Consider the following 56,773-nt stretch of genomic DNA (forward strand, 5'->3'; position numbering starts at 1 on the left):
GTTGTAAAACCCTCCATGAGTGAGTCCGACCCCCGCCATCAATTCCTTAACCCCGATACCGTCATAGCCGCGCTCGCGGAACAGCACTGAAGCTGACTCAACAACGCGTACCCGATTTTTCCGCGCCTGTGCTTTGCTGGTTCTCATTTTCAGACCTCATTTGACTATCTTATTAATTAGTGAGTTGGGACAAGGATGACTAGAATCAAAACACTTGCCGTGTGGTGTTATTGCTATAATTTTTTGCTCTGGTCGAGTTTATGGGGCGCCTAGCCATTATCGACGGATTGAAAAATACTATTGAAAAAATGGTTTGCCGAGACAGTGTTATGACATGAGTGTCGAATCAGGAATTTTCCTTGTTTCGTCGGCTGGGGGTGACTTTGGTGTCTCGGCTATTGAGATGATCGCTTTTAGTACTGACTCTGATGTGCCTATTAGTAGATTTATGCCCTCATGGCGGTATGGGTTCCTTCTGTTTCTGAAGATTGTGGGGTTCAAGCCGAAAAATTTGGCATTGCATCATCAGGATTTTCCAGTCGAAGATATCTGAGTAGCTTAAGTGCTGGGGCGACCCATGTTCTTTTATAAGAAACGCGCAACGCCCTATTAGTCAGCAAGAATGACGATGGCATCATTCAAGAAACCACGCCAAAGGTACGTCAAAACCGATGTGTTAGCTGTGCTGCTATAATGTGTGCGCTATTGTTGTATTTAGCGCTAAACCCTGGTTGTAAACCATTTGTATCGGATTGATTAACAGATGTAGTTGACTCCCATAGATAGGTATAGGCTACATCTATAGTCAGATCAGAGTTAGGTGAGTAAGCGGCACCAAAAGCCAAGGCTTTTCGGTTTCCTACTGGAAGTCGCACGCTTCGGTCGGAGTTGCGGGCTGGCGAAGGATCAGAAGCCAAGCCACTGCGAAGTAGCCACTGCGAAGAGAGTTGGTACGAGACGCCAATAGCTGTCGACACAGTATTATGAAGTTTAAAGTCGTCTCCAACGGAACCGAATCCTAACTGTTGGCCTAGGGAGGGTAATCCACTATTAATCGCTTCAATCCTCTGGATTCGACTCCACCGAGTCCAAATAGCACCTGCGTAACCAGTCCAGCGCTCATCAAAGCGATGGGTGAACGATGTATCCACTGACTCTGGTAGGGTCACATCCATCTTGTTGTTGTATTTTCCATCGAGGCCAAGTGCGCCGGGACTGTCGCTTATTTTAGTGTGGCCATCAGCATGGAAGTCAAGTTTTGAGTGGTAAGTTAATCCCCATGTGGTTGATTCGTTCATGTCAACCATCAGGCCAAAGTTATAGCCAACGGCAGTACCATTGCTTTTTACAGTAAGCTGCGTGTCCTTTCCATCATTCAAAGCTCCTGTGGCTAAATAGGACTGGATGTTGTTCTCAATACGATTGAATGTGGTGCCAATGCCAATGGCTACTTGATCGCTTAAGCGGTACGAGACAGCAGGGTGCAATGTTTTAACCTGAACCTTGCTGTAGGAGCCATGGTAGCGACCTTGGAAGGAACTCTCATAATCATTAACGAGGCCGTATGACGCATACAGACCAATGCCAGCGGTAAAGCGATCGTCGATTGGCGAGGAGAAGTACCCAAAAGGAATAGCTGTAAGAGGTACGGAGTTGCCGTCAGTGGTACCTGGGGCAGAACTTCTTGCATCGCTTATGTTAACTTTTGCGTCAATTAATGCCAGTCCACCGCTTACCTCTATTTTTTTGATTTTACTTAAACCCGCTGGGTTACCATACACGGTGCTTGCGTCTATTGCTGACGAGGAGCGGCCAGCATAAGCAGTCCCCGCAGCACTAGCGCTTTGTTCGTTGAGCGCAAGTCCATTTGCCCATGAAACAGATGGGGTCCCTAGTGTTAGTGTTAGAATCGCCCCGAATAACATTGAACTACGCGGGGTAAAGTGTGAGTTTATTTTAAGTTTGGATTGGGCGTTAGGGCAGGGATGAGGTGTCACGCCAGCTGATGGTTCAACAGTTTTTTTTGTATTCATTGGATGACCCATTTTTGTTTTTAAGCTTAGGCAATGGTGCCGTTTCCCGTTAAGGATGGCAGTTCTTTAATATGAACAATCTGGTTCTGTATTGATGTGGTTTTTTATCGATTTAAAGTTCTCTTACGGCTTCTTTAAATGGTTCTGTAGAAGGCATAATTCGCGTCGTCCTGTATGACTTTTGGATATGGATAGTTGTACCCCTAGCACAACCAGCGCAAACGCAGTCGCTAATCGGCCTCTGCAATTCGAGACGTTTACCGAGTCTTGGTCGCCGTATCCACGTGGCGCAACGGTTATATTCTTGTTACCGAGGCGCGTTCGCCCGTAAAGCAACCCGTTATTCCAACTGGGTCATCGCAATCCGAGTTTCGACTTGAGATTTCCCTTTCACTGGTATGTGCGACATCGCGTGTTCCGCTAGTGCAGTGATCGTCAGACTTGGGTTCACGCCAAGGTTGGCACTGAGCATTGATCCGTCGCAGATCAGCAGGTTGCGATATCCAAACACTCTATTTTGCGCGTCCATGACACCATGGCCGTCGGATTCCGCCATGGCGCAACCGCCCATGCAATGCGCGGTTGTTGGAATGTTGAACAGGATTTCGCTGAGGAAGGTGGTCGCTATACCACCTAGTGCCTTGGCACCCTTCTCGACGAAGGCATTCGCTTGCGGGATGAACGTAGGAATTGGGCCACCTTCTGTCACTAGACGGCTTCCTAACGGCCAGTACCAGCGACGTTTAAGACGCATATTGATATGAGCATCGACCGTTTGCATCACAAGCAACAACATGTTTTCCCGTGCAAAGCCTCTGGGGTTGTGTACCCGTAGGGCCTGCATCGGGTGCCTGAGTAATGTCAGTATCCAAGTACCAATTCGCCTCCAGCCAGGGCGCCCACCGCTCATCAGCGTCATCAGCAGCCCTATGGCATCTGACCCTTCCGGATAGCGTACGACACCTATATGAGTGTGCTCGTCCAAGTAGATACTGGCCCCGCCCGCCAAGCCTGGCGACATACTTTTATCTGTGGAAGGGAAGCGGACGCCGATAAGTGACTCGGCATTGGTGCGTATCCGTTTACCCAGATCCTGACTGATACGAGGCAGAGAGCCTTTCTCCCTGAGCTGGAACAGCAACTCCATCGTCCCTAACGAGGATGCCGCGAACACCACGCCTCGGGCGCGGAAGACCCGCTTATTCTTGCTGAACCAGGAAGTCGAACATTGCGTGTGGATCTCGTAGCCATCGCTGCCGTCCACCTTGCCATTCAACGGTCGGACGTCTACGACTTGAGTTTCCGCAAAGACTTGAGCTCCGTTCTTCTCAGCCAAAAACAGGTAGTTCTTGTCGAGTGTGTTCTTGGCATTGTGCCGGCAGCCCATCATGCAGCCGCCGCAGCCCACGCAACTTCCTCGCTCAGGGCCTTCACCGCCGAAGTACGGATCGGGATAGGTTTTGCCCGCGACCTCGCCCTCTGGAGCGAAGAAGGTACCAACATTGGGTGTGTGAAAGGTGTGGGCGACGCCATTTAGCTCCGCCATCCTTTTAAGACGCAAATCCGCTTCTCCCAGGATTTTGCTCTCAGTCACTCCCAGCATTCTCTCGGCCTCAGCATAGTGCCTTGGCATGATGCTCTTCCAATCTGCCAGACCTGCCCATGAGCCCTCGTCCCAAACCTTATCCGAAGGCCTGAGCAGTGCGTTGGCGTAAGTGATGGAGCCTCCGCCGACCGCATTGCCGCTTGCGACGACCACGTGTCGAAACATCCGCATGCTGTAGAAGCCGAACATTTTCAGCGCAGGCATCCACATCCATCTACGCAGATCCCAGTTGCTTTTCGGAAAGTCCTCGGCACGCCAACGGCGCCCCATTTCCATCACGCCAACACGGTAGCCCTTCTCCGTCAGCCGGTGCGCCGAAACGCTGCCGCCGAAGCCCGAGCCTATGACGACGAAGTCAAAGTCGAAAGCCAGTTCCACGTTACGCTCCCATTTTTATTTTTTTTGGAGAGGCCATGGCCTGCAAAAGCAGAGCAAGGCCCAGTCACGAATTAACTATACGATTCGTATTTCATTAATGCTATATTTTTTGTATAGTAAATGCCGGCGGTCACAGGCTAGAATTGCTCCAGCCTCAGAATCCGAAACCGCTCTTGAGGAAAGACATGACCGATACGCATCAGACTGCCAAAACCCGCTTCATCGAGATCGATGGCGACCGCTTTGCCTATCGCAGGTGGGGAAACACGGCCACCGAACAGCCGCCGCTGCTGATGCTTCAGCACTTTCGCGGTGGCATGGATCATTGGGATCCGCTGATGACCGACGGCTTGGCCCAGGGCCGGGAAGTGATCCTCTTTAATGGTCGTGGCGTGGCCTCGTCCTCCGGCCAGCCACGTCGTCGCATTGAAGACATGGCTGATGATGCCGCCGCCTTCGTAGGTGTCTTGGGCCTGGAGAAAATCGATGTATTGGGCTTCTCACTTGGCGGCTTCCAGGCGTTGGATCTGACATGGCGACATCCCGCTCTTATTCGTAAGCTGATGCTATTGGGTACAGGCCCGCGTGGAGGCAACCCGGACATGGAACCTAAGGTACTGACGGCCGCGCCGCGTCCAGTTCCGACCTACGAAGACTTTGAGTACCTGTTTTTTGGCCGTTCCGAGGTGGCAAAGCGAGCTGCAAGCGAATTCTGGCAGCGCCGGCATCAGCGCGAGGATCAGGATCCGCCTACTTCGCAGGAAGTTGCATCAGCGCAGATCGAGGCAAACATGCTGTATCTGCCGAGGGTTTCCGAAAGCGATCCGTTTGCCTACTTACGTCAAATCAAGCAACCGACGTTTATCCTTAATGGCGTGAACGACGTAATGATTCCGACCATCAACTCGTTCTACATGGCGCGCAATCTGCCGAACGCGCAGTTATTTATTTATCCGGATGCCGGGCACGGCGCGCAGTTCCAGTACCCGGAGCGCTTTCTCTATCACGCCGCTAGGTTTCTCAGCGAGTAACGTCAAACCCGATCCACCGACTCAAGGTTGTCACCATGATCAAGTTCAAATTTCTATTGTGGATGTTCACCCAACTGCTGAAACGGCAGGTCAGAATAAACCCCAATTGCGCCCGCTACATCGAAGGCGAGGATCTTGTGTTCCAGATCCGTACCGATGCTGGTATCGGCCGCTATTTCGTCATCCGAAACGGCGCCATCCGCTCCGTTGCCGGCCTGGCAGACAATCCGCGCTTCACTTTGAAATTTAAAGACGCCAATAAGGGTTTTGCAATTCTCTCGGCCAAGGACAGCCAGGCAGCGTTCCTTAGGGGGCTGGGTAACGAGGAGTTGGTTATCAGCGGTGATTTCCTCAAGGTAATGTTTTTCCAGGGGCTGACTGCTTACCTGCAGCCACCCACAGTGGTCGCTCCCTATGACCGCACTGCGTTTTAACGACGATGGCGCCTGACAAAATGCTAAACAAGACCTATGGACAGCTTTGTCCGATTGCCAGAAGCCTCGATGTGCTAGGCGAGCGCTGGACGCTATTGGTGCTCCGCGAACTGCTATTGGGCCCAAAGCGGTTCAAAGAGCTGTTGGCGGTATTGCCGGCAATGGGGACTAACCGGTTGTCCGCACGCCTGAAGGTGCTGGTAGACAACGGAATCGCCAAGCCTGCTACAGCGCCAATGGCCGCCTACGAACTAACGGAGTTGGGGGAGCAGTTGCGTAAACCACTGCTCGCGCTAGGACTCTGGGGGCTGAGCTTGCCAGTGGACGAACGCATCGATCCCGCGACTGCACGCGCTGAACTCATAGCCCTCAGCCTCACGGGCATTGGCCGCTCCGGTGCAAGCACTGGATTACGCGCCACATACGAGTTTCACGTGGGCGAGGAAGTCTTCCATATACGCGTGGATGACAGCGAGATACTCGCGCGCTCAGGTTCTGCCCCAGCGGCCGATGTGGTCATCCACTGCGATCTGAATACCTTCATGGCGCTGGCCCTACGACAAATTTCGCCGGCAGACGCGTTGCGCGAAGGTCGGGCTCATCTACCGCACACACAGCTCGAAACCTTCGAGCAACTGTTTCAAGTGCTCGAATTCAATCCGGAAAACTTACCGGACACATTGCTTGCTGCTCTTCCTCATTCCAGCCTTGTAGGAACACCAGATGAAAGCTGAAACAAACCTGCTGAACCGATCCCTGCAACTGCCCAACGGAAGCGTGCTGCGCAATCGACTGGCCAAGGCATCGATGAGCGAGACGCTGGGCAGTTACGATAACCGTCCCACCCTAGGGCTGGTCGAGCTGTACCGTCGCTGGGCAGCTTCCGGTCTGGGACTTATCATTACGGGGAATGTGATGATTGACCGTCGCGCCCTTGGCGAACCGGGCAATGTCGTAATTGAGGACGAGAAAGATCTGCCGGTACTGCGACAGTGGGCGAAGGTTGCTACCGACCAGGGGGCGGCGATCTGGGCGCAACTCAACCACCCTGGCAAACAATCGACAAAGGGGCTGAACGCCAGCAACCTTGCTCCATCGGCTGTTCCGTTCCGAGAGGATATGGCTGCCTTTTTCGAAACCCCACGTGAAGCCACTGCTGCCGAGATCCAAGACATCATCGAGCGCTTCGGGCGCAGTGCCGCCATCTGCAAAAAAGCTGGTTTCAGTGGCGTGGAAATCCACGGAGCACACGGCTACCTAATCAATCAGTTCCTCTCACCCCATCACAATCGGCGCGAAGACGAATGGGGTGGCACACCGGAGAAGCGTCGCCGTTTTGTGCTGGCCGTCTACACCGAAATTCGACGTCAAGTCGGAGCGGACTTCCCGGTGGGGATTAAACTCAACTCCGCTGACTTCCAGCGCGGAGGCTTCACTGAAGAGGAGTCGATGGAAACTATCCGCGCACTGATCGACGCTGGCATCGATCTAATCGAGATATCCGGCGGCACCTACGAGGCTCCAGCCATGAGTGGTGCGATGCATGAGCCGAAAAAAGGCTCTACCGTAGCACGCGAAGCCTACTTCTTAGAGTTCGCCGCGAAGGTTCGAGCTAACGTGCAAGTGCCCTTGATGGTCACAGGCGGTTTTCGCACTGCGGCAGGTATGAACGAGGCACTGCGATCTGGATCGCTAGATGTGGTCGGTCTGGCACGATTGTTGGCCATTGATCCGGATGCCCCAGCGGCATTGCTGAAGGGGAGCGACAGCAATCAACAGGTGCGACCAATCAATACCGGCATCAAGGCCGTGGATCGCATGGGGATTATGGAAATCCTCTGGTACACCGGACAACTCAAACGCATTGCCAAAGGTGGCGAACCTCGCCCCAACGAAAGTGGATTCTGGGCGTTCCTTAAAGCTGCGTTCGGCAGCGGGTGGGGGGCATTCCGCACTCGCCGCTTGCGGGCCCGCTCCTGATACCGGCATCCGAAGGTGTAGCGTGGAGCTCTATCATGCAAAGCTGATGCACGGGTTACAGCCTTACTCCGGATGGTGGCCAAATCATCGACTGCGCACGCTGACAGTTACGTCCAATTTCCGAGCGTATTCTCCACCGAAACCGCAAGACATGCCTTGGCGTGTCTTGCGGTTATTTTAAGCAATGCTTACCGATGCAACAGGCTCCCGCGATGCTGCGCGTGCAGCCAGGAAGGCAAGAACGGCCGCCACGCCTAGCAACGTTGCGCTCAATTCGAAGGTCGCTTGATAGCCGCTCGCGTCAAAGACCAGCCCGCCAACGGTTGCACCAGACGCAATAGCGAGTTGGACGATCGCCACCATTAAACCGCCTCCCGCTTCAGCAGCGTCTGGCAACGTTCTCGCCAGCCATGTCCACCATCCCACGGGCGCTGCAGTCGCAACGAGTCCCCATAGGCCAAGCAAGACAGTCGTGGTGGCCGCCGAGCTACCGAATGAAACAAGCGCCAGTGCAATCACCGCCATCAAGATCGGGATGACGATGAGCGTTCGATGCAGGCCATTTTTCAAGAACGCTTCAATCAGGAAGGTTCCTGCGAGGCCCGCAAGGCCCAGGACGAGCAACATCAACGACAGCATGGAAACACTGACGTGCGTGACCGTTTCAAGAAACGGGCGCAAATAGGTAAACAGCATGAACTGGCCCATGAAAAACACGCTGACCGCCACCATGCCTAACGCCACCGGCGTACTTTTCATCAACTTGAAGACGTTGCCAGTGCCTGAACCGCTTTGCGATTTCATCGATGGAAGGCTTAACAACAACCATACACAAGCGACTATCGCAACCGGGATGACGCACAAGAATGCACCGCGCCAGCCAATCAGGGCACCGAGAAAACTACCCAATGGCGCTGCAATAACCGTCGCCAAAGCGTTGCCACCGTTGACGATTGCCATTGCACGAGTGATCTGGTCATCGGGCACCAGGCGCATGGCGGTTGCCGCCGACAATGACCAGAAGCCACCTATCGCAACACCGATCAGCGCGCGGCCGATCATGAACACCCAGTAGTTCGGGGCGAACGCGACAACTGTCCCAGAAAGGATCATAAGCAGTGTCAGTGAAAGGAGCAGCGGTTTGCGGTCGACCCGCGCAGCCACCGATGCGATCAGAAGACTGGTGAACAAGGCAAACAGTCCCGACACGGAAATTCCCTGACCGGCTTGCCCTTCGGTGATATGCAGATCGACGGCAATTGGTGTCAGCAGGCTGACGGGCATGAACTCAGATGCCACCAGTGCGAACGCAGCAAGTGACATGGCCAGGACAGCGCCCCATGAATGTGGAGCTTCACGGGAGGTGGGAAGATGGGTCATTGAATAAATCCTGTATTGCGTGAAGCGTCGCGACTCCAGAAGCGAAGCCGCGAGAGAGGAGCGGTTCCCGTGTGGGTCGCCGATCCGATTACTTCAGATGACTGTTGAAGAACGTGGTCAACTTGGCGAAGGGAATCAAATTGACCCGATCGTAAAGATCCACATGCCCGGCATCTGGAACGATCAGTAACTCTTTGGGTTCGGCCGCCCGTTTGTAGGCGTCCTCGCTGAACTCCCGTGAGTGCGCCGTGGCGCCCGTAATGAAAAGCAGTGGGCGCGGGGAGATGGTCTCGATGTCGTTGAACGGGTAGAAGTTCATGAACTTCACATTGCTGGTCAGCGTCGGCATGGTAGTGGTTTGCGGCGATGCGCCAGCGGGGGTGACCTGGCCGCGCGCAGTGCGGTAGAAATCATAGAACTCGTCACCCACAGCGTTGCCGGTCAGCTTTAGTGGTGAGCCGCTGGTATAGCGAACTTCGCCGCCCCAGAATTCCGCGTTACGCTGCTGCGCCGCATCGCGAATGATTTGCTGGCGTTGTTCCAACGTGACTGAGTGCTTGAGACCGTTACGGTTGGCCGCCCCCATGTCATACATGCTGACCGTGGCGATGGCTTTCAGACGTGGATCGATCTTGGCGGCGCTGATGGCGAAGCTGCCACTGCCGCAGATACCGATGACGCCGATACGCTCTCGATCGACAATTGGGCGAGTGCCGAGATAGTCCACGGCGGCACTAAAGTCCTCGGCGTAAATATCAGGCGAAACTGCTTGGCGAGGCGTACCTTCGCTTTCACCCCAGAACGACAAGTCCAGTGACAGCGTGACAAATCCCTGCTCGGCCATTTTAGTGGCGTAAAGATTCGCACTCTGTTCCTTTACTGCACCCATAGGGTGACCGACGATTATTGCTGCACTCTTTGATTGCGGTTCGAGTCCTTTGAGGGTGAACAGGTTACCTGTCACCTTCATGCCATATTGGTTCTTGAAGTTAACCTTTTCGACGATCACTTTATCGCTGGTGTAGAAGTTGTCTGCGCCGTTCGACATGTTGGCTCCCATTGAAGAAAAAGAGATAACAAGCAGCCCTAGGGCTAGCAAAATTCCTTTCACTGGATATTCCTTTCGATTGAATGGTTGTTCACTGGAGTTTTTGACTCAGGCGTTTAGTCAGCCAACGTGGCGTTGTCGATCACGAAGCGATACTTGGCGTCACCCTTGAGCATTCGCTCGTAGGATTCATTTATCTGGTCTGCTCGAACCAGTTCGATATCGGAGACGATGCCGTGCTCGGCGCAGAAATCGAGCATCTCCTGTGTTTCGGGGATGCCACCAATCATCGAGCCGGCAATTGTTCGGCGTTTCATGATCAGGTTGAATACGTTCGGCGATGGATGTGGCGAGGCGGGCGCGCCGACCAGAGTCAGTGCCCCATCACGCTTGAGCAGCACCAGAAACGCATCAAGATCGTGGGGGGCTGCGACGGTGTTGAGAATGAAGTCGAAGCTCTTGGTATGAGCAGCCATTTCATCAGCGTTGCGCGATACGACGACCTCATGGGCGCCTAACTCCTTTGCCGCCTCACGCTTGGATTCAGAGGTGGTGAACGCCACAACGTAGGCACCCATCGCATGAGCCAGCTTGATGCCCATGTGGCCCAGGCCACCGATGCCGACCACGCCGATCTTCTTGCCCGGCCCGGCGTTCCAGTGACGCAGAGGAGAGTAGGTGGTGATACCAGCGCACAGCAGCGGTGCGACGGCAGCCAGTTGCGCCTCGGGATGGCGGATTCGCAACACGTAGCGTTCATGCACCACGATGTTTTGCGAGTAACCGCCCAGAGTCCAGCCGGGTGCGTCCGGGGTCGGGAAGTTGTAGGTACCGACCATCTCATCGCAGTAGTTTTCCAGGCCAGTGTCACAGTCGTCACAGTGTTTGCAGCTATCGACGATGCAGCCCACACCGACCAGGTCGCCGACTTTGAAATCCGTAACATGCGCGCCCACTGCCGATACACGACCGACAATTTCGTGGCCCGGTACGCAGGGAAACTGCGTTCCTGCCCATTCGGCGCGCACTTGATGCAAATCCGAATGGCAGATGCCACAGAAGGCGATATCGATCTGAACATCATGGGCTGCCGGCTCGCGGCGGCTGATATGTAACGGCTCAAGGGGTTTGTCGCCCGCGTGAGCACCATAGGCTTTGACAAGCATAGGAGCATCCTCGATGGGTTTGTCGGATGAACATTCTCCCGCTCTACCCAGACCCTCTGTAGTGCATTCCGCTGAATTACTTGCCTGATTCTATGAGTCTCTGTTTTTTTGCAGGACGGTCGAGAGCTGGCGAGTTAGAGTTCAGTGAAGAGGTACAAGACGAATATGACGAACAAACCCGACACCGCTCCTCAACAGTTATCGCCACAAGAAGCGCTTGCGCAGATCATCGGCGCGCAGATCTCGAAACCAGGTGATTACGGAACGCCCATTGCAGGCCTCGGCTTCTTCAGGCGCGAACATCCAGCGCCGCCCATCGTCTGCATGGTTGAACCAAGCATCATTCTCGTCGCCCGGGGTGAGAAGCAGCTCTGGGTGGGTGGCGAGGGCTACCCGTATGACACGTCGCGATTTCTGATCACCTCATTGGACTTGCCTGCCAATTCAGAAGTGCTAGCGGCAAGCCCGGAACAGCCATGCCTGGGGCTGACGTTGAAACTCGATCTGCGCATGCTGGCTGAGCTGATAGCGCAAAGTGAACTGCCGCCAACCCGTGATCGATCAGTGTCCAAGGGGGTAGGGATTGGTTCAGTGACCCCAGCAATACTGGCGTCATTCGAGCGCTTGCTGGCACTGCTCGATGAGCCGGAGTCCATCCCTGTTCTCGCCCCCTTGATCCAGCGTGAGATTCACTACCGTCTCTTGCAGAGTGATCAGGCGAGCCGGCTTCGGCAAATAACATCCGTCGATGGCCAGGGTTATCGGATCGCCAAAGCCATCGATTGGCTGAAGCTGAATTACACCTCGGCGCTTCGCGTCGATGAACTGGCGTCCCGAGTGCAGATGAGCACTCCGACCTTTCACCACCACTTCCGCCAACTCACCGCAATGAGCCCCTTGCAGTACCAGAAATGGCTGCGACTGAACGAGGCAAGGCGATTGATGCTCAATGAACACCAGGACGTATCCAGTGCGGCTTTCAAGGTCGGATATGAAAGCCCGTCCCAGTTCAGTCGTGAATACAGCCGTCTGTTTGGCGTACCCCCCAAGAGGGATATTGCGGTGTTGCGAGGGCAGGGGGGTAGCAACATAAATACGCGAATGAGCGGCGCTTGAACGGTAAGAGTGTTAGTTGGGAATCTGTCGACTGGCCGCTTTTGGCTATGGCTATTTGCAAACCTGGCTTTGACCTTATAGCGAAGGTTTAGCGGTAACGGCGCGATTCTTTTCCACGATTTTCGCATGGGTACGTGGAGCTTCGGCGGACATGAAGGCTTTCATCAGAACATCGCGATTATGCGGTGCGCGCGCCTTGTCGGCCGCATCGAGAGCCGGTTTCAGTTCGTCGCCCGTAAGCTCGGTGCAGTAAGCCGGTGTGCCGGGCTGCTGGCACCAGGAGTCGATCAGAGCCCCTGCGTCCAATGCGTCGAAACCGGTAATCAAAGTGGGTTGGCAGTCGAAAGCTTTTGCAAACATGGGTTCCGTTCCATAGCCATCGAAGCTGCCCGCGTCCTAGTGGCGGTGAAACACCCCAGGTACGCGACAGGCTGGTGGCAAATCGAAAGCAAGCGGGCGTGCAATCACCGAATTAACTAATTCTTATAGTGATGCTCTAACCACCAATGGACAGTCAACTGGCTGGGCTCCCGATACCTCAAGGGTCTCGATCAGGTGCCGGGCAGCCCTGCGACCGATCTCGTAGTACGGCAGTTGTACCGTTGTCAGCGGTGGGATGAACAGTTCAGCGATACCGATCATATTGTCATAGCCGAGCACGGCGACATCATTGGGGATTTTCAGCCCGCGGCCCAACAACACCTGATAGGCACAAAAAGCAATACGGTCGTTTCCACAGATCAGAATGTCGAATTGGGGACGACTATCAATGATGTGTCGGTCGATGATGGCTACGGTTTCACCATAGGTGTCATGATCGGAAAGGTCATATTGCAGGAGTGCGTCAGGCAACAGCCCGAATTCCTGACAGGCACGCTGTATGCCTCTTTGTCGCAGACCCCAGGCCACGCTCTGTTTTGGAAGATTGATAAACAGAGGGCGCCGATAGCCTTGACTCAATGCGTGATGTACGGCTCGATACTGCCCCATTTCGTCGTCGGGCACATAACTGACCAGGCGACTGTCATCCGTCAGGCAATTGGCGAGTACCAGCGGGTTGCTCTTCAATCGCTCGGGAATGCACACCTGGCGCAACCCCATGGCGCTGAAGATCAACCCGTCGGGACGGTGCGATAACATCAGGTCGATGTTCTGGTCGGTGGGCGGGTTGCTTAACAGGTTGAGGATAAATACATTCCAGCCTGCTTGCTGCGCGGTCTGTTCGATGGACAGTAGCAGCTCGACGGCGAACGGTGTTGTCGCGGTGTCCAACGCGAACACACCGATGGTTCGAGTCTGGAGGTTGTCCCCGCGAATCCTTCGCGCCGATAGGCTCGGCACGAATTGCAATTCGTCAATGGCGCGACGCACCCGTTGATAGGTTTCGGGACTCAATTTTTCCGGATTATTGAGCGCTCGAGAAACCGTCATCAGGGACACGCCGGCTAGCTGTGCAACGTCTTTCACTGAAGTCATGCGAGGCGAAACCGGTCAGGTTGAGGCAGAATCATGACACATGGCCTGCGCTTCTCGCGACTCGAATGACGCTGCTCATAGCCATCCCGAGGCGAGTGGCCACGCTCTTGGAATGGAGACACGCCCACCACTCCCGCTTGCAAGGAGCTTCACACCCAGACTGCCGGGCTGTGGGTAGAGGCGACTGCTGAGGCTGAAGCGCCCGTTTTCGTCGAACACCTCAATGGACGAGCGATCGAGGAACACACGCAGTACCAGTCGTTCTTGTGTCGGGTCTATCGACACGCTGCGCTGACCTGTGACTTGCGCACCCGAGCGGCTGCGGTCAAGAACCAGACGCTGCAATGCCGCATCGTAGTAGAGCAGGGTTTGTTCATGGCCATCGTCGCTACAGCGCAAGGCGATTCCCAAGTGCCCGTCGGTGCAGCCGAGCAAATCCAGGTGCACATGGATTTCGAGCATATCGCCATTCACTTCCGGCACCCACCGGGTTCCTGACTCATCCCACCATGGCGTGCCCGGCAATGGCGCCTGGCGCAGAGCGGTGAGCTCCCGTGCCGGATACACGCACAGGCGATCTGCGCACAGTTCAAGTTCGCGTGGCAATCCGAGCATGCCGCACCAGTGATGGGCCTGGCTTGGCATCGGGCTTTCCCACATGTCGAGCCACGCCCACACAAGGCGCCGACCATCGGCGGCCAGGAGCGTTTGCGCTGCATAGAAATCGTGGCCGTTATCCAGCTCGATAAAAGGCCCGCCAGTGAAGTGCCATTCGCTGTCGAGTCGACCCACTCGGTAACCAGTCTGGTACTTGTTGAGCCGTTCGTAACCGTGGGGTTGCATGCCTTGGGGGGAGTACAGCAGTACATCGCGTCCGTTCAGTCGAAACAGATCCGGGCATTCCCACATATAGCCATCGCCCTCGCTGCCGCTGGACACGTAGTCGAGGAACTCCCAGACGTGCAGATCCGTGGAACGGTACAGCGGGAGCAGCGGTATATCGCCCAGACGTGCGCCGGCAATCAGGTACCAACAGTCATCCTCCTTCCATACCTTGGGGTCACGAAAGTGCATGATAGTGTCTTGCGGCGCGGTCTCGATGACTGCGCCATGCTTGACGAAGCGGATGCCATCGATACTGGTGGCCAGGCACTGGACTTGACGGATCGAGCGTTCGTCACCCGCTTCCCCCAGCCAGGTATGCCCGGTGTAGATCAGTGCCAGGGTATCTCCACACACCACCGCGCTACCGGAAAAACAACCGTCACGGTCGAAGTCATCGCCGGGTGCTAGCGCAATGGGCAGGTGCTGCCAATGAACCAGATCGGCACTCTTGGCGTGCCCCCAATACATAGGGCCCCATTTCGCTTCGAAGGGGTAATGTTGATAGAAAACGTGATATTCGCCACGAAAGTACACTACCCCGTTAGGGTCGTTCATCCAGCCTGCCGGTGGAGCAATATGATAGCCGGGTCGATAATCGTGGATGACGCGAGACACGCCGTCACTCAGTGCACGGTGCGCAAGGTCAAGGGAAGAAGACATTGGGTCGCTCATGGTATTCAAAGACAAGGTCATAGGGCGCGTGCTCGGACTGAGCGCAGAGGGACGTCATTCGGCAGGTTTTCAATGGCTTGTGGGTGGCGCTTCAAGGCCGTGCCGTCGGCGTCGAACAGGTGCAGGTTGTCGATGTCCAGCAGCAGTTCGACCCGATCGCCCGCCTGCCATCCGGCGTTGACCTCACAACGACAGATCAGTGGCTCGTCCTGACCTGTTTCGAGGTGCACATAGGTTTCGCTACCCAGGTATTCGACCCCGGTCACGACGATGCCGACGGCTCCCTCAGCCGCTTTGAGCGAAATGTGCTCCGGGCGAATCCCCAGGCTCAGCTGCGTGTCCGCCGTCAGGTTCGAGCTGTCGACGGGCAGGGAGGTCATACCCAAAACGGGGGTGTCGACCAGGCTGGTTTCGCCTGGGGCATGCAGGCGCGCCGCCAGAAAGTTCATTCTGGGCGAGCCCAGAAAGCCGGCGACAAAGCGGCTGGCCGGGCGTTCATAGAGTTCGCGCGGTGAACCGACCTGCTCTACGCGACCGCCATTGAGCACGACAATTTTGTCGGCCAGGGTCATCGCTTCCACCTGATCGTGGGTGACGTAGATCATGGTCGAGCCCAGTCGGGCATGCAGACGGGCGATTTCGTTGCGCATCTGCACTCGCAAGGATGCATCCAGGTTGGAGAGCGGTTCATCGAACAACAAAATGTCCGGTTCCCGCGCCATGGCTCTGCCCATGGCCACACGCTGACGCTGGCCTCCAGACAGTTCCTTTGGCTTGCGTTGCAGCAGTTTGTCCAATTGCAGGATCTGCGCAGTTTTCAGCACACGCTCGCGCAAGCTGCTCTTTTCAGTCTTGGCCAGTTTGAGACCAAAACTGATGTTGTCGTAGACGCTCATGTGCGGGTACAGCGCATAAGACTGAAACACCATGCCGACGCCACGCTCGCGCGGTTCCAGGTCGTTGACCCGTCGCCCGTCGATCAGCAGGTCGCCGGCGCAGATCGAATCCAGTCCGGCGATCAGTCGCAGCAGGGTCGACTTTCCGCAGCCCGAAGGGCCAACGAACACCACGAATTCACCCGCAGCGATCTCCAGGCTGACGTCGCGAAGAATCCGCACGCCGCCCAATTGTTTGTTCACGTTGTCTAGCTTCAATTTGATCACGATGCTGTTCCTTGTATTTGTTGGGCATCAACCCTTTAACGCGCCGGCAGTGAGACCGGAAACGATTCGGCGCTGGAATATCAGCACCAGAATCACCAGTGGGACGGTGACCAGCACCGATGCGGCCATCAACAGCCCCCAAGGCAGCTCATGGGGACTCCCGCCGGAAATCAAGGCGATGGCGACCGGCACCGTGCGTTGCGTGTCTGTGAGGGTGAAGGTCAGGGCAAACAGGAACTCGTTCCACGCTGCTATAAAAGCCAATAAGCCAGTGGTGACCAGTGCGGGCCAGAGCAGCGGCAACAGCACACGAGTAAGCGTGACCCATGGGGACGCGCCATCCATGATTGCCGCTTCTTCCAGTTCATGGGGCAGTTGCCCCATGAACGTGGTCAGCACCCAGACGGTGAAGGGCAGGGTGAAAATCGTGTAGCTCAGGATCAACGCCCAGGACGTGTTGTACAGACCCAGGGCGCGGATCACCTCGAACAGCCCCGACAGTACAGCGACCTGGGGAAACATCGAGACGCCAAGAACCATCATCAATACCGTGCCACGCCCACGGAACTTCACCCTGCCCAAGGCATAGGCGGCGGTCAGGCTGAGGAACAGCGCCAGCGTCACCACGCAAAGCGCAACCACCAGCGAGTTACCGATAGCCCGCAGGAATGAGGATTGGTGGAGTACCGCCGCGTAATTGGAGAAGTCGGGGCTATCGATCCAATAACTCACCTCGAACAAGGCGCTGGACGGCTTCAGCGAAGTCACGATGGCGTAGTAGAAAGGGAAGACCGCATACAGCAGCAAAATCCCGATCAGACACCAGAACCCGAGGCGCAACAGCGCTTTTTTGAGTAGACGCTGGCTCATGAGCGAACCTCCAGTTGACGACGTCCGAGGTAGAGATAAAGCATGGCGATCACCGCAACGACCAGAAACAGCAGAGTCGAGGCCGCGCTGCCATAGCCAACATCCTGGAACTCCACCAGGTGCTGGCGGGCATAGACCGACATACTCATGGTGCTCGAAGAGTTCGAGGTCAGCACATAGATAACGTCGAATACTCGCAGGGAATCGAGGATGCGAAAGATCGCCGCCACCAGCAATGCAGGCATCAACAGTGGAAGCGTGACACGCCAAAACACTTTCAGCGGATGAATGCCATCGACCCTGGCGGCTTCGTAGCAATCGCTCGGCAACATCTGCAAGGCAGCCAGCATCAGCAGCGTGACAAAAGGTACGGTCTTCCAGACGTCGACGATGATGACCGCCCACATCGACAGATCCGCATCTGCCGTCCAGGCCAGGGGAGCGTCAATCAGACCGAGGCTCAGCATCAGGTGATTGATGATGCCGAACTGGTCGTTAAGCATCCATGACCAGATCTTCGCCGAGACAATGGTAGGAATCGCCCAGGGAATCAGAATCAACGCACGCACCAGGGAACGGCCGGTGAACTTGATGTTCAGCAGCAACGCCACCAGCAGCCCCAGAACGACCTCCAGTCCCACCGACACCACGGTGAAATGCAACGTGTTGCGCACAGCGTTCCACCATTGTGGATCGACCAGGATGCCCGACCAGGTGGAACCGTCGTGGAACAGATAATTGCTCAAGCCTACGAAGGAGCCGCCACTGGTGTCCGCCAGACTGGCGTCGGTCAGGCTGAACCAGAATGTCCGCAATAGCGGCCAGGCCGCCACCAGGGCCAGACACAGCAACATCGGTGTTAGAAACAGCCAGGCGGCGCGTACTCGGCGACGCTGTATGGGCGTTTCCCTGGTGAGCAGGAGCTCGTCACAGGAGGCATGGGTAGTAGAGACAGACATGGTGATTTCCTTCCTTGTGGCTTACCAGTTCCGGCGTTTGATGCGCGTGAGTTCGCTTTCCAGTTCGGCCAGCGCCTGATCGACAGGCAACTCGCCCGCCAGCACACCATGCACTCGATCGAAGAACGCATTGGAGACCCGTGGATAGCGATCGGCAGTTATTGATGCGGGGCGCATGACCCCGTCGTTGAGAATGCTGTGGAGCTGACTGTAGTAAGGCATTGCCGCGAGCAGTTCGGGATCTTGATACAGCGACTCGATAACCGGGTTATAGGCGCCTATCAGAGCACGATGTTTTTGCTGTTGGGCACTGGTCAGGTAGCTCACCAGCTCTGCGGCAAGTTTCGGATGGGCGCTGTAACGCGATACCGCCAGGCCCCACCCACCGAGGGTGGATGCATGGTTGCCGGTCTTGCCGCCCCGGGGCAGGGGAGCGACCCCAACCTTGTCTTTTACGGCGCTGTCCTGGCTTTGTACCAGGGCCCAGACATAAGGCCAGTTACGCATGAACAGCGCATTTCCCGACTGGAATACGCCACGTCCTTCTTCCTCGGTGTAATTGAGCACGCCACGCGGGGAGATGTCTCCTACCCAGCTTTTCGCCAGGGTCAAAGCCGCTCTTGAGGCCTGACTGTTAACCACGATGTCTCCTCGTGGATTGACCAGTCCGCCTTCCGGTTGGCTGCTGATCCATTCCAGCGCATTACACGTCAGGCCCTCGTAGGCGCGTCCCTGAAATATGTAACCCCACACATTGGGGTTACCGGCGTTGCGTTCGGCCTGTTGAACATCCCTGGCGGTAGCGGTCATTTCCTCCCAGGTCTGGGGAACTTGCTTGTTGTACTTGTCGAGCAAGTCCTTGCGGTAATACAGCAGGCCCGAGTCGGTGAACCACGGCATCGTCACCAGCCGTCCGTTTACCGTGGCGTTATCTACCTGTGCCTGGAAGTAGCCTTGGGTAGCGTTGGCTGGAAGCACCTCGCGCAGATCCATCAGATGTTTGGCCAGCATCCCCGGCCACACCATATCGATTTGAATGATGTCGATGTCGGTGGACTGCGCACTGAGGATCTGTTGGTAGAACGACAACCTCTCGGTCGCCGAGTTAGGCGTGGAAACCACCTCGACGTTGTTGCCGGTCTGTTTCGACCACGCCTCGACAGCCTCCTTGCAGAGTTGTAACTCTGCACCCACCGCACCGCACGAGATCGTCAAATCGGCTGCGCTCGAGACGGATGGAAGTCCGGCACAGAGGGTGAGTAGCGCTGCTGGAAGGAGAGATTTCAGCTGTTTCATAAAGCCCTCTTTATTTTTGTTTTTAGAAAAGATAACGTTAACATCGTCAATGTAGCAGCGTATCCAAAATGAGGCATCTTTTTTTTTCTTGATTCGGACGATTCACGACTCACGAAAAAAGGTCAGCCAAAACAATAAAAACAAAACAGGAAATCCAAATGCAGAAAGCATCAAGGTGGCTATTCGCAGGCGTGCTCAGCGCATCGGCGGCAACCTCTCAGGCCGCTACTCTGGAAGAGCGCATGGCCGCGTTTGAAGCCCGTGCAAGCGCGGCGGAAAAGCGTGCGGCCGCAGCCGAACAGCAAACTCAGGCACTCGCGAAGGAATTGCAGCAGATCAAACTTGCCACTCCCGCTTTGCAGCCCGCTGCATCCACTGCATCCACTGCATCCACTGCATCCCAGGCAACGAATCCGGTTCTGGACACCCGACTGGCAAAACTCGAAGCCCGCCAGGAAAGCATGGAAAAACAGGCCAGCACTTCAAACCTCGCTGATGGGTTCAGCTTCAATGGCTATGCCCGCTCTGGATTGCTGATCGACGAGGGGCTTGGTGGTGGTCGTGGCGGCCCTTATACAACTCCGGCCGGCTCGGTTGGTGGTGCAGTCGGGCGACTCGGTAACGAAGACGACACCTACATGCGTATAGACCTGTCGAAAGAAATCTATGCGCAAAACGGCACCCGTTCCAAATTCACGGTCTCCATCGCCGACGGTGTGGAAAGTTCCAATGACTGGACGGCCGACGAAAGCAAACTGAACGTGCGCCAGGTATTCACAGCGCTCGACCATGTCGCTGCATTCAAGGGCAATTCAGTGTTCGAGAACGCCACCCTGTGGGCAGGCAAGCGATTCGATAGAGATAATTTCGATATCCACTGGCTGGACTCGGACGTCGTCTACCTGGCCGGCACCGGCGGTGGAATCTACGATATGCAGATGAACAAGAATTGGCGCTCGAATTACTCCTTGATTGGGCGTAGCTACGGGGATTTCAGTCAAGGAGGTATTAACGCCGATGTGGCAAGCTACATCCTGACCTCCAACCAGTTCTTCGACGATGGTCAGTGGCAGTGGATGTTCAATGGCATCGGCGCAAAGAAAAACGATTTCGGTACCCGCACCAATAAAGCCGGTTTGACGCCTGCGGATTCCGGCTTGCACACCATGCTGGCCAATCACCAGAAAAACTTTTTCGGCAGAGAAGGCTTCTTCAAAACGGCGCTGCTCTATGGGCAAGGTCTGGGGGCGGAGGTCAAGAACGTCGGCTCGGATGGTGAACTGATTGAGGATGCCCGCGCTCTGCGTCTGGCACTTTACGGTGAAACACCCCTTGCGCCTGACTGGCGCATCGGGCCCAGCTTGCTGGCCGAACAGAGCAAGGATAGATACGTCAAGGGTGACGACTACCGCTGGCTGACGCTGAACGTGCGATTGGCTAACAAAATCAATAGCAACTTCGAGATGGCCTACGAAATGAGCTGGCAAACCATGAACCTCGACCCCAAGGGCTATCTACAACGTAATGCGGTCGACGGTAACTTTTGGAAATTCACTGTCGCCCCGACATTCAAACTTGACGTTGGAGATCTTCTCACACGTCCCGAATTGCGAGTGTTCGCAAGCTTCATGAACTGGTCTTCGGATCTGGACAGATTCAGTACCACAGACTCCTTTGGCATGACGGACTTCCACGCCGGAGGTGTATGGCAATACGGCATACAGATGGAAACCTGGTTTTAATATTTGAACGCGCCGGCCAACATGTCTTCAGCGCGCCTGCCGGCTGTTCTTGCATACAGAGATGTCGGTTGCAGACATCTGTTTTGGGGTTGGCTATGAAAACCTATCTAACTTCAACAGACCCTTTCGCGTCGAAATGGAACAGACACCGAGCGAATATCGTCGCGGAACAGCGATGACGTTATTCAATCGAAACGGTGCTCATCAATCCCTGCCTTACCAAAGCGCATTGAGTAAGTGATTACCGGTCGAAGCTGATCAACCGGCAGTTATCCCTACGACAAATAATTGAGGAAGTGACGATGGTATTGCCTCGCGCAGTAGTATTTGGCGAAGCCCTGACCGACCTTGTCCAAGGCACTCCTGGGCAGTGGAAGGGCTACCCAGGTGGTGCTCCCTGGAACGTTGCACGAGCGCTAAGTCGCTTGGGTGTTAGCAGCGCTTTTGCTGGGTCGGTGAGCATAGATTCACTGGGTGACGAGATTGTTTCGCAGTCGGAAGCGGCAGCGTTAGATATGAGGTTTATCCAACGGGTAGACCGAGATCCTTTGGTCGCCATCGTTCCATCGATCCGTCCCCCAAGATACTTTTTTGCTGGAGATGCCGATCTGTTTTTTGATCCAGATCTGATGCCCGAAGGATGGATCAACCAAGCAGAGCTGTGTCATTTCAGCTGCATCAGTTTGGCTCGACAGCCACTCGCAGACAGGCTGGTTAAAATTGCTCAGCAGGCCAAAGAAGCTGGTAAACGGATTAGCTATGATCCGAACTGGCGCAATTTAATGGATAGCCATTATCGGGAGCAGACCTTCCCTACGATGACCACCCTTGCTGACATGATTAAGCTTTCCGACGAAGACCTTCGGCAAATTTATCCAGGGCTGACCGAACATCAGGCAATGGATGAGCTTCGCGCTCTTAATCCTCAGGCGCAGATCCTTTTTACCCGAGGGGAACACGGGATGAGTCTCCACACCCCGGACAGCCAACTCGATCAGCCGGCTATTGCCGTGAAGGTGGAAGACACGGTTGGAGCAGGAGACGCTTGTATGGCTGGTTGGCTGGCTGCGGAGTTGCTGGGGATCGCAGGCTTGAGAGAGCGCCTGCGATTTTCAGCGGCTTGCGCATCCATATCTTGCCGCCATGCCGGAGCCCATGCTCCCGCGCTAGCTGATGTGGAAGGTTTGCTGAAGCTGCTAATACATACCTGATCATAGTTGCCGGCGCTGAGAAATCGTCTAAGTAAAAAGACGCGGCGCCGACACTGGCCTTGGTCACTAGCGTTTCCCGCAGTAGCACCTGTTAATTGGATAGAGCTAAACGTGCGGCGGCGATCATGAGTTTGATCCTGTCGGCGCGGCTCAACGGGCATGATCCGTATGCTTACTTGAAGGATGTTCGTATCCGTCCGGCGAAGTCATCTACCCAGCCCTGCTAGCCAAGACATGGTGTGCACTTGAATTTTCAGAGGACGCGATTGTCCTTAACGTCAGGAGCGCGGATATTTCCGTACCTTATTGCCTGGAAGATTTTCGATGAAACTACCTGAGATCAGTACGTTTATTGCTCAGTGGCCCTTGTTGGGCCTGGCTCCCCCTGCCGCTTGGCTGGTTTCCCAGGACTGCGAAAGCCAAGTTCTGGCTTTGCTGGCACGGCTTGGAGCAGGTTATCGACGCCATGGAAACTGTGCCGTCCACGAAACTGCCGTTGTTGAGCAAGGCGCTGTATTAAAGGGCGCGATTATCATCGGCGCAGGATCCTTCGTGGCGGCGGGTGCCTACCTACGTGGAGGCGTTTATCTCGGCAGCAATTGCATTGTTGGCCCAAGCTGCGAAGTGAAAAGCAGCTTCATGCTTGGAGGAAGCAAGCTGGCACACTTCAACTTTGTCGGCGACTCATTGATTGGCGAGAACGTGAATATCGAAGCAGGTGCAATCATAGCCAATTACCGCAACGAGCTAGATGGTGCGGATATCAAAGTCCGCTATGCAGACAATGTGATCGAGATAGGAGTTAACAAATTCGGTGCCTTGGTCGGCGATGGCTGCAAAATTGGGGCGAACGCAGTCATCGCTCCCGGTGCGCTACTGCGGCCAAACACACATGTCCCACGTCTCGGGTTGATTGACCAGTTTGCCTACGATTAAGCAGCATCAACTGGAAAGCCGGCCAGGCCCTGCTCGTGGCTGCTCTTGCTTGGCCAGTGAGCTTCGGCGGTAAGCTCCTGCGGAACTCATTCTTGCGCAAGTTAGGCAGGCACCCACTGATGCGGTAGCAACTGTTCGATCTCACTCGCCCGCTGCATCGGCAGTCGCGCCAGCAGGTCTTTGAGATAGGCATACGGATCATGCCCATTCATACGTGCCGATCATAACGAGAGATTAGAGGTTGAAGGCATCGTCGTTAACCAGTACGAGGCTCGCAACGCACTACCGCAACGACTGCTCGATGAGTTGATTGCCGAGAAGATGCCGGTACTGCCTGCGTACCTGATGAGCTCCTTGAAAATGCATGAGTCACATCAAGCAAGCAGGCCGCTGATCTATCTGGAACCGCAACACAAGCTCACCCGGCAATTCGTAGAGCTGTTCAGCTTGCTCGAGGGGCGCCCTGAATGTGACTGCCTCATGGATGCGGCGGCCACTACCGGGTAGTAGCGTAAGGACGCCTATACTCCGCTGGCAAAGTAATCGGAATCGGTGGATTGAATGAGCAAGGATAGAAATAGCAGGGAAGACCAGAGCATGGACGGCAAGATGAAGGCAGGCTAGCCTCTGATGGAGCGCGCGGTGCAGGCGTTACGCCGGTACCACGAAGCGCAAGAGACGCAGCCTGCGGAGAAAGTGGAGAAGCTGCGCCTCGAAGCGGAAGCTCTGTTCGCTGCTGTTCACGAGTATCAGCGCCAAGCCCTTGGCGGGCCTTCACCTCGGTTGCATTGAGCGAAATCTACGATAGCGAATCTCGTCTCAACCCGAATGGTGCGAAGGCGGTTTACTACGAAGAATGCATCAAACATGCGCTAGCGCCGATGATGAGTCAGAGCGCATTTAGCAGGCGCTCAAGTTGCTCACCCTCCCAGCCACTCAATAGGTCGACAGGGTTAGTGCCGAAGCGCTGCCACGTTTCAAGATTGCCGACTCGACCGTCTGGTGCCCTGCAATCCTCGCAGTAGTCGAGGGTGTCGCAGTCATTGAAAAGTGTGAGCCGCCAGCCGTCGATCTCGACAGGCATGTGGCCGTTATAGATTTCGTTCCAGGACTGACTGCAGTTTCTTGTCATGGTGCGAGTGCCGAGCGCGACGTCCTTCAGGACTTGGTAAACCTCGCGGGCGGTGAGAGGGGAGGTTGTGTTCAAATCAATCTGTGTTCGAGTCATCGCTTGCCTATAGCCCAGCTGTGGTGAGGTTATATACGGCGCAGTCGCCTCTTCGGGCCAAGGGCCCGGCTGAACACTTTCGAATGGAAAGCTTTAGGGCCCACCTCACGATCATGTCCGCTGCGGCCAATGGTCTCCTGTTTTCTATTTGTATTTGTTTTCCAGCACCTTCAATACACTCTGCAAACGCACTTTCAAAGCCTCGCTGCTCCCTTGCATAGGAGCGCGCAGTTCGTCGCGGATCAAGCCTTCGAGAGCCAGTGCAGTTTTCACCGGGGCCGGATTAGGTTCGACGAAAAGACTATGAATCAGTGGCAACAGGTTGAAAAAGGTCGCGCGCCCCGTGGTTAATTGGTTGTCTCGAATCTGCTGGTACAGCGCCACGAACAGCTCGGGATGAACATGGGCCGACGCGGCAATCGCGCCTTTGGCGCCAAGGCACAAGGCGCTGAAGATCTGATTGTCTTCACCGCACAGTACGTCGACCTGACTGCTGGCCAGCAGCGCCTGGGTATTGGATTGGTTGCCGCCGCAGTCCTTGATCGCGACGATGCGCTCATGGGCAACGATGTTGAGCAGGGTCGCCTGTTTGAAAACCACGCCGGTGCGGTACGGGATGTCGTAAAGAATGATCGGGACGCTGGAGGCATCGGCAACAGTTTTGAAAAACGCTTCAAGGCCTGCCTGGGAAGGGCGGATGTAATACGGTGGCGGCACCAGCAAACCCGCTACGGGACGTTTGAGGATTTCATTCTGGAACTGCAGCAGCTCGGCCAGATTGTTGCCGGCCAGGCCCATGACCACCCGTTGCGCCGGCACTTGTTCCAGCACGGCATCGAGCACGGTCAATTGCTCATGTTTGCTCAGCGCCGCCGCTTCCGCCGTGGTACCGCAGACCACGAGGCCATCGACGCCTTTTTCCAGCAGATGGCCGACCAGCCGCCGCAACCCGACGAAATCGATGGCGCCGTTCTGAAAGGGTGTAACGAGTGGAACCCAGATACCTTGAAACGAGGACATGCACTTACTCCTGAAAGTTGACCGATGTAGTCACCGTCAGAAGCGTAGAAGGAGGTAAGCAGGGGGAGGGTGCCCGTCGCGCTCAATGTCCTGTCAGCTCATCTGACGGGACAGCGCGCCCCGGTCACATGAGCGACTGTTTCTTCGATTTGAGGGCGTGTGCAACGCAACCTTGCGCCTTGGCAATCAAGCCAATAACGGAAAGGTTAGCGTGAGATGTTGTACTCATAATTGGGCACACCCTGAATGAGGTTCGTATATTTATTCGTGGCTGGTTGGGGTGTCAAGCGCGTTGTGTGCCGATTATCCGCAAATGAATTGGCAAATACGTCAAAGCTCATTCAGCAGACGCTCTAGCTGCACACGCTCCCATCCGCTCAGAAGCTCGACTGGATCAGTGCCGTCGCGCTGCCGGGTTTCAAGAGATCCAATACGTCCGTCAGGCGACCTGCATTCCTCGCAGTAATCCAGAGTGTTGCAGTCATTGAAAAGCGTGAGTCGCCAGCCATCGATCTCAACGGGCATGAGTCCGTGATAGATCTCACTCCATGACTGATTGCAGGCTTTCTTCATGACTCGTGTGCCGAGTGCGACGTCCTTCAGTAACTGAGCTATCTAAGGGAGGGTGTGAGGATGGGACGGCAAGAGCCTGATTTTTTGGGAAACGGGGTTTTGTGGAAAAGCAACCGGGGGTGTCGGCGTTAACAGAAAAAACCCAAAATGTAACTTTTTGATTTCCAACGTTTTTTTGATAATTTCGACTATTAATCGTCAAAACAATCCGGTTTGACGATTATCTTCCAAAAATTTGGCGCTCACTGCCAACAGCGAATCCCCCCAGCACACCACGATTGAGATTGGCAATCCCAGCAGTGCTACCAGCCCTACAGCAGTAATGTGCAGACCGCACGATTTCTCGGCCAGCACACTTGCACATGTACGGCGCGGCTATGAATTAGCGCGAGTCCTCATAGATGGTGCCGCCTTCCGCGCACACGCCTAACGCGCTTGACGTATTACGTATCCATAACCTCATGAGTGTCACTCACCTGAGCTCTTCCTTCAGACAGCCCGACTGGTTAATCGGCGACTTACACTATCCCCAAATTGCCGATTGGCCGACCAAAACGACAGGCACTTCACATCAGAGGGCCAAGTGCCCATCGGAATGGCGACACGATGTATGAACATGGCAGGTGAAGCGCAGAAAAGCTCAGGAAGCCCAGCGTCTCGGACGTCTAGGTTATGCCAGGCACCCACAAGGTTTTCCCGGGGTGAATACCTTCAGCGAAAGCAGGAATCACATCTTGTGAGAGCCATTGGATGGCGATAGGAGCAACTTAATCCTGTCCGGTCTCAACAAAAATTCATCGAGTAGCACTGGTGCAGCGAAAGTTGTTTAGGTCATGTTGTTATAAGCATATTTCATTCAGTTATCAACAGCATACTAATGCAATACTTAAGCATAAATTGATTCGGGAACTTAAAAGATAACCTGATAGTTTTTCGTAAATTTAAACTTATGAAAATATGGGCAAAAACGAATGTGGCACATTGATTGCCTAAGATATCGGGACAATATTACAGAAAGTCGGCTTAAATTTAGCTGTGATTTTGACCCCTTGACGAGTCCAAGTGTTCTGGCAAAGCTAGCCGTTCGGCACCAAATCCTAACGGCGGCGGCTGATGGCAAAAGACACATGGAGCGAAGATGGTATAGATCCAGACAGTTTCGATGACGTATTCGTAGTCCCTCCGAGGATGACCAGAGAGGACGAGTTTGAGGCGGCGCGGCGATGGGACACGGTAGAACAGTTTCTGGCCGGAAACCTGAGCAGAGATGAAGCTGAGTCGGAGTTGGGTGTAAAAGGCAGTAGGTTTCGGGATCTATGCCGTGACTTTAGACGATCTGCTAATCACCTAGGACTGGTCAAAGGGAAAAGAGGGCCGAAACCCGGTACATCCAGAACGCCGCCTCACTACATACCAATTTTGGAAGCGTCATATAAAGTCGCGTTTAGAAGTAAGCGTGCGTCAATTGCAGCGGTCAAGAGAGAGGCTGACGCGCGAGCGAAGGCGGCGGGACTTCCTCCGCTCACGACGCACCAGGTGCGTACTTTTGTGCTCGCGATTCCGAGGAAGGAGAGAGATAAGAGACAACTTGGCAAAGATGAATTCAAGCAAAAGCATGAGGTGCGCGTAGGCAGCCGAGTTGTGACTCGACTGAATGAAGTCTGGCAGATGGATCACACTCAGGTCGATTTGTTGGTGGTGGATGAGTTTGATCGAAATAGAATTATTGGTCGGCCTTGGGTGACGATGATCATCTGCGTACTGACCCGAGTCATAGTTGGGTTTTATCTTTCGCTGAGGTATCCAAATCTAGATACCGTAGCCGCTGCTCTAGTATTTGCGGTATTAGATAAAGACCAAAGGCTTGTGGAGCATGGTAAAAAGCCAGGCATCTACCCGGCTTGTGGTTTGCCAGAGATAATCTACACAGATAATGCCGCAGAGTTTGTTAGTGACTATTTAAAAATTAAACTCAAGCGATATGGCGTGAAGTGGGATCATCGCCCTAAATACAAAAAATTCTACGGAGGAGGCATCGAGCGGGTTATAGGAACATTTATGACTCGTCATGTTCATTTTTTGCCAGGTTCGACAGGGTCTAATGTCGGCGAGAGAGAAGCATTTGAGAGCGAGTACAATGCCAAATTTGATTTCAAGCAATTCGCAAAGTGGTTTTTTCATCGCGTTATTGTGTATCACGGTACTATCCATCGAGCTTTAGGGCACTCCCCGCGTACAGCCTGGAACCGTCAGGCCCTGAAATTGACAAGTGTGCCGCGTAGGATCATTGGGATTCAGAACGAAACAGCGTTCCGGATGACGTTCTTACCCTCTGACACGCAAAAACACCCAGTGACCCGTCTAGGGGTTTATTTTGCAGGTAGACAGTATATGAGCGAGGAGCTGTTTCCGTACGTTAGTACGGGAGAGGCTTATGAGATTAAATACAATCCTTTAGGGGGGGTGTCAGAAATCTGGGTCAATGTCTCTGATGATGTATTTATCCGGGCTAAATGCGTGATATGCAAAGAAGGGCTGTCTGATAATTGGGAATCTTACACTGAAAGGCGAGACTACTTACGGCACAACCCTTTATTAAAAGGCCAAACACCGGGCTCATTGGATTGGAGTGATGAACATGTATTCGATGCTTATGAAGAGTCGCGTACGATAGAGGAGGAAGTTGAGGAGCAGCACAAGGCTTACAAGAAGTCGCAAAGCGTCGAGTCTAGAAAAAAGTGTCAAAAAAATATCAGTTCGAAATCTGAGGAAGAGTCGCCGGCTGCCACAAATGCACTTACTCCCGCAATACCTAAGATTAGAACCAACGATTATGATTTCTAGAATAGCGGTAGGTGATCGATGAGTGACTATACGCACGTGGTGGAGAGTCGGAAGCACTTGCTGGAGCTTGATATGACCCAGCGGATGGCGATTTGTGGTGATGATTTCTGGATCCCGATGGAGCGTTATGATAAATACTTTAAAATTATAAACAAGATTTTGACGCGTCAGAATCAACATCAAGCGCAATGTATTTTGTTTACAGCTCGACCAGGAGGCGGTAAGACTGCATTTGTTAACCAAATCATGGAGGTTTATCAATTCAAGCCAGAAAAAATCATGAAGATTCAGATGGAAGAAAATATTGATAAATTTAGACTCAAGGAGTTGATTCTTGATGCTTTCGATATAAGAACCGGGCCTCGTGCAGGACGAGCCTCCAGGACGGCCATGCTGCGTCGTGCTATCTCTGAAGGCAACTACAAGGCGCTGCTGGCGGATGAAACACACGACGCGTTAAATGAGGCGGAGCGCACACTACTGCAAAACATGTCTCTACTGAAGCATATGTGCGGCGGGGTTTACAAAATGGCACTCTTAGCATTTGGTAACGGTGCTGCAAGCGAGGTAATTCGCTCCGACGATCAGACTGGTCGGCGATTTGTTCACTATGTTCTCCCAGGGTGGGGGTTGGATGATGAGTTCAGAGAATTTGTCTGGAGTTATGTATCACATCTTCCGCTTCAGCTGCCGAGTAAAGATGTGCTCAAAGATGAATTCTTGGCCAAATTGTATAAAGCCTCCTGGGGAGTGATGGACAACTTTGTCAAAATTCTCAAAGCGGCTGCTGAGATCGGTATCGAATCTGGTGATGAATGTATCACCATAGAGCATATTGATAACTATAAGGACATTTGCAATCAATGTGGATACGCGATTGTCAAGCCTACTCCGGATAAGAAAAGGCCGCGTCGTGAAAAATTGTAATGTTGATAGAGTGGCATGTCGTGCATATGAAATATTGCAAATGGAAGTTGCTAAGTTTGTTAGAGTGACAGGCGAGGCCGGAAGTGGCTTTACTCCAATACTCAGAAAAATTCTGGCTTATCCCTCAGTAGGGCACTCATCAGTTTTTATAGAAGAAATTTTTTTTGACTCCGAGCATGGGTTGTTAGGCTGGGTTTCAAATGCTCTGGGGCTGTATGAGGGGGGCGTAGCTGCTCGGGGGAAAGTCCCGGCTCATCTGCCAGAGTTAATTAGATTGAGGGGTGTTAGGTATTTAATATTCGACAACTTTCATGATGCATTTTATGTGCAAGGGGTTTCGAGGGCGGGAATGGCAAAAGATATAAACTTGCTTTTGTCCGCATGTGCAGACCTGCGAATCATAGTAACTCAAAAAGTCGGGCGTGATGATTTTGTATTCATCGATCTACTAGAGCATCCAGTGTGTGACATTCGCACATAGCCAAACCGTAAGTCGGAGGACGCAACTTTGTCGCTTATTGAACGTTTTGCGCCCGTACCGGATGAAACTTTTTTTAGTTGGTTGCATCGACAATCTGTATTCAGTGAAGCGTTCCGATATCCGCTCTATATGCTGCTGGACGATTTTGAAAGATGCAGTCGGGTAGATTCATTTGATCGAGACTTTGACTTTGGATCAGCATTTGCCGCAGGAGCATTACATCATCTATCACTAACCTCTAATCAATGTGAAACTTTATTCGGGGCTTCGATTTGGTTGCTTCCTCAATATAATCGCCGTGCATTCTGCTGGGAATGCCTTCAAGAACATGTAGCGACAGTTCATTACCCTTGCCACTTGATCTCATGGTGCAGCGTAGTACGAACGCATTGCTCGACGCATTCGTTTATGCTCCGTGAGCACCCTAGATCGGATCGATTGTCGTTGAATCTAGGTCTTGGAGCATTCGCGTATTTTTGTGCGAACAAAAGCAAGTACGATCGTGACGAACTGCACGAGCTTTTTTCTTCCAAGGCGATAGCTGACTACTGCCTAAGAATGGCTAGCTGCATTGAGATGGTAAAACAAAGTAAGGATGCAAAGTGTTCTTCTTATTGGAGAACATGCAAAATATTAATGCAAATAATGCTGATCCCTTCCTACGGGATTATTAGCACCATCCTTCACCGCAAGAGGGAAATGCATCGGACGTCGAACATCTGGCAAGCGTTGGCATATGCTCCTATTGGCGCGTCCAGTATTGATCGGGCTTTGGCATTACTGTTGGTAGGGATTGCAACGCGTTATTTCACAGAATCAGAATGTGTTGAGATAATAAATACGTTAGGGTGCTCGCAATATCTGGATATCCGGTTTTACGACCGTAAGACGCTAGGTTCCGCCTGCAATGTTTTCACTCATGAAAACGGAAAAGCAATAGCCCAAGCCCTCACTTATTCATCCTTTAAACTGGTGGATGCGCCCTTGGAAGAATTCCTTGCAGGTTTTATGCGCGGGTTAGGGCGGCGGAGATAGGGGATGAAATTTTTAAAAATAGAACTCCATGCGCTATCGCTGGGATTAATAGTTGAGTCCGAGTTCACCACCTGGGTCAATGTCTTTGCTTTAGTCGCGACGCGATCAGATTATACACCAATGTTGACTACTGTTTATGGTCAGCCAGCGAAGGCTAACGCCCTTAGGCATGAAAAGATTGCAGAGGTGGGCACAGACTGTCAGTGCTCGTACAAAATCAGTTCTTTGTCTGTCACTAATTCTGCAATGTCTGTCGCGTCAAATCAGATCAAGATTAAATTCCCTACAATGGATGACACTCACTTTGGGTTTATTTTTCTATCTGAACTCTATGATAGCTCGGTCGTTAGGTTTAGATCATATTCAAGCCTTGCTCGCATCCAGCTTCAAGATTTAAGAAAAGATCTGCAAAGAACCCACCGAAATCTGAATTCTCGAAATTGCAGTTAGATTAGTGGTGTCAATATCGGCTGACCGTCATTTTGTTCACGCCCAGATTCAAAGATGTCTGCGCCTGACTTAGGCCTTGAGCCTTGCACTGCTGTATCGACGCTTTGATGTCTCGATCAATCACGCGGCCGGCTGGCCGGCTGCGTAGGCCATCGTCATCCAACTCTGCCCGCGCTGCAGCGAGTGCGCCGGCGGCATCCAATTCGCACATCCGTTCGGCGAATTTTCCTAAGAGTGCCTCGACGCTGATATTTTCCTGGATCAGGGTGGCTGCGCCTACCAGCAATAACCGTAACGATTTAGCCATCGGTGATTGGCAGCGGTGCGACAAGGTGAAGTGAGATCGACAGGTACAACGATTCGCCTATAGCATCCCAGTGGCATCGACTGAAACCGCCAATAAACCTGTATTTTTCGCCAAGGGAATGACGATCATGATTACCAGAATTCACATCCGTGGGTACCGCATCTACAAGGATTTCACCCTTCTCCCCAACCCCAAAATGAATATTTTGGTCGGTGGGAACGACGCGGGTAAGTCCACCCTGATGGAGGCGGTCTCTCTGGCCCTGAACGGTCGGATTGGCGGCCGCAGCGTGCTAGAAGAACTAAACCCGCACTGGTTCAATACGGAGCTCGTACAGGAGTTCCTAGCTAAGCGGGCCGCCGGCAAGAAACCTGCACTGCCCGAAATCCTGATCGAACTTTACCTTCGCGATGACGATGAGTTGCAGGTGCTCTGTGGTGCCGTGAACACAGCCGTCCCAACCCATGCATGCCCGGGCGTCTTCTTGAGGATCTACCCCAACGAAGAGTATCAGGACATGCTGGATGACTGGCTAAAGGCACCCAATGCTCTGCTACCTGTTGAGTACTACACGTGCGAATGGCGGTCGTTCGCTGACCGGGAGCTAACCAAGCGCCCGCGGGTACTGTCGGTGGCAACCATCGACTCCAGGACAGTCAAATCCTCAGCAGGTGTGGACTACCACCTGCGTCAAATTCTGAGTGATCACTTGGAGACCACCGAGAAAGCTGAGATCTCGTTGGGCTTTCGTACGGTGAAAGCATCGATGACTGATTGTGCTCTCGCGACAGTCAATACACGGTTCGCGACATTGGGCGCATCTTTGCTGGCGGAGCCTATGGCATTAGCTATGGATCAGACGTCGCGCACGTCCTGGGAAAGCGTCATTACCCCTCACGTAGACAACGTTCCCTTCTCGATGGCAGGCCAGGGTCAACAAGCTGCGATCAAGATATCGCTCGCGATGAAGCGTCACTCGGCCAAAGTGAAGATCGTCATGATCGAAGAACCAGAGAATCATCTCTCTCATACCAGCCTGTCGACGCTTCTTGATCGCGTAGAGAAGCTTGCATCTGACGACCAACAATTGTTTGTTTCCACGCACAGCACATACGTGCTGAATCGCCTTGGCCTAAACTCCCTGCACCTGCTGAATCGGAACCATGCCTCGAAGATCACTGCCCTTGACCCCGGCACCGTCCGGTACTTCCAGCGCCTTCCTGGATACGACACGCTCCGTCTCGTGCTGGCTAAAAAGGTTGTCCTTGTGGAAGGGCCGTCTGACGAAATTATTTTCGAAAGGGTGTTTAATGACCTGTATGGGTTGACGCCCATGGCTGCCGGCGTAGATGTCATCAGCATGCGCGGGCTTGCACTGGCGCGCTGTCTTGAATTGTGTGCTGCAGTCGATAAGCCGGTCGCGGTGATGAGAGACAACGATGATATTGAGCCTGCCGAGCTTCGGGTGCCGGTCGAGCAATGGCTGGATGGCAAAAAGCGCGAGCTCTTCATCGGCAAGGTGAGTGATGGCCGTACCCTCGAACCGCAATTGATCGCAGCGAATGGGGAAGAACATCTCAGGAATGTGCTTGGGATCACCGACAGGGCAGATTTGGTTACCTGGATGACGCGCAAAAAGACCGAGGGTGCTCTACTTATCGCCGAGTCCGATAAAGCCCTTAAAGCCCCGGCTTACATGAGAGAGGCGGCGGGGTTCATCCAGAATGCCTAACCATTTGACGCTGGCCGTTGCGGGCGGCAGAAAGACGCAGGGTTTGGTGGATTACTGCCGAGAAGCGAATGAACGTAAGATTGCGGTGCTCACTTTCACGCAAACGAACCAGCAGGAAATCCGCTCTCGTTTAGCGAGCCAAGCGGGCGATAGCAGCACGCTGGAAGTCATGGGGTGGTACACCTTCCTGCTTCGACATTTTGCCCAACCATTTCTACGGTTCAAGTTCCCTAAGGATCGGGTCATGGGCTTTGACTTCGAGGGTCGACCGTTCCAGTTTGCCAAAGGCAAAAGCAGGTTCATGGACTCGGGGAGCCGAGTGTATGGATGCGAACTGGGCAAGCTCGCCTTTGAGCTGATGGAGGCCACACCGGCGCTTCTTCGCAGGCTCGAGTGCATCTACGACGAGATATTGATCGATGAAGTCCAGGATCTTGCCAGCTTCGACTGGGAAATCCTGGAGGTGCTGCTCGGCTCTAAAATCGATGTGCGGATGGTGGGAGATGTCAGGCAGGCGGTTTTGTCTACAAATCCTCGTGGCAAAAAGAACAAGAAATTTGGGTACGCCGCTTCGGTTGAATGGTTCAGGGATCGGGAGGCGCAAGGGCTACTCACCATTGCCTATGCGACCATAACCTACCGGTGCAGAACCGAGATCGCTGCTTTTTCCGATACCATCTTCGACGCTACCTGGGGTTTCCCGAACACCACTTCAGAGAACTTCGACGAGACAGAGCATGACGGTGTATTCCTCCTGCACACTCAGCATGTCGATGAATACGTGGGCCGGTATAGACCTCAGTGCCTAAGACATTCTGTGAGCTCGGCGAAACACCTTAATCTTGATTTCCAGAACTTCAGAGGGGTAAAGGGAGCGACGTTCGAGCGGGTATTGCTTGCACCCACTACCAATATTGAGAGTTTTATTAAGAAGGGAACGCATCTAGAAACTACGGCAGCGGCGGCATTCTACGTAGCCGTAACCCGGGCCCGGCAGAGTCTTGCGATCGTCGTCGACAAGCCCGGGGCATCGAAGCTACCGATATGGACTCCGTAGACCCCTTTATAATTCCAGGTCGCTGAATACGAGGGACTCGGATTTGCAGAGCCGGTAGCTGCAACGGAACTAGAGGCCTTACTTGTCGTAGTTGGGAGGCAGGGGGCAATCATAGTTCACGTCAATCATGTCTAGATTTTTCAGGTCGAAATTCGCGTAGCTTTTACCGTTGGACGTCCGCACCGCAGGCTGCCCGTAGAGGAAAACGAAAGCTGTCGGTTTAGGCTTCTGGGCGATTTTGGAGAGTCTGACCGCCATCAGGTTCTTGAGCTTGTAGCTCTCAATCAATGCATCGGAAACAAAGCTTGAGGTTACGAGGCTTTCGTTTTCACGCATGAAGTTCTTTTTGAACCTGATCCGGTAGGCATTTTGAGCCTTTGTACGATCAACGAAGGCCCAGCCGTAGTAAATTATGGGGTGGTCAGGGAGATCGTTTAAATCCTGCTCCCATATGCATTTGAAGATGCTGGCATAGGGTACGTCCTGCCCAGCAATGTTCAATCGGCGAAATTCCAGGGTTTTGTCGGAGCGGTATCGTATATACCTACTCACCACAGAGCGGACTGAGTAAATCGGCCCAATTAGGCCAGACTCCCCAAGCCGGGGTGTGTAGGGCCTGCTGCTTTTGGCTCGTTTCTTCGCGACCTGCACATCAGCGCCAGGCTCGAACGAAGGCTCGTCATAGTACGAGTCGGGGCGTTCTAGCTTGAAGACATCCACAATGGACTGATCGACTGTTCTGCGTTCTTGCCCGTCCGATGCTGCTGGCTCGAGCTCAAGGTCTACCGGCGCGCCATTGGCAATCCCGCAAGCTTCACTATGGATTCCATAGACCTTGAAGTGAGGGACTACCCTCATGTTCTGGACATCTTTGTCCAGATTTGCACATGTCACCTGAGCAGCGCAGTCCGCGCCGGGACACAGGAATGCGCGTTTATTGGTAATGACACCTGACCAAAACAGGTCATAGGCCCGGTCTGGATCTACGAAGTCGTTAGCCTCGATGCTGTAGGCCACATCCAATGACATAGTTCACCAAGTCCTTTTAAGCTGTCTGAAGAGCGGTCGCTAGTATCGGCCATTGCCTTATTGATGAGCCAGGGCTTTGATGCCTAACCATGGTCTAATGAACTCGGCAGGAATATGGGCGGGTAAACGCAGGCGATGCCGTCGCCGAAACACTTCCAAAGGAAGATCAAATGGTAGAGATCTTGAATCCGTTCTTCAATCTTGGAGGCTAGCGCCTTCAAGCATAGAGATCGAGCCTTGGTGGGGAGTTTCCGATTCAAGATCTTGATGCGGCCTCTCGCTTTTTTGAGGCGATTTATCCGGAGCTCAACGGTAATGACCTTCCTCAGCAAGAAGCTCAGCAGGCTCAGAACTGGTGGTAAAACATCGGGATTACTTTGGATTTTGTTGAGCATTAATGCGGCCATTCCAAAGCGTTCAGTTTCCCTAGGAAATCTCATTCAAGCCACTCCGGTGCGGGTAGTCGGATGAGTAGACATTGGTGTTGCTGCAGATCCTCGGGATGTTCAAGGGGGGCGCTGCGACTCAGATACTGCGGAGTTGCACACGCTACCATCTGATAAGGCCGGAGCGGTCGGACTACCAGGCTGCTGTCGCCGACGCCTGGCGGGCCAATTCTGAAAACTGTCTCGTAGCCTTATTCGATCAAATTGACCGCGCGGTCGCTCCCGTTCAGATCAACATCGACCTTGGGGTGGCGCGCCATGAGTTCACTGACGAAATTCACCACGCTCAGCGACCCGAACTCCCGAACTGATGTGGGGCACTCAAGCGAAGGTGATCGTGAGGCTCAAGTTGAAGATCCAAGGCGGGAGCGTCTGCAGCATCCGCGCCCGCGAGAAGAGCTGCGCATCGGTCGTAATACTGCTTTCCAAACTCAGTCAGGCTTTGGCGGCGGGTGGTGCGATTTAGAAGGCGAATCTGAAGTCGTTGCTCCAATGACTGAACGTGGCGAGCGACCATTTGGGATGACATTCCCAGTCTGTCGGATGCTGCCGCGAACGATCCAGAATCCGCGGCAACTACAAAGACCTCCATGGATCTGAGGCGGTCGAGCATCAGCGTATCCCAGTCTGTCTTGGATAAATGCCCGATTCTTCACTCATCACAACCCTCCACGCCTGAAAATATCAAGTCCTTCCAGAATTCGGCTAGCGCCTCAGTCATGCGCTGAGCCATAGCGCTCACTTCGGGATCAACGGAGCTCTGGAGCATGCCGACTACCGTCCGGAGCCTCCACGCGAGAAAATACTGTTTCTTCTTAACCGCGTACAACACCAGCTCTTCGAATGGCTTAGGACGTTCTGATGCTACGACGTACATCGCTTGGACGATGGGTTCTACAATCCCGCTTGATGGGCACAACAACTGGCCCACATCTTGTATGTTGTGAAAATGCAGGCCAATCATGTCTTTGAGATTGCTAGGAGCAGGTTTAAAGATGAGATCCTCGTAATTGCCCAGATTGGCGAAAATCCTCAAGTTCTTGGAAATCTCGTCTGCTCCCATAGCCATAGGTAATGCGGCGAGGTGGCTCAGAACGAGCCAGGGCTGGAGATTCCCTAGCAGGCGTTCATTCATCCCTTCACCAAAATGAAGACGGATACCTCTGATATCTTTGGTCATCACCTCAAGCACTGCACCTTCCTGCCGCCATGTTGCTTGGGGTTCGTTGTCCTCCAATGCCTCGATGATCTCGGTTAGATGATTCCCGTCTTCAACGCGAAACACCGCATACGCAGCGCAAAGGTCACCGTAGGGTACGAAGTCTGAGTGTTGAAGGATCCGTTCTAGAGTTGCTGCAACACCCTCGCTATCTCGTTGCTCATTGAGTTCAGCGGCCCACTGGAGAGACACGTAATGCGCCAGCAATTCTGGGAAACGGATGATCAATCGTGGGCCGATTGTCTGAGTGTCAACCCAGTGAATCATCCCCTGGTCGCATAGACGTTCGAGTCGGCTCGCTCCGAGCAACTCTTCAAGGGTGTCAGGATCAATAGATGGGGCCCCGAATGTTTCGACGATTCGATCTTTGTCCGAGCCGTTCTCTGATATGTCCTTCAGGTATGCGATGGCTAATTTGGATAGGTCATGCTTGAGCCGGGCATCCGCTCCAATGAGCCTGCTCGCGCGCTCCAGCATACTGAATCCCTGTATCGCAGGCACAGTCATGCAGCTTCGAAGCTCTTCGCCGGAGGCCGATGTCGTGGCCTCAGGCCGAAAATCTTGAGGTATTTGAGAAACTATGAGACGGAGATGACGGGGGCGGCGCAAGTCAGGGATCTGCGCAGCTCCGGGAAGGAACATAGCGCCTTTTTCTTCAAAAAGGAGCTGACATGCTGCGCCGAATTCATCTTCCGATAAGTCGTAAAGCTCAACAGCTTTCGCCAGGCGACCAAGCATGGTTTCTTCGGTGCGCCCGGGCAGCATCCGCAACGAGTCAAACGTACCGGTATCTGTTCCGAGTACGAGTTGTAACCTCTCGAGTTCAGAAAGGAGCAGCAGTTCTTCGAGTTCATCGGAAGGGATGCCGTCTACGAGAAGGATAAGTCCAGCCAACGACTGTCCTGTGATGAGCCATTGCCGAACGTCGTCTCTCGACACACCAATCGAGAGCTCGCGAGTGAGCTTGGCGGACAGGAACTGAAGAACGTCGCCAGAGTTGCGGCGATCGATGTATAGGGCAGGGACATCCTTAAGCGCTTTGACGAGCTGGATCATTGTGCAAGTAATGCCTGTTAGAGGAGGGCCATGAAGCACAACCACTCCCGTATCTTGCGCGAGCTCCTCCCTGACCTGATCCACCGCTTCGCGAGGAATCTGAAAGGTGTCGGTGCATGCCCGGTGATGATCACCGATGGCTCCGGTTTTGCTACTGATTTCCTCTGTGTTCCAGTTGTTGAGTATCTCTGTCCAGACCGCCGGCTCGCTACCCAGTAGCCTACGAATTGCACCCTCCACAGAGCTGGCTGCGAGAGCTGAGGTAGCTGACAAAATTTTGCTCAAGCCAGCTGCATCAGTTTGATCTTTTGGGGCTGGGGTTCCATCGTAGGTGAGCACGAGTCGTGTCGCCGCAGGATCACCACTGGTGACGAGAACCAACGGCACCATTGGCTGGTTTAGCCGGGCATAGGACAGACCTTGGTCGACATCCCCGTCGGTGATAGGTACCCCTGGTGCCTTGAGCTCCGCGAGCAAAAGCGGTTCGTCGTCAAGAAATACGATGACATCAGATCGACCCTTGAACGCATCTCCTTTTCCAGTCCCATCCACCTTGATGTGATGATGGCCAAGCTTCAAATGCAGATAGCGTTCTGCTCGGATGTTTGCGGGCAATAATGGGAGAGCCTCGCGTAGGCGAGCGATTATTGCAGCTTGGAAATCCGCCTCATTTATCGTCGGCTTTTTCGAGGCGACAGTGGGCGGTTTGGGTTTTTTAGGGGCCATATCGTCCTTGAGACATTGTTGGAGTGGACTCGGTAGCTTACCCGGACTGAGGCATGCAGGAACCTGCTGGACTGCCTTTTTTATCTGGTTGGGGGATCGGTCGGGTTCCACCTCACTACCCGATTTCAGTATTGTGAGGTGGTGAACTTCTGCGCCCGGGAGCAGCGTTTTCGCTGTGCCGCTACCCCGCGATGTCCAACACCACTTTGCCAACGGCGTCCCCAGCTTCGACCAGGTTATGAGCGTCATGAACGCTGCCGAGATCAAAACGGCGCTCATCCAGCAGAGGACGGATCTGACCAGACTCGATGAGTTGAGTCGCCTGATTGAGTACGACGCCATGATGAGCTCGGTTCAGACCTGTCAGCATTGGGAGAGCACGCACACGCCGGAAAGCGTGGCGCAACGCAGGGATCCGGTGGCCAGGTTGTGCGTTCCGAAAGCCGAGCAACTGGTGATATGGCCGTAGTATTTGATGGCAGCCATTGCGTCATCTAGGCTCGACCCTCCGGCAGTGTTGCAGATCACATCAAAGCCGTGACCGTTTGTGAATTGCCCAACGTACTCATCCACTGACACTGTCTGGTAGTCGATCGCTGTTGCTCCAAGAATCGCCAGAATATGCTTCTTGGGGCCGGAAGCCGTTGCGAACACATCTGCTCCCTTAGCTCGTGCAATCTGGATCTTCAAGCCATCGCGGCGGGCCGGGGCGGCTGAATAGCGAATGATCCCAAGCACTCTGAAGATTTCCGGCGGCACAGCTGCTGAGGATGTCCCATTCCATCTGCCATGCCAGGAAGGTTCAACGTCCATGGACATACTGATGTCACTTCGCTACCTTGACGCTTTAGGCGCTCTTCAAGGATTGAAATGATCATCACAACCGTCGAATGTACTAGCTGGGCCGATTTTAAACAGAGAGTCATAAGTGAGTTGTTCCCCAGTGGTACCTTCCAAAAAGGCCGCTTTCTATTTCGTGGGCAAGGCGGGGAGTCTTGGAAACTCGCATCGACTTTTGATCGATGGTTTGAGGGTTACAAAGGGCTGCCGACCAACAAGATTGGAGTCGCTGACACCCTCTTGAATGGATTTATTCGAGAGTGTGAGCTGGAAGACATACGACCAGAGGTTCGAGCTGACCGCATGATGATGCTCAGTCTCGGGCAGCACCACGGGTTGCCGACACGGCTCTTGGACTGGAGTGAGAGCCCCTATGTTGCTGCGTTTTTCGCCTTTAGTGGGCACATCCGGCATGGGAACCCAACTGAGACGAACATTGCGATATGGGTGTTGGAATCTGGACTCTATATATGGACTGATCAGCACGGGTGCGCAATCGTCAATGTGCCTAGCTTCGGGAATGAACGTATACGGAACCAGCACGGAAGGTTCACTTACCTAAAAACACCAGCGAGCTCCATCGAAGAGTATGTGGCCCACTGCGCTGGCGATGACATTGCATTAAGAAAATTTCTCGTCCCAGTCAAGGACTCAGCCGTTGCGATGGCTGACCTTGACGCGATGGGCCTCAGCCATTCTCGTATCTATCCAGGACTTCAGGGCAACGCTAAGTCAGCCGAAGTCAGGGCTATCCTCAACATGTACGCGGAGAGAACTTGAGTGAGCGCTGCGGGGACGTTGATCGAGGTTACGAATCTGTCTGCAACCGTGAGACCGAGGTTTCAGAGTAGTGAATGCCCTGCCAAAGACTGAGTAGCATAAATGGACAATCAATGTTCACGACAGCCGTCCCCTCCCTGAGGGGCTCATATAAACTCAACGCCCTTCAGAGCTCCTTTAGCAGTCGTTCGAGTGTTTGGTGTTCCCACGTACTGAGCAACGCAATCCAGTGAAGATAAGTGCTGTGTTAGACCTGATCTGCGCGTCACGCGTTGTGGCTCCGAAGCTGAAATGCCACCATGATCGCAAGCTAGAGAAGATGGCCGCTGAACATCGCGTTTAATCAGGGACAGGGAAAAATGGAATTTCACATCATAGGAAGGGAAGAAAAATTCCCGAGCGGCAAACCCCGAACTGCTTTCCTGAAATATGACCGCTGGAACGATCACAGCTTTGTCACAATGTTCTATGTCATCGTATACGACGAGTTTGGCACGGCTCACGACCTTGAGAATGTCAAGGTTGGATTCAAAGGGCAGGATACTGCAACAACCACACGCTCCAAACTTCCAGATTCTTTCCAAACCCTTCCAGAAGGCTTCTTCTCACTAGGTACCAGTGTGGAGTACTACCAAAAAATCGCGAATTCATCCTTTGGTGATCTGCGGTACGACTTCCTCCGAGGGATGAACGACATCGTCGCGAACCCTGAAATCCTAGAAGCGATAATCGACGAGCCAGTGCTCTCAATCTCGTTGTTGCGCAACGTCAGCTTGAGCAGCGTCAAAAATCAATTTACGCGAGTCCTACTTGGTGGTGCTGTCCGAACCAATTTTTCATTCGTCTACACGAAGCAAGCGGACAGCTCTACCGCCGGCATTGAGTTGAGTTTCGATGTGAACATTGATTCCACACCCCTGACAAATGTGCACGCGCTAATCGGGCGAAATGGTATCGGAAAGACCACCATCCTGAATGGCATCACCAAAGCCATCCATAATCGCCACGCTGGTGCAGATGCCATCTACCAAGTTCAGTTTCGGGGCCAACAGCGAGCGATTATTGCCCCAGATTTTTTCAGCAGCGTAGTGCTCGTATCCTTCAGCGCATTTGACCCCTTTGATCCGCCTCCAGAGCAACCTGATCCAGCCAAAGGCACCTGCTTTTTCTATGTCGGGTTAAAGTCTAAAGGTGAGGACACATGGCATGAGTTGAAGCGCCGGGACGCTCTCAAATCTGACTTCATTGACGGTATGAGAGGGTGCCTGCGGGAAACGCATAAGCGAAATCGTTGGCGACAGGCCGTCAAAACCTTGCAGTCTGACGAGAATTTCGCAGGTTTGGGGTTCGACAGGCTCTTGTCTTTGAGTGGCGAGGAATGGGGCACGACGGCCAACGAAATCTTTTCGAACCTTAGCTCCGGCCATTCGATCGTGCTGCTGACTATCACCAAGTTGGTCGAACGGGTCGAAGAAAAAACTCTCGTCCTGATGGATGAACCCGAAAGCCATTTGCATCCGCCGCTGCTATCTGCATTGATTAGGGCGTTGAGTGAGCTGCTTCTGGATCGCAACGGTGTAGCGATCGTGGCCACGCATTCGCCGGTAGTGCTCCAAGAAATCCCTGCGTCGTGTGTCTGGAAAATTCATCGGTCTAATTTGGTGGCGTCAGCGCAGCGGCCAACAGTTGAGACGTTCGGCGAGAACGTAGGGATTCTGACCCGGGAAGTTTTTGGCTTGGAGGTGGCATCCTCGGGTTTTCATACACTGCTTGCAGCTGAAGCTGCCGAGGGGCACACCTTTGAGGTTATCCTTAGAAAATTTGGTGGGAGATTGGGGCTCGAAGGGCAGGCAGTTCTTCGGGCGTTAATCGCTGAGCGTGATTCGAAGGCGCAGGCATGAAGCAACTGTTAGCCCCGAGCTGCACTCCTGAGGAGGCCTACATGGCCTGCACCTCTGCGATCATCGATGATCAACAGAGAGACAGAATGAGGGGCATTCTTCCAGCTATCACAGCCAACGCCGCCGAATTCATCGAAAGAGTCGCCGCCGGATCCACGTGGGAGTTACCCTATTTGAGGTTGGCCAGGGGGGATGACCCCTTCGTGATCGATAACATTCGAAAAAGCGAGCTGGTTCACCTCTACGAATACTACATGGTACAGCGAGAACCTGGCCGAGCGCTCTACGACTCTATCTTGGTGGCTGCAGGTGACCATTGTCCGACATGTGGAGGAATAGGTCGGCCTCGAACCCTGGATCATTATTTGCCAAAGGCCAACTATCCAAAGCTGGCGATCGTTCCCCAAAACTTGATCCCTGCCTGCCGTGATTGCAATACCGACAAGCGCAACCCCCTGATTGACCACGCGCATCAGCAATTGCTTCATCCGTATCTGGACAAACGACAGTTTTTCGAAGAAAGGTGGATCAGCGTTTCGGTATCCCACACCAGCCCCTGCACGATCATTTACTCCGCCAGCCCACCGGATGACTGGAGTGATGAGGACAAGGCAAGGGTAATTAACCATTTTTCCCTGTTCGGAATTGCCGAGCGCTACAGCGTCCAAGCGGGCTCAGAACTCAGCTTCCTGATGGACATGCGTACAAACTACTTCAGTAGGCAGCCCCCTAAAGCTTTCTCAGACTTCCTCCGTTCAGGCGCTAATACACCTGACTTGTTGATCAATGGGTGGAAGAAAATACTCTACGAAGCCTTGGCGGATGACGCCTTGTTTTGCAATGCCGAGGTTCGGTAGAGGTGTTTTAACTAGCGATAGCTCTGCCCATAATTTGATGCGTTCTAGGTAAATGGTTATAACGATAACGGAGTAGTCGATGATGATAGGCAGTGATGATTTAGATAAATTGGAGGCGGAGCAGTTTCATGGTTTTGTCTGCTTTCCGGAAGGTAATCCGAAGGTCTCGCTAGGCTGGAGCACTCACTCGAAACTGGCCGAGGCGATAAATTCGACATTAATATTTTTTAAGAGTGAGTTAAACACGGAAGTGTATTTTCACGAGCATGAATATCTGATTTATGAGGATTTTTTCATCTGGTGGTTCAGCTTTTTTGAGAAGGATCCGCTAATCAAAAATCGAGTAGCCTCTGAACTGGAGAGGAAAATCAATGATGTGTTAAGAGCCTTTCCGGACACAGCCAATAAAGAGTTTGTGCGGACGGATCAACCAGATTTTAACCCGGATCCTGATTTTCTTATGCACTACTTCTCAATTGTGGGGGGGGCGGGTCTGGAGTTAAAGTCACGTGAAGCGCCCAAAAACAAAAGCTATGAGAAAGAATCTGTTGATATGTCCTTGTTTGAAAGGCCAATGTCTGTGGTCGCGTTCAAAGCCAGTATAAATAATTACTTTCAAAGCAGTACGGAAGATAACTTAAGCTATTTCGCTGCAGAGGATGGTTTCTTTTCCACCAGAAGGCCCGAAAACAAGCTTCTGCGCGAGGAACTTTTGCCAATATTTTATTATGTGCAAAAGATCAAGGCGGCTGATGACGAGATTTTGTCGTTTGGACTAAGGGCTGATATTTTTGATTTGAAGATATCGCAAGCAGACGGGTTAACCAAAGAAATATTGGAGATTACCTGGGCTTTGCCGGAGGGCGACCATAAACTGCTTTCATTAGTTTCTCAGGTAGGTAGTGGTTTTTTGCCTGTAAAAAATCGGGCTGATTTCAAAAAGATGAGTGATTCTCTAGGTGAGAAAATAGTATCTGCAATAAATGGCAAACATAAAAAGCAATACCCGGATCAAAGATCTCTTTTGGTGGTTATCCCCCAAGATTACACTTATCAAGGAGACGAGTCGCTGATTCAAGAAACTATCACTCAAGTTCAACAGAGTCTGGTAGGTGGAAAAAGGGAATTTGAAAAAATCCATCTTCTGTGTGGCAATAGATTTTACACGGTTTATTGACCTGAAACGTTAATGCACATTGATTCTACGGATCCGAATTTCAAGTGATCTGGTTTTGTCTTAGTGAGCATGTAGACAAGGTCGATTTGTGTGGGGCACTATTTGTTCGATCTCGCAGCTGTCGCTAAATGAGGGTGTGCGACCCTAAGTAAATCGTTTCAGAACTTCCTGGAGAGACTGGGTCTGCCCACTCCAGTGCAAGTTGCATCATCGACTGGCGGCGCGAGCTTTCAGTCGAGCTGCTCAATCAATCGACAGGCGAGTACCTAGGAGGGGAAAGGGCATTTCCATAGTTCAAGTTGACTCGCCGCACGATCGCAAACTTTGTAGCAGAAATGAAAGTGCAGCTACCGATGCCAAGTTACAGGACAGGTAGGTTCGCGCAGGAGTGGGGGCAGTCACGGACTCTTGAACAGATCCAGGATATTGCGGATGATTTGCCCGGATGTACTGGCTTATCGAAAGACTTCAACGAGCCTGAACATTAGCCCCGTGCTGGGCATCAGTCTCTGCCGGTCAGCCGCTTCCCTTCAGTGGGGGCTTCGTGTAACGCTATCCCACCGAACGAAACGCTAGCATCTACATACCGCAGCGCCGACTTCATATCCTTCCAGCCCACATATCTCATCAGCCCCTTGATGTCCCACCCATTGGCAGACGCCCAGGTTGCGAAGCCTCGCCTCATCGAGTGACTGCTATACAGTTCAGCTGGCAATCCTGCCTCTTTGAAAATGCGGCGTAGCACTGGGATCAGGCTATGCGGCTGCATGGCTTTGCCTGACAAATTGCCCCAGCGATCAATACGCTGGAACACCGGGCCTTTCGCGATCCCGGCAACTGTTATCCAGTTGATGTAGGCCTCTACTGGGCAGAGCATGGCTAGCGCCGGCGTCTGGAACGTAGTTCCTTCATGCTGGCGGTCACCTTTGGTGTAGGGCAGGAAAAAGGTAATGCCTTCACCGCTTATGGCTTGTGTGTCTTCTACCGTAAGCCTGGCCAACTCATCACCTCGAAAGCCACGCCAGAACCCAATCAAGATGATCGCCACCGAACGACGGTGACGCACCAGCGATTTGTAATCTCCGCGCTCAAGGGCGACTGCAGCTTCACCTTCAAGCCAAGCGACCGCCTGCTCGAGGTGCTTAAGCAGCAGTGGAGCGGCCTGTTTAACCTTCGCAGGGTGAACGACCCTGATGCCTTTGATCATCTGGCGAACGTCAGGCGTCTTGGTCGGATCAGGGAAACCCTGAGTGATGTGCCATTGCGCAAGGGCTGCTAGGCGCTGCTTCAGTGTGTTGATGGAAAGCTTGTCGGCGTATTCCGCCAGGTAGCGCACGACACCCACGCCGGTTGTGGGCAGGTATCCGCCCCAAGTCACTTCGAAGTGTTCGATCGCCGCCCGGTAGCTTTTTCGCGTGTTCTCCCGAGTGCCGGCACTGAGGTACCGATCTGCCTTTTCCATCGTACTCTGCCTTTAAAATCGGGGCCTTTCTGCCTTTCTGCCTTCCTGCGCTTCGCGGAGGCTTTCTGGGTGCCATAAAGGGTCAAGAAGCCATAAAGCACTATTATGGTCTTCTAGTAAATCAAGATCAAACGCCGTAATATTCTAATAAAATGCCATGTAGATACATGACATGTAACACAGTACGTAATCGTAGGAGACCCCATGGCCCGAGGCGGAATCAATAAAGCTGTTGTGCAAGAAGCACGTCAGGCGCTGCTGGCCAGGGGGGCAAACCCCAGCATCGATGCAGTGCGCGTAGAGCTCGGAAATACGGGCTCCAAGACAACGATTTCGCGGTACCTGAAAGAGCTTGAGCCGTCCAACCCAAAGCCCATGGCATCACGTGAACGTATGGGCGAGACGCTCAACGGTATGGTGCAAACGTTGCTGGATCAGCTTATGGAGGAGGGCCAGGAAGTAATTTCCCAGGCGACCGCAGCTTTTGACTTGCAGCGGGCCGCGCTGGAAAACCAGATCTCCGAGCTAAGATCGGAGCTGGCTACTGCCCAACGTAATTCGGCCACCCAACAGGCCGCGATAGAGACACAGAGCGCTGAGCTTGCAACCACCCAGTCCTCACTCCAGGCTGAACTGACCCGTAACGCCGGACTCAGTCAGCGCTGTACCGTCCTTGAGTCCCTGGTCGCAGAGAAGGACAAGCACATCCAATCGCTGGAGGAAAAGCACGTTCAGGCGCGTGGGGCGCTCGAGCACTATCGGGAAGCAGCGAAGGAACAGCGGGATCAGGATCAGCGCAAGCACGAGTCTCAACTGCATGAATTGCAAGTTGAGCAGCGCAAGTTGCGGGAGACCATCGCCGTGAAACAGGACGATTTGACGCGACTGAATCGTGACAATGAACGCCTGCTCGGTGAATCTAGGCAGCAAACCAAAGCCCTGCACACTCAGGAGGCCTTGGTTCAGTCTCTCAACACTCAAATTCAGGCACTACGCCACGGCGAGGCCAAGTCCGCTGGGGTGACAGAGCACCTCACGGAGGAGATTTCGGCTCTGCGCGAAGAGGTCAAGTCGCTGCACCAGGCGGTCGCTGTAGCCGATCTCCGTGAACAAGAAACGGTGGTGCTGGTGGCGGCGACTCAGAAAGAGAATGAACAACTGCGGAAGGCTGGAGTTGAAGAGCCAGGCCCGGGGGAGGGTAGCGACACTTCTTCAGGAGCAGAGGATAAGCAAATTGCCGGGCACGCCAAGCAATCGAAACGACCTAGGAGATGAAGCATGGATCAGATCACAAGAAATCCACGTAGCCATGATGAAGGCACCTCAGGTTGGAAATTCGCTCATCAACGTCTATCCCAAATGCTCATAGAAAGGGTTGAGCCATTCGGCTCCCTGACTCCGATTATGAAGCTGGATGCCGCCGGTACCAGGTCTCTATTGTTGCCCGTTTCATCGTCAGATAGAAAGGCCGTAAGAGCCTGAGAAAACATGCCCCTCCTATCGGTTTGAAAGGTGTCACACTTCGTGCCAGCCCGGCGCAGCCTCTCACTACGGATAGCGAAAAAAGGCAAAACGTCCGCGGCCCAACAGGCTTTTTTCTTTTGATCGCACCTGGCGCGGCGTTACCGGTGCGATCATTCACTCCTCAACACGTTTCCAGATCCGGCCAACCGTTGATGTCGGCATGCCCAGAATGTCCGAAGCCTGTTTTTGAGTCAGCCCGTGCGCTCGGCAGCGGAGCACCGCGTCGACCTTCTCAGGCGGAGTGCGCTGCCCCGGTAGTCGCGGTTTCAGGGCGCCGTCTACGAACTGCGTCGGCAATCCTTCCAAAACTCCCAGATCCTTGAGTTTCTTGATCTCTTTGTTGAGGTACTTGAGAAAGTCTTCGGGTGACTGCTGCTTTTCAAAGCTGGCCGCAACGGCGAGCAGAGCCAGGGGCTCTACATCCAAGTGGTCAGCGAGGATTTCTAGGGTGTCGAGGGTTACGCTGGCCTTGGCGTGCTCCAAGTTATAGACGTGCTTGGCATCCACTTGGCCATGGAAATCTTCTTTCGCCAGGCCACGGGCCGACCGAACGAGGCGGATGACTGCTGCCAACGGATCTCTCAACGGCATTACAAATCCCCAAAGCTGAGGATAAAGCCATATTGATCAATCCCAATCCATGGAATATAGTCCCCGTACTGGGATTTCACTTGGCTACGGCTTTCACATGGATTGCCCTTTGTTGGGATGAGCCTGATCCAGATGCATGCCATCCGTGTTGATCTTTTCCTTGCGTCTCTAATCGGTTAGCCCGAAATTTGTGAGCGGTAAGACGGCTATCAATATATCGCTTAATCGAAGTTGCCTGTTCACCATGAAGCTCCAAATTTACTCAGACCTGCACAACGAATTTACTGTCTTCGAGGCACCAGCCGTCTCCGCGGATTTGGTCATCCTCGCGGGCGATATCCACACGAAAGCCAGAGGCGTCATCTGGGCCGGCGAGGCCTTTTCCTGCCCGGTGATTTACGTCTGCGGCAACCATGAGTTTTATGGTGGCCACATCGATCACACGCTACAAAAAATGAAGGAATCCGCCTTACCGCGCGTTCACGTCCTGGAAAATGAGGTCTTTGTTTGGAATCAAACAAGGTTCCTCTGCGCTACCGCTTGGACTGATTTCTCCGCCACCGGAAATGTCGTGGCAGCTGCCAAAACCGCGTCGGAATGGATGAATGACTTTCGTGTGATCCTTACTGATGACAGTTTTCGTAAGCTGCGCCCCTGCGACCTGGTCAAGCGAAATCATGCAACGCACGACTGGCTCGCCCAGGAACTGGATAAACCTTTCGACGGCAAAACAGTTGTCGTGACGCATCACTCACCTGTTCCAGAGATAGCGGGTGAGAAACATGATGGTCATCTCAGCGCCGCGTACATGAACCGTTGGCACACGTTGCTTGAGAAAGCTGATCTCTGGATTTTCGGTCATACACACAGGGCAATCGACATCACACTGGGTCGGTGTCGTGTGGTCTCTAACCCTCGGGGTTATCCAGGTGAACGAACGGGGTTCGATCCTGGCTTTGTAATTGACCTTGCTTAAGGGCGCGCTTACCCATGAGGGCTTTGGGGTTTGGCCTAATTCTATGTTGATAGTTAAGGGGGACTGAAAGGTGTGTGGAGTAGACAGCAAAATATGTACTTCGGTTTTTCCGGCTGACCCGGCAGGCGCGTTGCGGCATGGTTGAGCAACAATATTCGCCATCCATTCCGGCGGCAGTTGCCGTGGCAATGGTGAAGGATTTCGGTGTGTGCATCACCGCGTTCCTGTTCGCCGCCGTCGACAGTCCACCTGTGATCATGGGAACAATCTATGGCGATACAACAGGCCGTTTTAGAGAGGGCGCGAGTATGCGGACGTCCCGGATAACCAGCGTCAGCTTCATCGACGGTTATTCATTATTTCAGACCGTCGCAGGCAGCCTATACGTAGTAGTGAGTTGGGCGCCTGGCGGCGGCAACATCTACATGAACCGCATTTATCACTGAGCGATCTGCGGATAAGGCTACGTGGCGCGAAAAGGCATTCGGGTCACCCAGGTAGAAATGGTGATCGGGAAAGTGATCGCTGGTCTGGCGCTGGCGGGAAGAGCAGTTTAAAGCGAGATTTATGAATACGATCGTTACGGATACAGATCTGCTAAGCGATTTATTGTTCGGCCCAGCACAATCCCTTGGGGGTTCAAGGCTTGGCGACCATGAGTTGATCGAATTGGCCACTGATACTTTCGGAGAAAAGCCTTTTTGCATCGTCCGACGTTGGATGTTGTTGGATGTCATGCTCCCGGAATCTCAAGAGCGTGAAATCAAAACGCAAGGCCTTGAGGCAACTCTCTTGTATGCCCAAGCAACGGTTTTCGACAGTCAGAACAAACTCCAACCGGGCGACAGCATCCTCAGTGATTTCCAACGGGAATTAGATGGCTGCATTTTTGAAAGCAAAACCACGATTTTCATCTTGGCCGGCCGAGGTGCGCGCAAACACGTGAGCTTGTCCGCTGTTCAGGTACTAGCAATGCATAGCAAACGAGCACAAAAATCCTATGATTGACGATCTGTTCCCGATCTGTTCCCGATCTTGCGTGATCGCTATCCGGAATTCTTTTCCAGTGCGCCGCTTCGCGATATTGCGTGTTTGCCAGGGTGGCTGGATTTGATAGATGAGCTGTGTGGCACGCTGAAAACCTACCTGAAAGCTCACCCCGAGGTGCCTCAAGTGCGGGCGCGTCAGGTGAAGGAAAAATTCGGGGAGCTGCGGTTTTACTATTCGGGTGGTGATGCGGTGTGCCGTGAGTTGGTTGCTCGCGCAGAAGAGAGGTCAATGTCGATCTGCGAGGTTTGTGGGCAGGCCGGTACGTTAGGAGGGGAGCACTGGCTCAGCGTACGATGCCTCGATCACTTCAACTGGTCACCCTCAGGCGACTGCGCATGAACTCACGGAAACTTCCCTGTTGAATCCATGAAAACAGACATCTGGGGTACTGTGAATTTGCCTTCGTCAGGCATTGAACTTCGCGATGTCGTTCTGCGCCGTATGCCTTTTTCCTCATTTCAATCTCTAGCCGAGATGTTGTGTATCGATGAAGAGATGCTTGGTAAGCACATCGGTATTTCTTCCGGACTCTTGTCGAACGCGACGACTGTAGGTTTTTTTTCTTTGTGCGAGAGCAGACGTCTGTATGGATTGGTTGTTGCTCTACAGGCGTCCTGCGAACTGTTCGAAGGTGATGTCCATGCAGCCAGGGATTTCTTACGCTCGCCGCTGCGTTGTTTTAACTCAAAAACCCCTTTGGAAATGCTCGTTACCGAGGAGGGCACGAGCGCCGTGATTGATCTGATCGGTCGACTTGAGCACGGAATCCCCACCTGAATGGCTTCTTTTTTGTGGGGGAACTAACACGGCATTGGAGGGGGGTGAACCCTTGAAGGAAGATAATGCGGTAGTCCAGATGCTGGATTTCTTGGCGGCTGACATTCTTCACCGACCCGAACAATTGCAGTCTTTGAACTGGGAGTTGATCGCCCGCATCACCTCGCTCGTCGGTGATGTAGACGTTGATCTGAACGCACCACTCGTGTTCGATGACGAATGACGTGATTTCTATTCTTTTATGAGTAACGCCTGTCATATTGGCAGGGTTAAAGCCCGCTTATGTCAGCTCAGCGGGCTCTCCAGCCATCGTTTATAAAACTATGCCTTCATCAGTTTCCGTCTTCATCGTCTGCAAACAGCGTGTCTTGATGACCCATTAGAAAATTGACATGGGATTTGATGCCAACCATTTGTCCACAATTGAAGTAATCATGGCACAGCGATTCGATACCGATCAGCGTTTCAACGGGCGTCTTGATAGAAATATACCCAATTAAAACGGCTTTGCCTGGATCCGATGGATGGGTGTTCAAATGAAAAATTTTTAAGAAACCTTCATGTTCCTCATCATCGCAGAGTTCAATTTCCCAGTGTGACTCTTTGCCCAGTTCGTCATTGTATTGCTTGATATATTCTGCTGACTCGTAATTCATAATCATCTCCTTTTTTGTTATGAGATAATTGTAAAATTGGAGCAAGCAGGGTTGCAACTATCTTGTTCGTGGTTTTTTAGTAAATGTTGGCCGGCCGTGAAGAGCGAAAAATGCTGATTGCCTTCTTAACAACGTCGAGTAGTGCGGCGTGTTAAGGCCGGTGCCAATGCACAGGATTTGCGAGCAGAGAGCGGGGAGCATGGTGAAGATAAGCTATGAGGGAAAGGTCGGCATTTTATGGTGAACCTTCGGCTTCTAATGACGGTAATAGAGAGGAAATGCTGCACAAAGAGCCTAGGCTGCTCCAGTTTCTGGATTGTGTTGATAGCGGCGTTGCAACACAGGCCGAGTGCGTGGAGGCAGTGAGTCAACGTACGTTGATGAAATATGCTCACCGATAGCGGGTGTGGTTAGACCTCAACGACCTAGTGCAGGTAAAGCCCTCTAGCGACACTCATAAAAGGTCGTTGAAGCCCCTTGGGAAAACCAGAGCCATAGACATTCAGAGTCTTGGCTCTTGGAGGATGTTCGCGCTATAAATTGAAATGATTGCAATGATAAGGGGCTGCGATGGGCTGGAGGGACGAGTCTGTGAGGATTAATTAGTCATTTTTTGAAAGCCACGACCTTTGTTCACCGAGCAGCCAAGCCTGCACGTTAGCGACCATATTTTCCATGTCCTCAACCTCACGCTCAGGCTCTTTGGATACGCCATGTTTAGCCGCGAAATATACCCCCCAATCTTCAACTGCGAGGTCAGCGTAATGCTCCAATAAGGTGTCGCTCCCGAGCATCTCCTCAAAAGAATGAAAATTATTTCCTTTTGCGCCGCCAAAGCGCAAATAGGACAAAAGCTGTTCCATAAAAAGCGCAACCTGATTGGACAGCCCAGTATTACTTTCTGAGCTGAAGAGAGAAGGGATGTACTTTCCATTTTTTGTCTTATTATACATAGTGAATACAAAATTTTTGTCTATCACACACGCACATGTCAGATGTTCAAAAGGTCTAGAGATAATTCGAGGGATTTCCTGGTCTTCCCCAATGTCAAAATCATCATATAAATAGTGGAGTTTTATCTGATCACAAAGTGTGCTTTTGCTCACGTCACTTTCAAACGCAAAAATCCCCTTAAACATAGGCGGGAATCCGTCATCAAGAGCGCCGACATCGGACAGCAATGAAAGGCTGTTTTTTAGTTGAGTCGTCGTTAAGTTGGTTTTTACTTCAATCACTGCTCTAGCGGCGGATGCAGGAATCACTACTAAATCGCCTTCGCGGAACAGCGGAGCATATTCAATTCGGTCATATATTAGGATGTCAATCTGTCTAGGGCATCCATATATAAAGCCGGTGGCTACGTGATACCGTTCAGGCAGATGTTTTTGTAGCACCTTCTGCAGCAGACCTTCTCGGTACGTGCCGACTGTACCGGGGTGTGAAATTATTAATCTAATCCGTTGGCTCAGAGCATCAAGCTCACCAGCCATTGAACCGGCGAAACGTCTCTTTTTCTCAAACTCTCTACGGTCTTCCCCCAAGGTTAGAGTGATCGCTTGAGTCTTTGTATTACTATCCTTTAGAACTTCAAAATTTCCACTCGCGACAAGGCCTTTAAGAAAATATTCAATAATATGCTTTTCTATATAAATTCGAGTGTCTTCGTGAATGCGCTCAACGAGCGCATCAAGATGCATAGAGCCGTATTGGCTGATTAGTGAGCTCGCGACATCGAGTACAAATCTATAACCTCTGTAGGCTAATGGATTTGACTCTTTTAAGCGCCTGTCGGACGGATGACGCACCAGTCGCTCATTTTTACTTACTTTTCTTTTAAGCTCTCCGCTGACTTCTCTAAGTGTGATTTCTCCGTCGTCAATCTCTCCGATGAAAAAATAATTTTTCAAATCTTTCCAATCATCGTTGAATACAATACAAGTATCGTAAGGCTCTAAGTCCATGTTAATCTCAATTGTTCGGTGAAGGGAAATGAAAATCGTTGCGTAGAATGCACCATCTACTACCCATAGCGGAAGGCAATTTTCAGCAGGCTGAGTGACCCCAGAATTGTTAAGCGATACTCCATGCGGCACGACGATAATAAGTGGCTCCGAGGTACATCGACAGCAAGGAAGAATCGAGGATTCGCGACCCACTTGCTAGTGCCTCAATGGAAGCTAGAGGCTTTGACATATAGCCGGTATCCCCACACAGATGAAGAAGGTGCCAGAGTATTCGTCATGAGGAGGGTGATGTGCATAAGGTTTGGTTGCAGGAGGGAAGGTACTCGACCCGTAGGGTATGGCAAAATCGTTAACCTTTGCGGCTATAAGCTGTTGCTTTCAGGTTTGGCTTCAAAAAACGGGTGTTTTTTTGAAAAAATACTCGTGTTGGACAACATGCAACGCAAACCCACTTATAAGGGGGCGGTGATGTATAGGGAGTGTGAAATGGCCATTTGGAGGTCAGTGTATGAGACATGTGGAGCCCTACATTTGTGCGCCTAATTGAAGAGGTGCTCGACAGTTACAAGCGCGTACCTAGGGTTGATTAACCGTAGACTCGGCCAAGGAGGAAGGTCATGAGAGACGGTGAGCCGCCAAATGCTCCATGTCTCGAATCCAGCCTCTTAGAAATCGACGCCAGTCGTGGGCATAGCTTCCTTCCGAAAAACGTTCGGAGAGTGCATTGGCTGCTTCGAATCTCGTTCGCCAAACTGAAGGAATGTGCTGGTCTAGAACGATCACGAAATTGTGGCCATCGCAGCTTTTGTACGGCGTTTCTGGCACAGAATCTCTCAACTCCTCAATCGTCATAAATTGAGCCTCCCCATGAGGTTGTTCGAGATCTTGCCGATCAATTTCATCGAGAATGTTCAGGTGAGGTTTTGCGTGTTCATCACCAGGTCGCAATCCCTCCAGACCCCACAAAGCCGCCCGTCTTGCACGCTCGCGCTGCCACAGATTTTTCAAGTCGACCGCCATCAGTGTTTCCTTAATACATTCACATTCCGCGCTAACGCTAATCGGCAGGAGTGGAATCAAGCTCATCCACCACCTTCCTGGACGATCCTAGGAGTTTCCAACACCAAGCGTAATTGTACGCTTCTGGAGGTTTAGATCTGAATGCGCTTACCGCACACTCTTCAAACAAAACGAGTGTGGGATCGTCGTGAATTCTTGTTGGGTGGTGTCAACAAAAATATTTTTTCAGACGGCCCCTTGAAAATTTTTTTCAGCGACGGATCTTTATTATTTGAGAGCAATAAAAAAGCGGCGATCTCAGCGCTCCTCCTTCCACCGATCCTGCAGGGGAAACGGTGTTGGTTTTTACTTTTGCGGTGCTTCTGTTTCTGTCCTTTTTCTTGCGGTGAGTCCTGCTGACGCTGATGTACGACTGCCCTTTGGGGATAGCAAAATCGCCCCTTCGCGGCGTAAGCCGCTGCTTTCAGGTTTGATTTCAAATAACGATCCATTTTTTTTGAAAAAATACCCATGGCGGACAACATCTGGGTGGGAGTTCCTAGTGGGCGAGGAGTGAGGTGTGAATGAACAGTGAACTCGAATCTGAAGTGTGGCTATTGGCACAGCAAGCTTGTGACGCCTTAACGTTTGAAGCATTAATTCAGCGGGCCGTGGATAGCTTCAAGAGGCATCCGGGATATGATCCTCTAGTGCGATTACATGCTTCCGACATTGGCCCGCTAGGTGTTCAGGTGCTACGTGCAGTGCTGCAGAAACGAGGGCTTGATCCTGAATCCTGTATTGATGTTCCTGGTTACCTTGAACTGCGGTCTCGACTCAAAGACCACCTACGCTCTCAGCTCCAGTGGTATCTGGTGAAGGGTGGGCATGCAACTGAGGAGATCCAAGAGGAGCAACTCCAAAGAGATTTGGGGCTGTAAAACGATCTATTATGTGTCCCTACACTACGTGTTAACCAAATTGAAGGAAATTATCCATGTCTCGTCTCGCAGAGTTTCGTAAGCTCGAACAACAACTCGCAGCTCAGCTCGCAGAGCTCGAATCAATGAAAAGCGATTCTGGCCTTAAGAAGGAAATGGAGTTTGAGAGCAAACTGCGCGCTTTGCTTGGTGAGTACGGCTACAGCCTGAAAGACGTGATCAACCTGCTTGATCCACAAGCCAACCGTCGAGCACCAGTTACCGAGCCCAAAGCCGGCAGCCGCAAACCGCGCCAAGTGAAGATCTACAAAAATCCGCATACCGGCGAGATGGTTGAAACCAAGGGCGGTAACCACAAAACTCTGAAGGAATGGAAAGCTGAATACGGCTCCGACATTGTCGAGTCCTGGCTGACCAAGTAATTCGTTTGAGTACAAAAGGGCCCTTCAAGGGCTCTTTATGTTGGTGAGGAGAGGTGCGTATGCATCTTATCATCTGAATCCAAACGATCTTATAGTGATTTATGACGGAAGATCGGGTGAAAGTGTGGCATTACTACTTTGGCTTTTGGTTTGTGGAGCGCTAGGCCTCGAGGCGAGGAAATAGTCACGAAGTGTGCAGTTAAAAGAATCAAATCCTGGCCAGTAATTATCCCAGTAATCATAATCCAAATATAAGGCTTCATCACGCTCATCGTTATTCAGTTGTTGCCAAGCCGTCTCGAATCGCCTCCTCCAATCGCGAGAATTTAAGAGCTGATCTGCTG

56 protein-coding genes and 4 pseudogenes (2 of these 60 only partly in view) are annotated in these 56,773 nt (G+C 52.8%); 29 read left to right on the forward strand and 31 right to left on the reverse strand.

Annotation, left to right across the window (positions count from 1 at the left end):
* The 3 genes from KRR23_RS14285 to KRR23_RS14295 all read right to left on the reverse strand — a co-directional run.
* Positions 1–147: the beginning of a TetR/AcrR family transcriptional regulator gene (locus KRR23_RS14285; protein ID WP_216743013.1), read on the reverse strand. It extends 393 nt beyond the left edge of the window; the window shows 147 of its 540 coding nt (coding positions 1–147); its start codon is at positions 145–147; its stop codon lies off the left edge, out of view.
* 515 nt (positions 148–662) lie between these two features.
* Positions 663–2,033 (reverse strand): outer membrane protein transport protein, encoded by a 1,371-nt coding sequence (locus tag KRR23_RS14290; protein WP_367880650.1) that lies wholly within the window; start codon positions 2,031–2,033, stop codon positions 663–665.
* A gap of 340 nt (positions 2,034–2,373) precedes the next feature.
* Complete coding sequence (locus tag KRR23_RS14295) at positions 2,374–4,017, reverse strand: GMC family oxidoreductase (RefSeq protein ID WP_216743014.1); 1,644 nt, start codon at positions 4,015–4,017, stop codon at positions 2,374–2,376.
* A 185-nt stretch (positions 4,018–4,202) separates the two neighbouring features.
* On the opposite strand from KRR23_RS14295, the gene KRR23_RS14300 reads away from it, so the two are divergent.
* From KRR23_RS14300 to KRR23_RS14315, 4 genes are read left to right on the forward strand one after another with little or no spacing between them, the layout of a single operon-like run.
* Positions 4,203–5,048: an alpha/beta fold hydrolase gene (locus KRR23_RS14300; protein WP_216743015.1), complete on the forward strand. Its 846-nt coding sequence runs from the start codon at positions 4,203–4,205 to the stop codon at positions 5,046–5,048.
* Between the two features lie 35 nt (positions 5,049–5,083).
* Entirely contained in the window at positions 5,084–5,482 is a 399-nt protein-coding gene (locus tag KRR23_RS14305; protein WP_216743016.1) for a helicase, read from the forward strand.
* 20 nt (positions 5,483–5,502) lie between these two features.
* The gene (locus KRR23_RS14310) at positions 5,503–6,216 is read left to right on the forward strand and encodes a helix-turn-helix domain-containing protein (protein WP_216743017.1); all 714 of its coding nucleotides are present in this window, start codon (positions 5,503–5,505) and stop codon (positions 6,214–6,216) included.
* Complete coding sequence (locus tag KRR23_RS14315) at positions 6,206–7,462, forward strand: NADH:flavin oxidoreductase/NADH oxidase family protein (RefSeq protein ID WP_216743018.1); 1,257 nt, start codon at positions 6,206–6,208, stop codon at positions 7,460–7,462. The genes KRR23_RS14310 and KRR23_RS14315 overlap by 11 nt, the downstream gene beginning before the upstream one ends.
* Positions 7,463–7,639: 177 nt before the next feature.
* Here the strand turns inward: KRR23_RS14315 and KRR23_RS14320 are convergent, their stop codons facing one another.
* The 3 genes from KRR23_RS14320 to KRR23_RS14330 all read right to left on the reverse strand — a co-directional run bounded on the left by KRR23_RS14320 (position 7,640) and on the right by KRR23_RS14330 (position 11,056).
* On the reverse strand, positions 7,640–8,842 hold the full coding sequence (locus tag KRR23_RS14320; protein WP_216743019.1) for an MFS transporter: 1,203 nt from the start codon (positions 8,840–8,842) through the stop codon (positions 7,640–7,642).
* Positions 8,843–8,930: 88 nt separating this feature from the next.
* On the reverse strand, positions 8,931–9,953 hold the full coding sequence (locus KRR23_RS14325) for an alpha/beta hydrolase (protein ID WP_216743020.1): 1,023 nt from the start codon (positions 9,951–9,953) through the stop codon (positions 8,931–8,933).
* A gap of 53 nt (positions 9,954–10,006) precedes the next feature.
* Positions 10,007–11,056 (reverse strand): NAD(P)-dependent alcohol dehydrogenase, encoded by a 1,050-nt coding sequence (locus KRR23_RS14330; protein ID WP_216743021.1) that lies wholly within the window; start codon positions 11,054–11,056, stop codon positions 10,007–10,009.
* A 165-nt stretch (positions 11,057–11,221) separates the two neighbouring features.
* Between KRR23_RS14330 and KRR23_RS14335 the strand changes: the two genes are divergently transcribed.
* Positions 11,222–12,172 carry an AraC family transcriptional regulator gene (locus tag KRR23_RS14335; RefSeq protein WP_216743022.1) on the forward strand — a complete coding sequence of 317 codons (951 nt, stop codon included), beginning with the start codon at positions 11,222–11,224 and terminating at the stop codon, positions 12,170–12,172.
* 75 nt (positions 12,173–12,247) lie between these two features.
* Here KRR23_RS14335 and KRR23_RS14340 read toward each other — a convergent pair.
* From KRR23_RS14340 to KRR23_RS14370, 7 genes and pseudogenes are all read right to left on the reverse strand, one after another.
* Positions 12,248–12,493: pseudogene (locus KRR23_RS14340) on the reverse strand (3-hydroxyisobutyrate dehydrogenase); the annotation flags it as partial.
* Between the two features lie 162 nt (positions 12,494–12,655).
* Entirely contained in the window at positions 12,656–13,648 is a 993-nt protein-coding gene (locus KRR23_RS14345) for a LacI family DNA-binding transcriptional regulator (RefSeq protein WP_216743024.1), read from the reverse strand.
* A gap of 75 nt (positions 13,649–13,723) precedes the next feature.
* Positions 13,724–15,226 (reverse strand): sucrose-6-phosphate hydrolase, encoded by a 1,503-nt coding sequence (locus tag KRR23_RS14350; RefSeq protein ID WP_216743025.1) that lies wholly within the window; start codon positions 15,224–15,226, stop codon positions 13,724–13,726.
* On the reverse strand, positions 15,223–16,368 hold the full coding sequence (locus KRR23_RS14355; protein ID WP_216743026.1) for a sn-glycerol-3-phosphate ABC transporter ATP-binding protein UgpC: 1,146 nt from the start codon (positions 16,366–16,368) through the stop codon (positions 15,223–15,225). Before KRR23_RS14355 ends, KRR23_RS14350 begins: the two co-directional genes overlap by 4 nt.
* Positions 16,369–16,395: 27 nt before the next feature.
* Complete coding sequence (locus KRR23_RS14360; protein WP_054597387.1) at positions 16,396–17,238, reverse strand: carbohydrate ABC transporter permease; 843 nt, start codon at positions 17,236–17,238, stop codon at positions 16,396–16,398.
* The gene (locus KRR23_RS14365) at positions 17,235–18,197 is read right to left on the reverse strand and encodes a carbohydrate ABC transporter permease (RefSeq protein WP_216743027.1); all 963 of its coding nucleotides are present in this window, start codon (positions 18,195–18,197) and stop codon (positions 17,235–17,237) included. The genes KRR23_RS14360 and KRR23_RS14365 overlap by 4 nt, the downstream gene beginning before the upstream one ends.
* Before the next feature lie 21 nt (positions 18,198–18,218).
* The gene (locus KRR23_RS14370; RefSeq protein WP_216743028.1) at positions 18,219–19,493 is read right to left on the reverse strand and encodes an ABC transporter substrate-binding protein; all 1,275 of its coding nucleotides are present in this window, start codon (positions 19,491–19,493) and stop codon (positions 18,219–18,221) included.
* A 158-nt stretch (positions 19,494–19,651) separates the two neighbouring features.
* On the opposite strand from KRR23_RS14370, the gene KRR23_RS14375 reads away from it, so the two are divergent.
* The 5 genes and pseudogenes from KRR23_RS14375 to KRR23_RS14395 all read left to right on the forward strand — a co-directional run bounded on the left by KRR23_RS14375 (position 19,652) and on the right by KRR23_RS14395 (position 23,382).
* The gene (locus KRR23_RS14375; RefSeq protein WP_216743029.1) at positions 19,652–21,235 is read left to right on the forward strand and encodes a carbohydrate porin; all 1,584 of its coding nucleotides are present in this window, start codon (positions 19,652–19,654) and stop codon (positions 21,233–21,235) included.
* Between the two features lie 25 nt (positions 21,236–21,260).
* A pseudogene (locus tag KRR23_RS14380) lies at positions 21,261–21,476 on the forward strand (helix-turn-helix domain-containing protein); the annotation flags it as partial.
* 61 nt (positions 21,477–21,537) lie between these two features.
* Positions 21,538–22,446, forward strand: coding sequence for a carbohydrate kinase (locus KRR23_RS14385; protein ID WP_216743030.1), 909 nt, complete (start codon positions 21,538–21,540; stop codon positions 22,444–22,446).
* A 107-nt stretch (positions 22,447–22,553) separates the two neighbouring features.
* Positions 22,554–22,673, forward strand: a pseudogene (locus KRR23_RS14390) (transposase domain-containing protein); the annotation flags it as partial.
* A 97-nt stretch (positions 22,674–22,770) separates the two neighbouring features.
* Complete coding sequence (locus KRR23_RS14395) at positions 22,771–23,382, forward strand: transferase (RefSeq protein ID WP_216743031.1); 612 nt, start codon at positions 22,771–22,773, stop codon at positions 23,380–23,382.
* Positions 23,383–23,483: 101 nt separating this feature from the next.
* Here the strand turns inward: KRR23_RS14395 and KRR23_RS14400 are convergent.
* The 4 genes and pseudogenes from KRR23_RS14400 to KRR23_RS29120 all read right to left on the reverse strand — a co-directional run.
* Positions 23,484–23,609, reverse strand: a pseudogene (locus KRR23_RS14400) (transposase domain-containing protein); the annotation flags it as partial.
* Between the two features lie 662 nt (positions 23,610–24,271).
* Positions 24,272–24,610 (reverse strand): hypothetical protein, encoded by a 339-nt coding sequence (locus KRR23_RS14405; RefSeq protein ID WP_216743032.1) that lies wholly within the window; start codon positions 24,608–24,610, stop codon positions 24,272–24,274.
* 144 nt (positions 24,611–24,754) lie between these two features.
* On the reverse strand, positions 24,755–25,630 hold the full coding sequence (gene dapA, locus KRR23_RS14410; protein WP_216743033.1) for a 4-hydroxy-tetrahydrodipicolinate synthase: 876 nt from the start codon (positions 25,628–25,630) through the stop codon (positions 24,755–24,757).
* 330 nt (positions 25,631–25,960) lie between these two features.
* On the reverse strand, positions 25,961–26,245 hold the full coding sequence (locus KRR23_RS29120; protein WP_367880655.1) for a hypothetical protein: 285 nt from the start codon (positions 26,243–26,245) through the stop codon (positions 25,961–25,963).
* A gap of 1,071 nt (positions 26,246–27,316) precedes the next feature.
* On the opposite strand from KRR23_RS29120, the gene KRR23_RS14415 reads away from it, so the two are divergent.
* From KRR23_RS14415 to KRR23_RS14430, 4 genes are read left to right on the forward strand one after another with little or no spacing between them, the layout of a single operon-like run.
* Positions 27,317–29,047 (forward strand): DDE-type integrase/transposase/recombinase, encoded by a 1,731-nt coding sequence (locus KRR23_RS14415; RefSeq protein ID WP_216743034.1) that lies wholly within the window; start codon positions 27,317–27,319, stop codon positions 29,045–29,047.
* A gap of 18 nt (positions 29,048–29,065) precedes the next feature.
* The gene (locus KRR23_RS14420; RefSeq protein WP_216743035.1) at positions 29,066–29,974 is read left to right on the forward strand and encodes a TniB family NTP-binding protein; all 909 of its coding nucleotides are present in this window, start codon (positions 29,066–29,068) and stop codon (positions 29,972–29,974) included.
* A 40-nt stretch (positions 29,975–30,014) separates the two neighbouring features.
* Entirely contained in the window at positions 30,015–30,455 is a 441-nt protein-coding gene (locus KRR23_RS14425) for a hypothetical protein (protein ID WP_216743036.1), read from the forward strand.
* 27 nt (positions 30,456–30,482) lie between these two features.
* Entirely contained in the window at positions 30,483–31,490 is a 1,008-nt protein-coding gene (locus KRR23_RS14430) for a hypothetical protein (RefSeq protein WP_216743037.1), read from the forward strand.
* 460 nt (positions 31,491–31,950) lie between these two features.
* On the opposite strand, the gene KRR23_RS14435 is transcribed toward KRR23_RS14430, so the two are convergent.
* Complete coding sequence (locus KRR23_RS14435) at positions 31,951–32,247, reverse strand: hypothetical protein (protein ID WP_253912094.1); 297 nt, start codon at positions 32,245–32,247, stop codon at positions 31,951–31,953.
* A gap of 127 nt (positions 32,248–32,374) precedes the next feature.
* Between KRR23_RS14435 and KRR23_RS14440 the strand changes: the two genes are divergently transcribed.
* Entirely contained in the window at positions 32,375–33,979 is a 1,605-nt protein-coding gene (locus KRR23_RS14440) for an ATP-dependent endonuclease (RefSeq protein ID WP_216743038.1), read from the forward strand.
* A gap of 244 nt (positions 33,980–34,223) precedes the next feature.
* Positions 34,224–35,036: a UvrD-helicase domain-containing protein gene (locus tag KRR23_RS14445; RefSeq protein ID WP_367880651.1), complete on the forward strand. Its 813-nt coding sequence runs from the start codon at positions 34,224–34,226 to the stop codon at positions 35,034–35,036.
* Positions 35,037–35,114: 78 nt separating this feature from the next.
* Here the strand turns inward: KRR23_RS14445 and KRR23_RS14450 are convergent, their stop codons facing one another.
* The 6 genes from KRR23_RS14450 to KRR23_RS14475 all read right to left on the reverse strand — a co-directional run bounded on the left by KRR23_RS14450 (position 35,115) and on the right by KRR23_RS14475 (position 40,325).
* On the reverse strand, positions 35,115–36,065 hold the full coding sequence (locus KRR23_RS14450; RefSeq protein ID WP_216743040.1) for a hypothetical protein: 951 nt from the start codon (positions 36,063–36,065) through the stop codon (positions 35,115–35,117).
* Between the two features lie 436 nt (positions 36,066–36,501).
* Positions 36,502–36,681 carry a LysR substrate-binding domain-containing protein gene (locus tag KRR23_RS29410; RefSeq protein ID WP_216743167.1) on the reverse strand — a complete coding sequence of 60 codons (180 nt, stop codon included), beginning with the start codon at positions 36,679–36,681 and terminating at the stop codon, positions 36,502–36,504.
* A 116-nt stretch (positions 36,682–36,797) separates the two neighbouring features.
* On the reverse strand, positions 36,798–37,124 hold the full coding sequence (locus KRR23_RS29415) for a LysR family transcriptional regulator (protein ID WP_216743041.1): 327 nt from the start codon (positions 37,122–37,124) through the stop codon (positions 36,798–36,800).
* 39 nt (positions 37,125–37,163) lie between these two features.
* The gene (locus tag KRR23_RS14465; protein WP_216743042.1) at positions 37,164–39,512 is read right to left on the reverse strand and encodes a type I restriction enzyme HsdR N-terminal domain-containing protein; all 2,349 of its coding nucleotides are present in this window, start codon (positions 39,510–39,512) and stop codon (positions 37,164–37,166) included.
* Positions 39,513–39,693: 181 nt separating this feature from the next.
* Positions 39,694–39,882, reverse strand: a complete 189-nt coding sequence (locus KRR23_RS29420) for a zinc-binding dehydrogenase (protein ID WP_216743043.1) — start codon at positions 39,880–39,882, stop codon at positions 39,694–39,696.
* Positions 39,876–40,325: a zinc-binding dehydrogenase gene (locus tag KRR23_RS14475; protein WP_216743044.1), complete on the reverse strand. Its 450-nt coding sequence runs from the start codon at positions 40,323–40,325 to the stop codon at positions 39,876–39,878. Before KRR23_RS14475 ends, KRR23_RS29420 begins: the two co-directional genes overlap by 7 nt.
* Positions 40,326–40,382: 57 nt before the next feature.
* Here KRR23_RS14475 and KRR23_RS14480 point away from each other — a divergent pair, with 57 nt between their 5' ends.
* From KRR23_RS14480 to KRR23_RS14495, 4 genes are all read left to right on the forward strand, one after another.
* Positions 40,383–41,132, forward strand: coding sequence for an FRG domain-containing protein (locus KRR23_RS14480; RefSeq protein ID WP_216743045.1), 750 nt, complete (start codon positions 40,383–40,385; stop codon positions 41,130–41,132).
* A 359-nt stretch (positions 41,133–41,491) separates the two neighbouring features.
* Positions 41,492–43,033 (forward strand): AAA family ATPase, encoded by a 1,542-nt coding sequence (locus KRR23_RS14485; RefSeq protein WP_216743046.1) that lies wholly within the window; start codon positions 41,492–41,494, stop codon positions 43,031–43,033.
* Entirely contained in the window at positions 43,030–43,890 is an 861-nt protein-coding gene (locus KRR23_RS14490; protein WP_253912096.1) for an HNH endonuclease, read from the forward strand. Before KRR23_RS14485 ends, KRR23_RS14490 begins: the two co-directional genes overlap by 4 nt.
* A 79-nt stretch (positions 43,891–43,969) precedes the next feature.
* Positions 43,970–45,067, forward strand: coding sequence for a hypothetical protein (locus KRR23_RS14495; RefSeq protein ID WP_216743047.1), 1,098 nt, complete (start codon positions 43,970–43,972; stop codon positions 45,065–45,067).
* A 502-nt stretch (positions 45,068–45,569) separates the two neighbouring features.
* Here the strand turns inward: KRR23_RS14495 and KRR23_RS14500 are convergent.
* Complete coding sequence (locus KRR23_RS14500) at positions 45,570–46,529, reverse strand: site-specific integrase (RefSeq protein WP_216743048.1); 960 nt, start codon at positions 46,527–46,529, stop codon at positions 45,570–45,572.
* 204 nt (positions 46,530–46,733) lie between these two features.
* Here KRR23_RS14500 and KRR23_RS14505 point away from each other — a divergent pair, with 204 nt between their 5' ends.
* Positions 46,734–47,804 (forward strand): DNA-binding protein, encoded by a 1,071-nt coding sequence (locus tag KRR23_RS14505; protein WP_216743049.1) that lies wholly within the window; start codon positions 46,734–46,736, stop codon positions 47,802–47,804.
* A 363-nt stretch (positions 47,805–48,167) separates the two neighbouring features.
* On the opposite strand, the gene KRR23_RS14510 is transcribed toward KRR23_RS14505, so the two are convergent.
* A complete protein-coding gene (locus tag KRR23_RS14510) occupies positions 48,168–48,644 on the reverse strand; it encodes a helix-turn-helix domain-containing protein (RefSeq protein WP_216743050.1) in 477 nt (158 codons plus the stop codon).
* 244 nt (positions 48,645–48,888) lie between these two features.
* Between KRR23_RS14510 and KRR23_RS14515 the strand changes: the two genes are divergently transcribed.
* From KRR23_RS14515 to KRR23_RS14540, 6 genes are all read left to right on the forward strand, one after another.
* Positions 48,889–49,620: a metallophosphoesterase gene (locus KRR23_RS14515; protein ID WP_216743051.1), complete on the forward strand. Its 732-nt coding sequence runs from the start codon at positions 48,889–48,891 to the stop codon at positions 49,618–49,620.
* Positions 49,621–49,757: 137 nt separating this feature from the next.
* The gene (locus KRR23_RS14520) at positions 49,758–50,066 is read left to right on the forward strand and encodes a hypothetical protein (RefSeq protein ID WP_216743052.1); all 309 of its coding nucleotides are present in this window, start codon (positions 49,758–49,760) and stop codon (positions 50,064–50,066) included.
* A gap of 121 nt (positions 50,067–50,187) precedes the next feature.
* Positions 50,188–50,628: a hypothetical protein gene (locus KRR23_RS14525; protein WP_216743053.1), complete on the forward strand. Its 441-nt coding sequence runs from the start codon at positions 50,188–50,190 to the stop codon at positions 50,626–50,628.
* Positions 50,629–50,655: 27 nt separating this feature from the next.
* The gene (locus KRR23_RS14530) at positions 50,656–51,009 is read left to right on the forward strand and encodes a hypothetical protein (RefSeq protein WP_216743054.1); all 354 of its coding nucleotides are present in this window, start codon (positions 50,656–50,658) and stop codon (positions 51,007–51,009) included.
* 27 nt (positions 51,010–51,036) lie between these two features.
* A complete protein-coding gene (locus KRR23_RS14535) occupies positions 51,037–51,447 on the forward strand; it encodes an antitoxin Xre/MbcA/ParS toxin-binding domain-containing protein (protein WP_216743055.1) in 411 nt (136 codons plus the stop codon).
* A 52-nt stretch (positions 51,448–51,499) separates the two neighbouring features.
* Entirely contained in the window at positions 51,500–51,670 is a 171-nt protein-coding gene (locus KRR23_RS14540; protein WP_253912097.1) for a type II toxin-antitoxin system PrlF family antitoxin, read from the forward strand.
* A gap of 109 nt (positions 51,671–51,779) precedes the next feature.
* On the opposite strand, the gene KRR23_RS14545 is transcribed toward KRR23_RS14540, so the two are convergent.
* From KRR23_RS14545 to KRR23_RS14560, 4 genes are all read right to left on the reverse strand, one after another.
* Positions 51,780–52,103, reverse strand: a complete 324-nt coding sequence (locus KRR23_RS14545; protein ID WP_216743056.1) for a hypothetical protein — start codon at positions 52,101–52,103, stop codon at positions 51,780–51,782.
* Between the two features lie 602 nt (positions 52,104–52,705).
* Positions 52,706–54,064, reverse strand: a complete 1,359-nt coding sequence (locus KRR23_RS14550; RefSeq protein ID WP_216743057.1) for a DUF6602 domain-containing protein — start codon at positions 54,062–54,064, stop codon at positions 52,706–52,708.
* A gap of 618 nt (positions 54,065–54,682) precedes the next feature.
* Positions 54,683–55,153: a hypothetical protein gene (locus tag KRR23_RS14555; protein ID WP_253912098.1), complete on the reverse strand. Its 471-nt coding sequence runs from the start codon at positions 55,151–55,153 to the stop codon at positions 54,683–54,685.
* A gap of 95 nt (positions 55,154–55,248) precedes the next feature.
* On the reverse strand, positions 55,249–55,611 hold the full coding sequence (locus KRR23_RS14560; RefSeq protein ID WP_216743058.1) for a hypothetical protein: 363 nt from the start codon (positions 55,609–55,611) through the stop codon (positions 55,249–55,251).
* A gap of 39 nt (positions 55,612–55,650) precedes the next feature.
* Here KRR23_RS14560 and KRR23_RS14565 point away from each other — a divergent pair, with 39 nt between their 5' ends.
* Both KRR23_RS14565 and KRR23_RS14570 read left to right on the forward strand, forming a co-directional pair.
* Positions 55,651–56,007, forward strand: coding sequence for a hypothetical protein (locus tag KRR23_RS14565; protein WP_216743059.1), 357 nt, complete (start codon positions 55,651–55,653; stop codon positions 56,005–56,007).
* A 56-nt stretch (positions 56,008–56,063) separates the two neighbouring features.
* Positions 56,064–56,429, forward strand: coding sequence for a histone-like nucleoid-structuring protein, MvaT/MvaU family (locus tag KRR23_RS14570; RefSeq protein WP_216743060.1), 366 nt, complete (start codon positions 56,064–56,066; stop codon positions 56,427–56,429).
* A gap of 99 nt (positions 56,430–56,528) precedes the next feature.
* Here the strand turns inward: KRR23_RS14570 and KRR23_RS14575 are convergent, their stop codons facing one another.
* On the reverse strand, positions 56,529–56,773 hold the 3' portion of the coding sequence (locus KRR23_RS14575) for a hypothetical protein (protein ID WP_216743061.1). It continues 232 nt past the right edge of the window; the window shows 245 of its 477 coding nt (coding positions 233–477); its start codon lies off the right edge, out of view; its stop codon occupies positions 56,529–56,531.

Source organism: Pseudomonas sp. CVAP#3 (assembly GCF_018986375.1).
Classification (GTDB): Bacteria; Pseudomonadota; Gammaproteobacteria; order Pseudomonadales; family Pseudomonadaceae; genus Aquipseudomonas; species Aquipseudomonas helvetica.

Coding starts and splice junctions, on each gene's coding strand:
- KRR23_RS14290 (WP_367880650.1), bottom strand. CDS start 2,033: ATGAATACAAAAAAAACTGTTGAACCATCAGCTGGCGTGACACCTCAT.
- KRR23_RS14300 (WP_216743015.1), top strand. CDS start 4,203: ATGACCGATACGCATCAGACTGCCAAAACCCGCTTCATCGAGATCGAT.
- KRR23_RS14305 (WP_216743016.1), top strand. CDS start 5,084: ATGATCAAGTTCAAATTTCTATTGTGGATGTTCACCCAACTGCTGAAA.
- KRR23_RS14310 (WP_216743017.1), top strand. CDS start 5,503: ATGCTAAACAAGACCTATGGACAGCTTTGTCCGATTGCCAGAAGCCTC.
- KRR23_RS14315 (WP_216743018.1), top strand. CDS start 6,206: ATGAAAGCTGAAACAAACCTGCTGAACCGATCCCTGCAACTGCCCAAC.
- KRR23_RS14320 (WP_216743019.1), bottom strand. CDS start 8,842: ATGACCCATCTTCCCACCTCCCGTGAAGCTCCACATTCATGGGGCGCT.
- KRR23_RS14330 (WP_216743021.1), bottom strand. CDS start 11,056: ATGCTTGTCAAAGCCTATGGTGCTCACGCGGGCGACAAACCCCTTGAG.
- KRR23_RS14335 (WP_216743022.1), top strand. CDS start 11,222: ATGACGAACAAACCCGACACCGCTCCTCAACAGTTATCGCCACAAGAA.
- KRR23_RS14345 (WP_216743024.1), bottom strand. CDS start 13,648: ATGACTTCAGTGAAAGACGTTGCACAGCTAGCCGGCGTGTCCCTGATG.
- KRR23_RS14350 (WP_216743025.1), bottom strand. CDS start 15,226: ATGACCTTGTCTTTGAATACCATGAGCGACCCAATGTCTTCTTCCCTT.
- KRR23_RS14360 (WP_054597387.1), bottom strand. CDS start 17,238: ATGAGCCAGCGTCTACTCAAAAAAGCGCTGTTGCGCCTCGGGTTCTGG.
- KRR23_RS14365 (WP_216743027.1), bottom strand. CDS start 18,197: ATGTCTGTCTCTACTACCCATGCCTCCTGTGACGAGCTCCTGCTCACC.
- KRR23_RS14370 (WP_216743028.1), bottom strand. CDS start 19,493: ATGAAACAGCTGAAATCTCTCCTTCCAGCAGCGCTACTCACCCTCTGT.
- KRR23_RS14375 (WP_216743029.1), top strand. CDS start 19,652: ATGCAGAAAGCATCAAGGTGGCTATTCGCAGGCGTGCTCAGCGCATCG.
- KRR23_RS14385 (WP_216743030.1), top strand. CDS start 21,538: ATGGTATTGCCTCGCGCAGTAGTATTTGGCGAAGCCCTGACCGACCTT.
- KRR23_RS14395 (WP_216743031.1), top strand. CDS start 22,771: ATGAAACTACCTGAGATCAGTACGTTTATTGCTCAGTGGCCCTTGTTG.
- KRR23_RS14405 (WP_216743032.1), bottom strand. CDS start 24,610: ATGACTCGAACACAGATTGATTTGAACACAACCTCCCCTCTCACCGCC.
- dapA (WP_216743033.1), bottom strand. CDS start 25,630: ATGTCCTCGTTTCAAGGTATCTGGGTTCCACTCGTTACACCCTTTCAG.
- KRR23_RS14415 (WP_216743034.1), top strand. CDS start 27,317: ATGGCAAAAGACACATGGAGCGAAGATGGTATAGATCCAGACAGTTTC.
- KRR23_RS14420 (WP_216743035.1), top strand. CDS start 29,066: ATGAGTGACTATACGCACGTGGTGGAGAGTCGGAAGCACTTGCTGGAG.
- KRR23_RS14425 (WP_216743036.1), top strand. CDS start 30,015: ATGGAAGTTGCTAAGTTTGTTAGAGTGACAGGCGAGGCCGGAAGTGGC.
- KRR23_RS14435 (WP_253912094.1), bottom strand. CDS start 32,247: ATGGCTAAATCGTTACGGTTATTGCTGGTAGGCGCAGCCACCCTGATC.
- KRR23_RS14440 (WP_216743038.1), top strand. CDS start 32,375: ATGATTACCAGAATTCACATCCGTGGGTACCGCATCTACAAGGATTTC.
- KRR23_RS14445 (WP_367880651.1), top strand. CDS start 34,224: ATGGGCTTTGACTTCGAGGGTCGACCGTTCCAGTTTGCCAAAGGCAAA.
- KRR23_RS14450 (WP_216743040.1), bottom strand. CDS start 36,065: ATGTCATTGGATGTGGCCTACAGCATCGAGGCTAACGACTTCGTAGAT.
- KRR23_RS29415 (WP_216743041.1), bottom strand. CDS start 37,124: ATGCTCGACCGCCTCAGATCCATGGAGGTCTTTGTAGTTGCCGCGGAT.
- KRR23_RS14465 (WP_216743042.1), bottom strand. CDS start 39,512: ATGGCCCCTAAAAAACCCAAACCGCCCACTGTCGCCTCGAAAAAGCCG.
- KRR23_RS29420 (WP_216743043.1), bottom strand. CDS start 39,882: ATGCTGACAGGTCTGAACCGAGCTCATCATGGCGTCGTACTCAATCAG.
- KRR23_RS14475 (WP_216743044.1), bottom strand. CDS start 40,325: ATGGACGTTGAACCTTCCTGGCATGGCAGATGGAATGGGACATCCTCA.
- KRR23_RS14480 (WP_216743045.1), top strand. CDS start 40,383: ATGATCATCACAACCGTCGAATGTACTAGCTGGGCCGATTTTAAACAG.
- KRR23_RS14485 (WP_216743046.1), top strand. CDS start 41,492: ATGGAATTTCACATCATAGGAAGGGAAGAAAAATTCCCGAGCGGCAAA.
- KRR23_RS14490 (WP_253912096.1), top strand. CDS start 43,030: ATGAAGCAACTGTTAGCCCCGAGCTGCACTCCTGAGGAGGCCTACATG.
- KRR23_RS14495 (WP_216743047.1), top strand. CDS start 43,970: ATGATGATAGGCAGTGATGATTTAGATAAATTGGAGGCGGAGCAGTTT.
- KRR23_RS14500 (WP_216743048.1), bottom strand. CDS start 46,529: ATGGAAAAGGCAGATCGGTACCTCAGTGCCGGCACTCGGGAGAACACG.
- KRR23_RS14505 (WP_216743049.1), top strand. CDS start 46,734: ATGGCCCGAGGCGGAATCAATAAAGCTGTTGTGCAAGAAGCACGTCAG.
- KRR23_RS14510 (WP_216743050.1), bottom strand. CDS start 48,644: ATGCCGTTGAGAGATCCGTTGGCAGCAGTCATCCGCCTCGTTCGGTCG.
- KRR23_RS14515 (WP_216743051.1), top strand. CDS start 48,889: ATGAAGCTCCAAATTTACTCAGACCTGCACAACGAATTTACTGTCTTC.
- KRR23_RS14520 (WP_216743052.1), top strand. CDS start 49,758: ATGGTTGAGCAACAATATTCGCCATCCATTCCGGCGGCAGTTGCCGTG.
- KRR23_RS14525 (WP_216743053.1), top strand. CDS start 50,188: ATGAATACGATCGTTACGGATACAGATCTGCTAAGCGATTTATTGTTC.
- KRR23_RS14535 (WP_216743055.1), top strand. CDS start 51,037: ATGAAAACAGACATCTGGGGTACTGTGAATTTGCCTTCGTCAGGCATT.
- KRR23_RS14545 (WP_216743056.1), bottom strand. CDS start 52,103: ATGAATTACGAGTCAGCAGAATATATCAAGCAATACAATGACGAACTG.
- KRR23_RS14550 (WP_216743057.1), bottom strand. CDS start 54,064: ATGGACTTAGAGCCTTACGATACTTGTATTGTATTCAACGATGATTGG.
- KRR23_RS14555 (WP_253912098.1), bottom strand. CDS start 55,153: ATGAGCTTGATTCCACTCCTGCCGATTAGCGTTAGCGCGGAATGTGAA.
- KRR23_RS14560 (WP_216743058.1), bottom strand. CDS start 55,611: ATGTTGTCCGCCATGGGTATTTTTTCAAAAAAAATGGATCGTTATTTG.
- KRR23_RS14565 (WP_216743059.1), top strand. CDS start 55,651: ATGAACAGTGAACTCGAATCTGAAGTGTGGCTATTGGCACAGCAAGCT.
- KRR23_RS14570 (WP_216743060.1), top strand. CDS start 56,064: ATGTCTCGTCTCGCAGAGTTTCGTAAGCTCGAACAACAACTCGCAGCT.